This is a genomic window from Candidatus Sungiibacteriota bacterium, from assembly GCA_016432465.1.
GTDB lineage: Bacteria > Patescibacteriota > Minisyncoccia > Sungbacterales > HO2-52-23.
On record CP066690.1, the window covers coordinates 518,632 to 575,956 of the forward strand.

Annotated in this window: 57 protein-coding genes, 5 tRNA genes, 1 other RNA gene and 2 pseudogenes (2 of these 65 running past the window's edge); 48 read left to right on the forward strand and 17 right to left on the reverse strand. The window is 46.5% G+C overall.

What is annotated here, in order from left to right; genetic code table 11:
- The 8 genes from HYW89_02800 to HYW89_02835 all read left to right on the forward strand — a co-directional run.
- Nucleotides 1-310: the 3' portion of a ribonuclease H-like YkuK family protein gene (locus HYW89_02800; protein QQG44919.1), read on the forward strand. Its footprint begins 182 nt before the window's first position; 310 of the gene's 492 nt are visible here — the last part of the coding sequence; its start codon lies beyond the left edge, outside the window; it ends in the stop codon at nt 308-310.
- 349 nt (nt 311-659) lie between these two features.
- Nucleotides 660-735: transfer RNA gene (locus HYW89_02805), tRNA-Ile, on the forward strand.
- A 443-nt stretch (nt 736-1,178) separates the two neighbouring features.
- Nucleotides 1,179-1,253: transfer RNA gene (locus HYW89_02810), tRNA-Glu, on the forward strand.
- Nucleotides 1,254-1,279: 26 nt separating this feature from the next.
- Nucleotides 1,280-1,356, forward strand: a tRNA-Lys gene (locus HYW89_02815).
- A gap of 422 nt (nt 1,357-1,778) precedes the next feature.
- A tRNA-Arg gene (locus tag HYW89_02820) sits at nt 1,779-1,851 on the forward strand.
- A gap of 21 nt (nt 1,852-1,872) precedes the next feature.
- Nucleotides 1,873-2,304: a dUTP diphosphatase gene (locus HYW89_02825; GenBank protein ID QQG44920.1), complete on the forward strand. Its 432-nt coding sequence runs from the start codon at nt 1,873-1,875 to the stop codon at nt 2,302-2,304.
- A 24-nt stretch (nt 2,305-2,328) separates the two neighbouring features.
- Entirely contained in the window at nt 2,329-3,537 is a 1,209-nt protein-coding gene (locus HYW89_02830) for a peptidoglycan-binding protein (GenBank protein QQG45760.1), read from the forward strand.
- Between the two features lie 22 nt (nt 3,538-3,559).
- Nucleotides 3,560-4,891, forward strand: a complete 1,332-nt coding sequence (locus HYW89_02835) for an MBL fold metallo-hydrolase (protein QQG44921.1) — start codon at nt 3,560-3,562, stop codon at nt 4,889-4,891.
- A 166-nt stretch (nt 4,892-5,057) separates the two neighbouring features.
- Here HYW89_02835 and HYW89_02840 read toward each other — a convergent pair whose 3' ends face one another.
- Complete coding sequence (locus tag HYW89_02840; protein QQG44922.1) at nt 5,058-5,228, reverse strand: hypothetical protein; 171 nt, start codon at nt 5,226-5,228, stop codon at nt 5,058-5,060.
- A 453-nt stretch (nt 5,229-5,681) separates the two neighbouring features.
- On the opposite strand from HYW89_02840, the gene HYW89_02845 reads away from it, so the two are divergent.
- The 7 genes from HYW89_02845 (at nt 5,682) to HYW89_02875 (ending at nt 12,295) form a co-directional block, all read left to right on the forward strand.
- Complete coding sequence (locus HYW89_02845; protein ID QQG45761.1) at nt 5,682-6,290, forward strand: hypothetical protein; 609 nt, start codon at nt 5,682-5,684, stop codon at nt 6,288-6,290.
- Nucleotides 6,291-6,385: 95 nt separating this feature from the next.
- The gene (locus HYW89_02850) at nt 6,386-6,631 is read left to right on the forward strand and encodes a translation elongation factor-like protein (protein ID QQG44923.1); all 246 of its coding nucleotides are present in this window, start codon (nt 6,386-6,388) and stop codon (nt 6,629-6,631) included.
- Between the two features lie 10 nt (nt 6,632-6,641).
- Nucleotides 6,642-7,769, forward strand: a complete 1,128-nt coding sequence (locus HYW89_02855; protein ID QQG44924.1) for a hypothetical protein — start codon at nt 6,642-6,644, stop codon at nt 7,767-7,769.
- Nucleotides 7,760-10,363: an HAD-IC family P-type ATPase gene (locus tag HYW89_02860; protein ID QQG44925.1), complete on the forward strand. Its 2,604-nt coding sequence runs from the start codon at nt 7,760-7,762 to the stop codon at nt 10,361-10,363. Before HYW89_02855 ends, HYW89_02860 begins: the two co-directional genes overlap by 10 nt.
- Nucleotides 10,360-11,301 (forward strand): calcium/sodium antiporter, encoded by a 942-nt coding sequence (locus tag HYW89_02865; GenBank protein QQG44926.1) that lies wholly within the window; start codon nt 10,360-10,362, stop codon nt 11,299-11,301. The genes HYW89_02860 and HYW89_02865 overlap by 4 nt, the downstream gene beginning before the upstream one ends.
- Nucleotides 11,302-11,539: 238 nt before the next feature.
- On the forward strand, nt 11,540-11,839 hold the full coding sequence (locus HYW89_02870; protein QQG44927.1) for a hypothetical protein: 300 nt from the start codon (nt 11,540-11,542) through the stop codon (nt 11,837-11,839).
- Nucleotides 11,840-11,884: 45 nt separating this feature from the next.
- The gene (locus tag HYW89_02875) at nt 11,885-12,295 is read left to right on the forward strand and encodes a hypothetical protein (GenBank protein QQG44928.1); all 411 of its coding nucleotides are present in this window, start codon (nt 11,885-11,887) and stop codon (nt 12,293-12,295) included.
- Nucleotides 12,296-12,497: 202 nt separating this feature from the next.
- Here HYW89_02875 and HYW89_02880 read toward each other — a convergent pair whose 3' ends face one another.
- Nucleotides 12,498-13,043 carry a hypothetical protein gene (locus tag HYW89_02880; protein ID QQG44929.1) on the reverse strand — a complete coding sequence of 182 codons (546 nt, stop codon included), beginning with the start codon at nt 13,041-13,043 and terminating at the stop codon, nt 12,498-12,500.
- A gap of 72 nt (nt 13,044-13,115) precedes the next feature.
- Between HYW89_02880 and HYW89_02885 the strand changes: the two genes are divergently transcribed.
- The 11 genes from HYW89_02885 (at nt 13,116) to HYW89_02935 (ending at nt 22,526) form a co-directional block, all read left to right on the forward strand.
- Entirely contained in the window at nt 13,116-14,390 is a 1,275-nt protein-coding gene (locus HYW89_02885; protein QQG44930.1) for a DNA helicase UvrD, read from the forward strand.
- A gap of 88 nt (nt 14,391-14,478) precedes the next feature.
- Nucleotides 14,479-15,678 (forward strand): S8 family peptidase, encoded by a 1,200-nt coding sequence (locus HYW89_02890; GenBank protein QQG44931.1) that lies wholly within the window; start codon nt 14,479-14,481, stop codon nt 15,676-15,678.
- Between the two features lie 73 nt (nt 15,679-15,751).
- Entirely contained in the window at nt 15,752-16,366 is a 615-nt protein-coding gene (locus HYW89_02895) for an MFS transporter (protein QQG44932.1), read from the forward strand.
- Nucleotides 16,363-18,153, forward strand: a complete 1,791-nt coding sequence (polX, locus tag HYW89_02900) for a DNA polymerase/3'-5' exonuclease PolX (GenBank protein ID QQG44933.1) — start codon at nt 16,363-16,365, stop codon at nt 18,151-18,153. The genes HYW89_02895 and polX overlap by 4 nt, the downstream gene beginning before the upstream one ends.
- A 46-nt stretch (nt 18,154-18,199) precedes the next feature.
- Nucleotides 18,200-18,325: a GIY-YIG nuclease family protein gene (locus HYW89_02905; protein QQG44934.1), complete on the forward strand. Its 126-nt coding sequence runs from the start codon at nt 18,200-18,202 to the stop codon at nt 18,323-18,325.
- A gap of 240 nt (nt 18,326-18,565) precedes the next feature.
- Entirely contained in the window at nt 18,566-19,159 is a 594-nt protein-coding gene (locus HYW89_02910) for a hypothetical protein (protein ID QQG44935.1), read from the forward strand.
- A 145-nt stretch (nt 19,160-19,304) separates the two neighbouring features.
- Nucleotides 19,305-20,018, forward strand: coding sequence for a transposase (locus HYW89_02915; protein ID QQG44936.1), 714 nt, complete (start codon nt 19,305-19,307; stop codon nt 20,016-20,018).
- A 181-nt stretch (nt 20,019-20,199) separates the two neighbouring features.
- Complete coding sequence (locus HYW89_02920; protein QQG44937.1) at nt 20,200-20,649, forward strand: NUDIX domain-containing protein; 450 nt, start codon at nt 20,200-20,202, stop codon at nt 20,647-20,649.
- 113 nt (nt 20,650-20,762) lie between these two features.
- Nucleotides 20,763-21,056, forward strand: coding sequence for an MGMT family protein (locus tag HYW89_02925; GenBank protein ID QQG44938.1), 294 nt, complete (start codon nt 20,763-20,765; stop codon nt 21,054-21,056).
- Nucleotides 21,037-21,753 (forward strand): metal ABC transporter ATP-binding protein, encoded by a 717-nt coding sequence (locus HYW89_02930; protein QQG44939.1) that lies wholly within the window; start codon nt 21,037-21,039, stop codon nt 21,751-21,753. The genes HYW89_02925 and HYW89_02930 overlap by 20 nt, the downstream gene beginning before the upstream one ends.
- 8 nt (nt 21,754-21,761) lie before the next feature.
- On the forward strand, nt 21,762-22,526 hold the full coding sequence (locus HYW89_02935; GenBank protein QQG44940.1) for a metal ABC transporter permease: 765 nt from the start codon (nt 21,762-21,764) through the stop codon (nt 22,524-22,526).
- Nucleotides 22,527-22,638: 112 nt separating this feature from the next.
- Here HYW89_02935 and rplT read toward each other — a convergent pair whose 3' ends face one another.
- The 5 genes from rplT to smpB form a co-directional block, all read right to left on the reverse strand.
- Nucleotides 22,639-22,983, reverse strand: a complete 345-nt coding sequence (rplT, locus tag HYW89_02940) for a 50S ribosomal protein L20 (protein QQG44941.1) — start codon at nt 22,981-22,983, stop codon at nt 22,639-22,641.
- Nucleotides 22,980-23,162, reverse strand: coding sequence for a 50S ribosomal protein L35 (locus HYW89_02945; GenBank protein ID QQG44942.1), 183 nt, complete (start codon nt 23,160-23,162; stop codon nt 22,980-22,982). The genes rplT and HYW89_02945 overlap by 4 nt, the downstream gene beginning before the upstream one ends.
- Nucleotides 23,163-23,281: 119 nt before the next feature.
- Complete coding sequence (locus tag HYW89_02950; protein QQG45762.1) at nt 23,282-23,788, reverse strand: translation initiation factor IF-3; 507 nt, start codon at nt 23,786-23,788, stop codon at nt 23,282-23,284.
- Between the two features lie 62 nt (nt 23,789-23,850).
- Nucleotides 23,851-24,204, reverse strand: a transfer-messenger RNA (tmRNA) gene (ssrA, locus tag HYW89_02955).
- A gap of 82 nt (nt 24,205-24,286) precedes the next feature.
- Nucleotides 24,287-24,742: an SsrA-binding protein SmpB gene (smpB, locus tag HYW89_02960; GenBank protein QQG44943.1), complete on the reverse strand. Its 456-nt coding sequence runs from the start codon at nt 24,740-24,742 to the stop codon at nt 24,287-24,289.
- 39 nt (nt 24,743-24,781) lie between these two features.
- On the opposite strand from smpB, the gene HYW89_02965 reads away from it, so the two are divergent.
- The 7 genes from HYW89_02965 (at nt 24,782) to HYW89_02995 (ending at nt 36,259) form a co-directional block, all read left to right on the forward strand.
- Entirely contained in the window at nt 24,782-26,365 is a 1,584-nt protein-coding gene (locus HYW89_02965) for an arginine--tRNA ligase (protein QQG44944.1), read from the forward strand.
- Between the two features lie 2 nt (nt 26,366-26,367).
- On the forward strand, nt 26,368-29,904 hold the full coding sequence (locus HYW89_02970; GenBank protein ID QQG44945.1) for a class I tRNA ligase family protein: 3,537 nt from the start codon (nt 26,368-26,370) through the stop codon (nt 29,902-29,904).
- Nucleotides 29,905-30,219: 315 nt separating this feature from the next.
- Nucleotides 30,220-30,681, forward strand: coding sequence for a DNA repair protein RecO (gene recO, locus HYW89_02975; protein QQG44946.1), 462 nt, complete (start codon nt 30,220-30,222; stop codon nt 30,679-30,681).
- 22 nt (nt 30,682-30,703) lie between these two features.
- On the forward strand, nt 30,704-32,602 hold the full coding sequence (locus HYW89_02980) for a hypothetical protein (GenBank protein QQG44947.1): 1,899 nt from the start codon (nt 30,704-30,706) through the stop codon (nt 32,600-32,602).
- A gap of 10 nt (nt 32,603-32,612) precedes the next feature.
- Entirely contained in the window at nt 32,613-33,947 is a 1,335-nt protein-coding gene (locus HYW89_02985) for a glycine--tRNA ligase (protein QQG44948.1), read from the forward strand.
- Nucleotides 33,940-35,214 (forward strand): insulinase family protein, encoded by a 1,275-nt coding sequence (locus HYW89_02990; GenBank protein QQG44949.1) that lies wholly within the window; start codon nt 33,940-33,942, stop codon nt 35,212-35,214. The genes HYW89_02985 and HYW89_02990 overlap by 8 nt, the downstream gene beginning before the upstream one ends.
- A gap of 1 nt (nt 35,215) precedes the next feature.
- Nucleotides 35,216-36,259 carry an AI-2E family transporter gene (locus tag HYW89_02995; protein QQG44950.1) on the forward strand — a complete coding sequence of 348 codons (1,044 nt, stop codon included), beginning with the start codon at nt 35,216-35,218 and terminating at the stop codon, nt 36,257-36,259.
- 167 nt (nt 36,260-36,426) lie between these two features.
- Here the strand turns inward: HYW89_02995 and HYW89_03000 are convergent, their stop codons facing one another.
- A complete protein-coding gene (locus HYW89_03000; protein QQG44951.1) occupies nt 36,427-36,921 on the reverse strand; it encodes a hypothetical protein in 495 nt (164 codons plus the stop codon).
- A 50-nt stretch (nt 36,922-36,971) separates the two neighbouring features.
- Nucleotides 36,972-37,439 carry a hypothetical protein gene (locus tag HYW89_03005; protein QQG44952.1) on the reverse strand — a complete coding sequence of 156 codons (468 nt, stop codon included), beginning with the start codon at nt 37,437-37,439 and terminating at the stop codon, nt 36,972-36,974.
- A gap of 52 nt (nt 37,440-37,491) precedes the next feature.
- On the opposite strand from HYW89_03005, the gene HYW89_03010 reads away from it, so the two are divergent.
- Nucleotides 37,492-38,967, forward strand: a complete 1,476-nt coding sequence (locus HYW89_03010) for a methionine--tRNA ligase (GenBank protein ID QQG44953.1) — start codon at nt 37,492-37,494, stop codon at nt 38,965-38,967.
- A 235-nt stretch (nt 38,968-39,202) separates the two neighbouring features.
- Here the strand turns inward: HYW89_03010 and HYW89_03015 are convergent, their stop codons facing one another.
- Nucleotides 39,203-39,556: a hypothetical protein gene (locus HYW89_03015; protein ID QQG44954.1), complete on the reverse strand. Its 354-nt coding sequence runs from the start codon at nt 39,554-39,556 to the stop codon at nt 39,203-39,205.
- Nucleotides 39,557-39,604: 48 nt separating this feature from the next.
- Here HYW89_03015 and HYW89_03020 point away from each other — a divergent pair, with 48 nt between their 5' ends.
- From HYW89_03020 to HYW89_03035, 4 genes are all read left to right on the forward strand, one after another.
- Nucleotides 39,605-40,510: a TatD family hydrolase gene (locus HYW89_03020; GenBank protein QQG44955.1), complete on the forward strand. Its 906-nt coding sequence runs from the start codon at nt 39,605-39,607 to the stop codon at nt 40,508-40,510.
- The gene (locus HYW89_03025; protein ID QQG44956.1) at nt 40,507-42,933 is read left to right on the forward strand and encodes a leucine--tRNA ligase; all 2,427 of its coding nucleotides are present in this window, start codon (nt 40,507-40,509) and stop codon (nt 42,931-42,933) included. The genes HYW89_03020 and HYW89_03025 overlap by 4 nt, the downstream gene beginning before the upstream one ends.
- Nucleotides 42,934-43,037: 104 nt before the next feature.
- Nucleotides 43,038-44,882 carry a glutamine--fructose-6-phosphate transaminase (isomerizing) gene (glmS, locus tag HYW89_03030; GenBank protein ID QQG44957.1) on the forward strand — a complete coding sequence of 615 codons (1,845 nt, stop codon included), beginning with the start codon at nt 43,038-43,040 and terminating at the stop codon, nt 44,880-44,882.
- 328 nt (nt 44,883-45,210) lie between these two features.
- A complete protein-coding gene (locus HYW89_03035) occupies nt 45,211-45,426 on the forward strand; it encodes a hypothetical protein (GenBank protein QQG44958.1) in 216 nt (71 codons plus the stop codon).
- Nucleotides 45,427-45,474: 48 nt separating this feature from the next.
- Here the strand turns inward: HYW89_03035 and HYW89_03040 are convergent, their stop codons facing one another.
- Complete coding sequence (locus HYW89_03040) at nt 45,475-45,996, reverse strand: GNAT family N-acetyltransferase (GenBank protein ID QQG44959.1); 522 nt, start codon at nt 45,994-45,996, stop codon at nt 45,475-45,477.
- Nucleotides 45,997-46,233: 237 nt separating this feature from the next.
- Here HYW89_03040 and HYW89_03045 point away from each other — a divergent pair, with 237 nt between their 5' ends.
- The 7 genes from HYW89_03045 (at nt 46,234) to HYW89_03075 (ending at nt 51,547) form a co-directional block, all read left to right on the forward strand.
- The gene (locus HYW89_03045; GenBank protein ID QQG44960.1) at nt 46,234-46,869 is read left to right on the forward strand and encodes a hypothetical protein; all 636 of its coding nucleotides are present in this window, start codon (nt 46,234-46,236) and stop codon (nt 46,867-46,869) included.
- Entirely contained in the window at nt 46,859-47,818 is a 960-nt protein-coding gene (locus tag HYW89_03050) for a YvcK family protein (protein QQG44961.1), read from the forward strand. The genes HYW89_03045 and HYW89_03050 overlap by 11 nt, the downstream gene beginning before the upstream one ends.
- An 11-nt stretch (nt 47,819-47,829) precedes the next feature.
- The gene (locus HYW89_03055; protein ID QQG44962.1) at nt 47,830-48,453 is read left to right on the forward strand and encodes a threonylcarbamoyl-AMP synthase; all 624 of its coding nucleotides are present in this window, start codon (nt 47,830-47,832) and stop codon (nt 48,451-48,453) included.
- Between the two features lie 32 nt (nt 48,454-48,485).
- Nucleotides 48,486-49,748: a serine hydroxymethyltransferase gene (locus HYW89_03060; GenBank protein QQG45763.1), complete on the forward strand. Its 1,263-nt coding sequence runs from the start codon at nt 48,486-48,488 to the stop codon at nt 49,746-49,748.
- 8 nt (nt 49,749-49,756) lie between these two features.
- Entirely contained in the window at nt 49,757-50,086 is a 330-nt protein-coding gene (locus HYW89_03065; GenBank protein QQG44963.1) for a hypothetical protein, read from the forward strand.
- A 76-nt stretch (nt 50,087-50,162) separates the two neighbouring features.
- Nucleotides 50,163-50,996, forward strand: a complete 834-nt coding sequence (locus tag HYW89_03070) for a bifunctional 5,10-methylenetetrahydrofolate dehydrogenase/5,10-methenyltetrahydrofolate cyclohydrolase (GenBank protein QQG44964.1) — start codon at nt 50,163-50,165, stop codon at nt 50,994-50,996.
- A complete protein-coding gene (locus HYW89_03075) occupies nt 50,993-51,547 on the forward strand; it encodes a phosphatase PAP2 family protein (GenBank protein ID QQG44965.1) in 555 nt (184 codons plus the stop codon). The genes HYW89_03070 and HYW89_03075 overlap by 4 nt, the downstream gene beginning before the upstream one ends.
- Before the next feature lie 17 nt (nt 51,548-51,564).
- On the opposite strand, the gene HYW89_03080 is transcribed toward HYW89_03075, so the two are convergent.
- The 4 genes and pseudogenes from HYW89_03080 to HYW89_03095 form a co-directional block, all read right to left on the reverse strand.
- Nucleotides 51,565-51,921, reverse strand: coding sequence for an iron-sulfur cluster assembly accessory protein (locus tag HYW89_03080; GenBank protein ID QQG44966.1), 357 nt, complete (start codon nt 51,919-51,921; stop codon nt 51,565-51,567).
- 10 nt (nt 51,922-51,931) lie between these two features.
- Nucleotides 51,932-52,659 (reverse strand): annotated as a pseudogene (locus tag HYW89_03085) (iron-sulfur cluster assembly accessory protein).
- Nucleotides 52,636-52,779, reverse strand: a pseudogene (locus HYW89_03090) (iron-sulfur cluster assembly scaffold protein). The pseudogenes HYW89_03085 and HYW89_03090 overlap by 24 nt, the downstream one beginning before the upstream one ends.
- A gap of 85 nt (nt 52,780-52,864) precedes the next feature.
- Nucleotides 52,865-53,320, reverse strand: coding sequence for a hypothetical protein (locus HYW89_03095; GenBank protein ID QQG44967.1), 456 nt, complete (start codon nt 53,318-53,320; stop codon nt 52,865-52,867).
- Between the two features lie 164 nt (nt 53,321-53,484).
- Between HYW89_03095 and HYW89_03100 the strand changes: the two genes are divergently transcribed.
- Nucleotides 53,485-54,114: an N-methyl-D-aspartate receptor NMDAR2C subunit gene (locus tag HYW89_03100; GenBank protein QQG44968.1), complete on the forward strand. Its 630-nt coding sequence runs from the start codon at nt 53,485-53,487 to the stop codon at nt 54,112-54,114.
- A gap of 101 nt (nt 54,115-54,215) precedes the next feature.
- Here the strand turns inward: HYW89_03100 and HYW89_03105 are convergent.
- Nucleotides 54,216-54,301, reverse strand: a tRNA-Leu gene (locus tag HYW89_03105).
- 88 nt (nt 54,302-54,389) lie between these two features.
- Here HYW89_03105 and HYW89_03110 point away from each other — a divergent pair.
- Nucleotides 54,390-55,166 (forward strand): ParA family protein, encoded by a 777-nt coding sequence (locus HYW89_03110; GenBank protein ID QQG45764.1) that lies wholly within the window; start codon nt 54,390-54,392, stop codon nt 55,164-55,166.
- An 82-nt stretch (nt 55,167-55,248) separates the two neighbouring features.
- Entirely contained in the window at nt 55,249-56,253 is a 1,005-nt protein-coding gene (locus tag HYW89_03115; protein ID QQG44969.1) for a ParB/RepB/Spo0J family partition protein, read from the forward strand.
- Between the two features lie 48 nt (nt 56,254-56,301).
- On the opposite strand, the gene HYW89_03120 is transcribed toward HYW89_03115, so the two are convergent.
- On the reverse strand, nt 56,302-57,325 hold the 3' portion of the coding sequence (locus HYW89_03120) for a bifunctional (p)ppGpp synthetase/guanosine-3',5'-bis(diphosphate) 3'-pyrophosphohydrolase (protein ID QQG44970.1). Its footprint extends 716 nt past the window's final position; only the last 1,024 of its 1,740 coding nucleotides appear in the window; the start codon falls outside the window, past its right edge; it ends in the stop codon at nt 56,302-56,304.

Sequence of the window (57,325 nt, forward strand, 5' to 3'; positions counted from 1 at the left end):
GGTGGGCAACGGCGCCATACATTTTTGGACAAAATCGGAGGAAAGGAAATTCGTCACCCTGCGCGATCGCATCTGGCAGGAAGCCATAAGTTCCATTACTATGGCGCAGGAAGTACGCGGACGCCTCAAAGAAGTTTTGGGGGATGAATTTTTCTGGGACGGCAACGAAGTTCACGTTGACATCGGCGAGAACGGGCCGACCAAGGAACTTATTGATTCTGTGGTGGGGATGATAAAAGGATATAATTTTGAACCGGTCATAAAACCGTACGCCTTTGGCGCATCTACCGTCGCCGACAAGCACACCTAGCTTCCGAGGAAGTTAAATTAATAATACGACAGCATAACAATAGCCCCTTTTGGGGCTATTGACTTTTAAGTATTTTTGAAGTATAATTAAAGTATACAGATACTGTGGGGAGGGGTCTAGGGGAATACGTGTAATTTAATTCGGGGCTCTCCGCTCCCGTCCCTCCTCGGCGAGCTCGCCCTTCGGGCGAAGGGGCCCCGAATTAAATTACAGGGATCTTTGAATTTAAGAGGGGACTATTGTGACCGTCCAAACAGGGGGGCAAGTGGGACACTCACTAAATCACAAATTGGGGTGTTTTCTCACCGTGTCCTCCGATTTGGGCGGTCAAAAGGCCGCAGAAACGGTTGGGCCCGTAGCTCAACTGGCAGAGCCTCCGGCTCATAACCGGCAGGTTCCTGGTTCGAGTCCAGGCGGGCCCACCAAATAGTTTCTAAACAGGACAGAAAGGAGGATGTCACATGTGGGTTGATGGTAACGGCAGGCGGCGTTCCGCCTGCAAAAAGACAGTTCGTGGGGCGGCCCTTTTCTCGCACGCGGCGAGACGGGACCGAAACCTTCACGGTCTTGAGGTTCCCGAACCGCTACAGCGGTTTGGTGAGCGGACGAGCGAGGAGCCTCGGCGTGAGCCTCGGCAGCGCAGTGGACCGACGACCCGTGCCGAACAGCACGTGGAACAGTGCGAGCGGGTCGAGGTGATTCCCGCAATGCCATCACATAAGGATCTCGGGATGATGGGAGCTTTGGCGAGCCTTATGGCCCTAGGCGAATCGCACACGTCCAGTCTTGCCCGGACATGGCGCTCCCTCAAGGAGGTCCCCCGCCGGATTTTCCCGCGCAGGAGGGGCGACAGGTAACAGGGTTCAGTGACGCCGTCGTCTAGTGGTCAAGATCTGGGCCCTTCAAGCCCGGGACAAGGGTTCAAATCCCTTCGGCGTCACCATCCCATACGGTTTTTACGTAGTCGGTGGGCTCGTAGCTCAACTTGGTAGAGCAGCGGGCTTTTAACCCGAGGGTTGCAGGTTCAACTCCTGCCGGGCCCACCAAATTAAGTCTGGCCATCAGCACATAAAGGAGGTGAGGCTTAGGTGTATCGTTTCCAGATCACAGGCGGCGGCATCATCATCGTGGGCAATGAGGTCCGCGATTGGGTGAGCCGTAGCTGGTCCGAGGTGAAGTGACCCGCCTCTTATAACGGGGAACACCAAAATACCGGTGTTCCCCCTCGAGCCGGTCCCATAAGGTTTCGACGAATAGGTTTCTCCCCAAAGTAATTTTGTACCTTTTACAATTAACTTAGGAGGAACCTACGATCTTTATGGGATCAGCTCGGGTATTTATTATTACAGCTCTTAAAGAGACCACGTAAGAGATATTTTTCATCTTCGCAAAAACCGTCCCTCTGTCAGTGACAGAGGGGCGGTTTTTGCTTGAAAGAGTTACGCGGCAAAGATATTATTGAATTGCTGTCCCTGTAGTTTAGCGGATAGAACACTGGCCTCCGAAGCCAGAGATCGGGGGTTCGAATCCTCCCAGGGACGTTCAAGGTTAGTAAAACCCGCATGAAAGTCCGTATCCGAAGAATAGATAAATCTCTTCCTTTGCCGGGGTATAAAACCCAAGGCGCAGTTGCTTTTGATCTGGCGGCGCGTCTTTCCATGACCATTACCCCGCGGTCAGTTGCTTATATTCCCCTTAATGTGGCGTTGGAACCGCCGGAGGGCTATATGCTGCTCCTGGCAGCGCGCTCTTCTCTTCATAAAAAGGGTTTGATGCTGGCCAACGGCGTAGGAATCGGTGACCGTGATTTTTCCGGAAACGAGGACGAGTATCACGCCGCGCTTTATAATTTCACCGACGGCGAAGTTACTGTTGAGCGTGGAGAGAGGGTGGTGCAGGGGATGCTTAAACCCTACGAGAAAGCAGAATGGCACGAGGTGGAGGATTTAGAAAATATCTCCCGTGGAGGTTTTGGCACGACTGGCCCATTTTAACATCCTTCGGTATTATAGACGGTGATGGGGGTTTCTATTCTTATTATCTCTGGCAGAAAACCACGCCGCTCTGCGGTCCAGACGCGAGAGCTTCCCGCGAAGCGGGAGCTCCCGTCTCCGGGGATGAATGCCAGCCCGGAGTTACGGTCCGACAAGGGTCGGACCGAAGCGGAGGAGATAACCCCGCTTGAAGCCCGATCGCCAGGGCGATTTTCTGAAGACGAGCGAGGCTTGTCTGAAGAAAACCACGCCCCTCAGGGCGTGGCAGCGGTTATTTTTCTAGCGATATTTCTACTACCGCTTTTCACCAACGCGCAGGGGTTTAACAAAAACCTCTATTTTGGCATGAGAAACAACTCGGAGGTGGTAAGACTTCAGGAGTTCCTGCGCGATCTTGGCTATTTTACCTATCCCACATCAACCGGAAATTATTTTACAGCCACACTGAACGCCGTTAAGAAGTTCCAAAAAGATAATGGCATTCCGGCCATTGGCGGTTATTTTGGTCCGCAGTCGCGTACGATTGCCAACCGCCTTCTTTCTCCGGTAGAGGAGGCGACCTCGAGCGCCACAAAGACCGTCAAGACAAAAACCTCCCCCTATAAAGGTAAAATTGTTATTAGTTTTGTTTCCGGCAAGAGCGAAGATCCAAAAGCAGAGTATTTGATTCTGGCAAATAAAACCGAAAAGGAAAAAGTTATTATATCCGATTGGTTTATAGAAATTTCGTCCGGAGCAAGATTTACAATACCCAAGGGATATGAGCTTCCCGGATTTTCGACTCTTCCCTCCGACCCCATCGCTCTTAGGCCTGGAGACCGTGCTACTATTACTGTTGGCCGACAGGAGAAAAACGCAGACTTCAGGCAAAATGTATGTACTGGTTATTTTGACGAGGAGACTGTTTATAGTCCAACCCTTTCCCATCAGTGTCCGAGACCCGACACCGGCCGCCTTATCAGCCTCTCCGATCAGTGTCTTAGAATAATTGATGCAACACCAACGTGTCGTCTATCCAGGCCCGGCCCCTACATTGATTCCGACTGCTCGCAATATCTGAACAGAAGCCTAAACTACACAGGCTGCGTTGCTGACTATCGTAATAGAAAAGATTTTTATTCTCAGGAGTGGCTGATCTGGATGCAGAAGAATCAGGAGTTTTTCCGCAATGTCCGCGAGCATATTATTTTGCGCGACCCCCAAGGGCGGGTAGTGGACGAATATAGTTACTAAGGAGTCCCCGCTTATTAATATTATGAAATTATCATTCCACGGCGGTGCCCGGGAGGTGACAGGAGCGTGTTATCTTTTAGAGACCGCCCAAACAAAAATTCTTATTGATTGCGGACTTTTTCAGGGGTGCGACGAGTGCGCGGATTTAAATTTTGAGAAATTTAAGTTTGAGCCGCGAAAAATTGACCTGCTGGTTGTAACGCATGCCCACCTTGATCACGTGGGCCGGATCCCCAAACTTGTCCAAGAGGGATTCTCCGGAAAAATTTATTCCACCGCTCCGACACAAGAATTGGCTCGTTTAATTTTGGAGGATGCGTTTCATCTGATGCGGCGCGACAGTAAAAAGATGTATGACGAAGAGGATTTGGAAAAAACTTTCCGGCTTTGGGAGGACGTTCCTTATCACAAAATTCTTGAAACAGGGGATATAAAATTTCGTCTTAATAATGCCGGCCACATATTGGGCTCAAGCCTTGTTGAACTTTGGGCAGAGAATAAACATTGGCTTTTTAGCGGGGATCTTGGCAACTTGCCCTCTGCCCTTCTGCCCCCGCCGGAAACCTTCAAAAATATTGAATATTTGGTTTTGGAGTCAACTTATGGAAATCGCACTCACGAGGATCCGGGGGAAAGAGTACTGATGCTGGAGCGGGCGGTGGAGGACGTGACTGCGCGTCATGGGATGTTGATGATACCGGCTTTTGCTACAGAACGAACCCAAGACATCCTGTTTTTGTTGAACGAGATGCTGCTTTTCAAGCGTATTCCGGAGATTCCGGTTTTTGTGGATGCGCCGCTGGCGATTCGCGTGACATCAGTTTTTGAAAAATATACGGACCACTATAAGGAAGAAATCCGCGAGCTTTTCCGTCAACACCCCAATCTTTTTAAATTTAAAAAGTTGAAGTTTACCGAATCCGTTGAGGAGTCAAAGAAAATAAACGATGTTCCTCCGCCCAAAGTAGTAATCGCGGGTTCCGGTATGATGAATGGCGGAAGAATTTTACATCATGCGCGTCGTTATCTCCCCGACCCCAAAAGTATTTTATTGATTATTGGGTACCAAGCGGCAGGTTCTTTGGGCCGGCGGCTTATTGACGGCGAAAAAACGGTAAAACTTTTTGGAGAAGAGATTTCGGTGGCAGCCGAGATTAGAAAAATAAATGGTTTCTCGGCCCACGCTGATAATCCGCAGCTGTTTGACTTTGTTGACAGAAACCGCGATGCCCTGAAGCGCGTTTTTGTGGTTCAGGGCGAGGAGCCGCAGGCGCTTCATTTTATGCAGGAAATTAAAGATCGGCTTGGAGTTCAAGCCGACGCCCCTACGCTTTATCAAGAGTTTGAGATTTGACCGAGGGTGTGAAGAAGACGAGATACATAGGTCAGTAATAACTTTTACGTAATCACCCCCTCACGATCGTGAGGGGGTGATTACGTAAAAGCTGATTTTATGAACGACTGCGCAGGCGGTTGGAAAAATAAATAGCCGGTCGGGTCTTGCCCGAGCCGGCGAGTATCTATGCAAGCCTTTCCACGTGGCCGACAAAGTATCCCTGGCTTCCGTAGATCTTATACCAGCCTGATTCCGTAATCCTGAAGAGATGCCGCTCGAGACTTGCTGTAAGCGCTTTTATCTCATCCTCGGTTAGCTCATCACGCTTCAATCGTTCTACTGCGGCATCCAACATATTGATGTGTATAATCTGTGTTGTGCGGGGGTTGCACACCTTGTCATCGCCGTAACCCTTATCGGGGACGAAGAACAGAAGGTCATTTGTCGCATGTTTTCCAAGCGCAGTCAATAGACCATTTTGGTGGTTGTCTTTGATCAACGTGACCACGAAGTGGGCCATCAGGTCCCTCCGCATTTCGGGCCGATGTTATTGTACCAAACTGTTCATAAAAAGTCAAGTGTGGAAAAACTAGATTGTGGTATAATAGAGATAGTTTTAACTTTGAAGTTTTTGAGCATGACCCCGCACTTATTTTGCGAGTTAGCCCATGGCGGCACGCTTCGCACGCAGAGGGGTTGGCTATTCGCCACCGCGTGCCGCACAAATTCTCGTCTTTCAGCATTGTTTGGGAGCCCTGCCAGTATCTTGGCAAAATAAGTGCGGGGTTAAGTTTTTGTAGCGAAATTTATTTCGCTACTGCTCATAAATTTCGACAAAAACATAAAACCCACACCCCACACCCATTTAAAATATAAAATCTGCGTCTCGGGAGCCGCAGAAACCAATTTTTGTTCCAAAGACACGTTGGAGAAAACCAAGGAGCTGGGAAGACAGGTGATTTGGCATAATTCCGTATTGGTAACTGGCGCAACAACTGGCGCGCCGCTTTGGGCCGCGATTGGAGCCAAAGAGGCTGGGGGCTTTGTTATAGGTGTTTCGCCCGCATCCTCCGAGATTGAGCACGTAAAAAAATATAAACTACCCATAGATTACCACGACATTATAGTTTATACTGGATTCGGGTATTCGGGGAGAAACCTGCTGCTTACGCGCGCTTCCGATGCCGTACTTTTTACTTGCGGAAGAATGGGGACCCTGAATGAGTTTACTATTGCTTTTGAGGACCAAAAGCCCATGGGTGTTTTGGTCGGCACCGGTGGCATGGCTGATGAAATGAAAGAGATTTTGGAGAAGGCGCACCGCGGCATGGGGAAAGTTATTTTTGACCCCGACCCTAAAAATTTGGTCGAAAAAGTATTAAAGTTGGTTAAAAAAGAAAAGGTCGTAGAGATTTAGAAGCAAAATTAGACGCCATAATAACGCAAAATTATACGCAAGTTTTGCGTTTATGGTTGCGTAATTGGTTGCGTTTATTATTGCTTCTACGAAACATGGAAGAACAAGTGGGCAAAATTATTCATTACTACGATAAGATCGGCGTAGGCGTGGTGCGGCTTGAGGGAGAACTCGGCGCGGGAGACACGGTTCACGTAAAAGGCAAGACGAGCGACTTTGAACAAACAGTGGAGTCCATGCAGGTTGACAGGAAAAATGTGGACTCCGGTAAAAAGGGAGAAGAGGTGGCGGTCAAGTTCAACGAAAAAGCGCACGAAGGAGACATTGTATATAAAAAGTAGGATTTTAAATATGGCGAAATTTTTGGAGGCCGTTTTGATATTGTCCGGCATGATTATCGGAGTGGGGATGTTTGGCATCCCTTTTTCGTTTGCCAGAGCCGGTTTTTGGTTGGGAGTGGTTGAACTTGCGATTCTTGCCGGAGTCATAACGCTTTTCCACCTGCTTTACGGCAAGATTGTTCTTGCCACTCAAGGGGCGCATCGCCTGCCGGGTTATGTACGGTTTTACTTGGGAAGTAGGGCTGGAATAATTTCTTGGGCCTCGGCTCTTTTTGGTATTTCGCTTACCCTGCTTGCTTACGTCTTGGTCGGTTCATTTTTTTTGGATAATATTTTTAAAGTTTTCTGGAGCGGGTCAAATCAGATTTTCTGGATGGGGGCCGTGGTTATGGTCGGCGCTGCCATTAACCTGTTCTCTTTAAAAAAAGAAGCATTAGTTAACGGGATTCTTACCGGAGTTCTTATTTTTTTTATTTTGGGGCTCATTTTTTTTCTTTTACCCCAAACAGCAACCCCCAACTTCACGGGATTTAACCCCGCAAATCTTTTTATACCTTATGGCGTGCTTCTTTTTGCGCTTTCGGGCGGCGTAGTTATTCCCGAGGTCATTGAAGTTTTGGGCAGAAACGTAAAAAAGGCCCAGAGCGCCATAATTATAGGGACACTGCTTCCGGCGCTGCTTTATTTATTTTTTGCGCTGGCTGTGGTTGGGGTTTCGGGGGCCGAAACCAGCGAAGATGCCATATCCGGTTTGCTGGCTGCAGGCAAAAATCTTATTTTTTGGGGAAGCGCGATTGGCTTTCTTGCGGTTTTCACGTCTTTTGTTGTACTCAATTCCAATTTTCAGTCGCTTCTTACGCTGGACCTCAAAATTTCTTCAAAAGTTTCGTGGTTTATTGTTTCTTTGCTGCCGGTTGCCCTTTATTTTGCCGGTTTTAAAAGTTTTGTGGCGGTTATTGCGGCCGTGGGGGCGCTCGCGGTAGGTATTGATTCGGCGCTGATCGTTGCTGCTCACTTTGTTTTGCGCCGTCGGGAAGGTTGGTTGCCTCGCCCGGCTTCTTATCTTTGGAGGTTTCTTTTGTATGGTATGATTGCAGCTGGCGTAGTTTATGAGCTTTTTAATATTTTATGGCTTTAACGCGCGAGTCAACACAGCAGCCCTTTTGGGCAATGAGTATTGAAGAGGTTTTGCGGGGACTTGAGAGTTCGGGTGAGGGTTTAAAGGAGGAGGAGGCAAGGAGGCGCCAAAAAATTTTTGGACCCAACGAAATTGAAGAGCGGCCGCACCTCGTTAAACTCAAAATTGTTTTAAACCAATTAAAAAGCCCCCTGATTCTGATTTTAATTTTTGCCGGGGTTCTTACTTTAGTACTTAGGGAATGGGTAGAGGCGGGGGTGGTTTTTGCTGCGGTATTGGTTAATACCGCCCTTGGTTTTTATCAGGAAAACAAAGCCGAGGAGGCCATAGCTTTTCTTAAAACCTATATTAGAGTACGCGCTCGTGTCAGAAGAAGCGGAGGGGAGCGGGAGATTGATGCCGCGGAGCTTGTTCCTGGAGATGTCATTCGCATATCTCAAGGTGATCGGGTGCCGGCTGACGCGCGGCTTATTTTTGTGAATAATTTGGAGGTGGATGAGTCACCTCTCACCGGCGAGTCTTTGCCCGTGGAAAAAGATATAAATACGTTGGACGCTGCGACAGCTCTTGCAGATCGGACCCCATTGGTGTTTAGCGGAACTTTGGCAACGCGCGGCTTTGCGGATGCGGTAGTAACCGCTACGGCATCTTTGAGTGAATTTGGTAAAATTGCAAAATTTGTTGCCGGAAGCCAGCGTCAGCCCACACCTATGCAGCAAGCCATAACGCGTTTTGCGAAGCGCGTGGGGCTATTGCTTGGCATCTTGGCAATTATTCTTTTTGGGTTTGGACTTTGGGCGGGACAGGATCCCTTTGAAATGTTTTTGATTGCTGTTGCCGCGGCCGTGTCCGCTGTTCCCGAAGGCCTTCCCATTGCTCTTACCGTAATTCTTGCGGTTGGCGTGCAAAGACTGGCCAGCCGCAAGGGTGTGGTGCGAAGACTGCTGGCCGCAGAAACCCTTGGTTCAACCACGCTTATTTTGACTGATAAAACCGGTACTCTTACTCAAGCCCGTATGGAGCTTGCGAAAGTTATTCCTTATCAGGGGTCCCAGCCAGAACACAACATACTGCTTCTTAAAGAAGCAATACTGAACACCGACACGATAATAGAAAACCCCGAGGCGCCGCCGCAGGAGTGGAGAATTTTCGGGCGGGCAGTAGAAGTGGCGTTGGTGCGGGGAGCTGCGGCGCAGGGTGTTTTACTGCCGGAAATTCAAAAAGCTGAAAAATTTCTAGACAGACTTCCTTTTAGTTCCGAACACAAATTTTCAGGCGTGGTGGCCCGCCTTGATAATACTACTCGCATCGTGCTTTTGGGGGCTCCGGAGGTGCTGGTATCCTATACGGATATGCCGCCGGAAAATCGGAGTTCCCTTCTTGGTGAAGTTGACCGTTTGGCTTTGGGAGGAGAGCGGGTGCTGGGGGTTGCCTCGGCCGTTGTTGCGGATCACGAGCAAATACTGCACGCCAAAAAATTTAAGCACTTGAATTTTCGCGGACTTCTTACTTTTCGCGACCCATTGCGTCCGGAAGTGTCCGGGGCCATTAAAAAAATTGCGGCATCAGGAGTGAAAACAATAATTGTTACCGGGGACCATCGCGGCACGGCCGAGGCTGTGGCCAGAGACTTAGGAATGGTTGACGGACGCGGCGCGGTGCTTACGGGGGATGACTTAAACTTTTTATCGGAGGAAGAGTTAAGGGCGCGCTCGGGCGAAGTTACGGTCTATGCCCGTGTTACGCCGGAGCAAAAAGTACGGCTTACCAATCTTTACCGCAGTAAAGGAGAGGTTGTTGCGCTAACCGGAGACGGCGTAAACGACGCGCCTGCTCTGCAGGCGGCCGACATTGGGATTGCTCTTGGTTCCGGCACTGACGTTGCCAAGGGTGCGGCCGACCTCGTGATTTTGGACGATAATTTTAATACCATAGTCGCGGCCATAGAGGAGGGCAGAAGGATTGTAGAAAATTTGCGCAAAGTCATTGTTTATCTTCTTTCCGACTCTTTAGACGAGCTTTTTCTTATCGGGGGTTCGCTGTTAGTGGGCCTTGCTTTGCCTATTAACGCGCTTCAGATTCTTTTTGTGAACTTTTTCTCGGACAGTTTCCCGGCCATTGCCCTTGCTTTTGAGGGCGGCGTTGACAACTCGGGACAACGGCCCAAAAAGTTGGGGAAAAGTCTTTTTGACGGCGAGCTGCAGTTTCTTATTTTGGTCATCGGAATTTCAACCTCCGCTTTACTTTTTCTGTTTTACTATGGATTAATTAAATGGGGATTCTCGGAAGATATGGTGCGAACTTTTATCTTTGCTTCTTTTGCCACCTATACGCTCATTCTTTCATTTTCTTTGCGAAGTCTTGAAAAAAGCATTTTTTCTTACAATCCATTTGGTAATAAGTATCTTGTGGGCGGGGTTGTGCTTGGGATATTGCTTACGGCCCTGGTCATTTTCCTGCCGCCCCTTCAGAAAATTTTCGGAACCGTTCCGCTTTCCTGGCCGTGGCTTTTGGCGATAGCGGGAGTGGGGCTTCTTAATATGGCCGCGGTTGAGTTGGGGAAGTGGATTTTTAGGTCAAGGCCCGCCTCATGACACTTTCTATTTTATTATTTATTGCAGGTTTCTACGTGCTCGTAAGGGGAGCGAATTTTCTCGTTGATGGCGCTTCATCCATAGCCAGGCTTTTTCATATTTCAAATTTTGTAGTGGGGCTTGTTATTGTCGGTATCGGCACATCCATTCCCGAGTTTGCGATATCTTTTATTGCCAATCTTACGGGGGCGAGCGATATTGGTTTCGGTACTATCGTGGGAAGCAATACCTTCAACATCTTTTTTATTTTGGGCCTTACGGCCGCCGCCTTTACACTTCGCCTACATCCGATATGGGTTGAGCGCGACCTCAAGTGGAATATGCTTGCCGTAGCAACTGCTGTTATTTTTGCATTTTCTCTGGGAAATGGCGGTATTTCCAGACTCGAGGCGGCGGTGATGCTGGGTTTGTTTCTTCTTTGGCTCTACGTAACGATTAAAAAAACAAATAATGTTGTTGATGACGAGAAGCCGATTCGCGTGATAGCTTTTCCGTTAGCATTCGGACTTATGCTTGCGGGTCTTTTGGGGATATTTCTTGGCGGTAAGTGGGTGGTTGACGGGGCGGAGGTCCTGGCGCGCGCTTTGGGCATGAGTGAAGCGCTTATTGGTTTAACTGTTGTTGGTTTGGGCACTTCGCTGCCGGAGTTAGCCGTTACCTTTGTGGCTGCTTACCGCGATCGGCCCGGAATTGCTATTGGCAATATCATTGGATCTAACATTTTTGATTTTCTTGTGATTCTTGGCGTTTCTGCTCTCGCGCGTCCTGTTTTCGTAGCGCCCGGATTTTTCACTGATGCCGTAATCACTCTTCTTGCTTCAGCCCTTCTTTACGGCTTTATGTTTGTGGGCACCCCTTATATACTTAAACGTTGGCAGGGACTAGTGTTCGTCTTTCTCTATATTGTTTACCTATTTTATATAATTGGTAGAGGATAATATGTCATCAAGCCGACAAAAAACTCAAACTGCAACTTCGCGTTCTGCCGCTGGGGATCAGAAGTCGCGTCATGCCATGGAAGAATTTGGTCCCTGAAAGGGCGGATTTATTTTCTGTCCGCACGGCGAGGCGGTCTACTATAAAAAATCGTGGCATCACATAGAAAAATTTTTCAGAAACCCGCCGAATTTTAAAAAAGACAGTGCAGTTAAATCTAAACTTTGTCCGGCGCACGAGATGATAAAAAACAAACAATACGAAGGCGAGGTGGTTGTTAAAAATGTACCTCCAAATTTCAGGAAAGAACTCTTGAATCTTATTGAAAATATGGGAGAGCGCGCAATGCGCCGCGATGTTTTGGACAGAGTTTTAGATTTAAGATTTAAGGATAAAGATTTAAGAATCACGACCTCTGAAAATCAGCTTGCCCAAAAAATCGCCCTCAAGATTCAGGAAGTTTTTAAAAATAAGATAGAGAAAAAGATTCGTCGGGGGAAAGAAGGAGGGGTGTCCAGCGTCCTTGTTGACTTTTTATAAAGAGTCCGGTAGCCTACAGACAGGTTCTTTTATCCGAGGTTTGAGATGCGAAAACTTCTATCAATATTTTTGGCTGTTGCGCTTTTTGCGGCACCTTCTTTAGGAGAAGCTAGGTCCCTTGAGCTTCGTGCATACGAGTTTTACGAAAATGTAGTTAACGGTGACTATGATGACGTCTGGGATATGTTGACGACAGCGATTCAGCAGGATATCTCACAAGAAGATTTTATCCGTGAGCTTGAAGCGTTCTTTGAAGAAACGGATTTTAACTACGACAACCTGGAAATTGTAGAACAAAGGGGAAATTACGCTGTCACGGAGGCAATAGTAACCCTGTCCTCAGAAAAATTTTATAAATCATTCTGTGAGAAGACGCTGTGGGTGCGGCGGGGAAATAGTTGGTATGTTGCTGACGCAAACTTAAGGTGTGATTACGACCCATTGGCCGGCAGATAGGTTATTAGTAAGGCCGCAGTGCGGCCTTTTTTGTTTCCCCCAAGTGATCATTTCCTAAATCTTTAAAAGTCACTATTCTTTCTTCCTTCTCTAATTCGCGCGAATAGGCGAATAATGGCGCGGTATATTTCGCATGCCGCACCGGGTTTGCTCTGGTCAAGTTCCTGACTACGTTAAGGATTTATAATTAAAACATCGGCCGCTAGGCCGATTTTTGGTTGGAGATACGCATACATTTCCAGATTTCCCAAAGAGTAGCAATGGTAAATATTATATTTAGGGCGAGAAACGGCAGCGACCCCACGCGATATGCGTAAAACGCCATCAGCACTCCTCCTGTAGTAAAAAATGTATTCCCGAGTGTGGTTTGCGCAAACGGAATGCCGAGCCCCAGTCCCACGATAGCAGCTACACCGAGCCATCTTAGCTGAGAGTCAATACTGCCGCCTGAGTACATACTTAAAATAGTCAGTATTGCGAAGAAGATAACCGTTGCAGCACTATCTGGATTCTTCCTTGCGCCCATGAAGGAAGCAACCAGTATGATTGTCTGCCCTCCTATAAATATAGGATCTCCTCCAAAAACAGCAAAGGACCAGAGCATGATGCCGCCAATAAGAAATAGCCACGCCTGACGTTTTTTATCAAGAATACCCCATGTTAAAACCAAGAGCCCTGTATAAGCGAGAAGGTTAAAAACCGCGCTCCACAAAGAAGTAAAACCCAATACCGCCTGCCAATTGGGCATTATAACCCCTTAGATTATTGTTTTTGTGCTGAAGTTACGTTATCATTTCATCATTATAAATGTCAATCTTTTATGAGAGTTATTGCTGACTTACATATTCATTCCCCTTACGCCCGCGCCGTATCTAAAGATATGACTTTGGAGAATTTGGATTTTTGGGCAGGGCTTAAAGGAATTACCGTAATGGGAACAGGAGATTTTACGCACCCGCAATGGATACGCGAGATTAAAACAAAACTGGAACCGGCGGAGCCGGGACTTTATAAACTTAAGTCAAGCGTCAAGGGTCAAATGTCAAATGTCGGTAAGCAAGAAACGCGTTTTTTGCTTACCGTTGAGATTTCAAGTATTTATTCCAAAGGCGGGAAGACACGCAGGATCCACAACTTAATTTTTGCCCCATCAATTGAAACCGTGGAAAAAATAAACGCGCAGCTTGGCTGGCGGGGAAATTTAAAATCAGACGGCAGGCCAATCTTGGGGCTTGATTCCAAAGAGCTTGCCAAAATTGTTTTAAACATTGATGAGCGATGTATGATTGTGCCGGCGCACGCCTGGACCCCCTGGTTCAGTATTTTTGGTTCAATGTCAGGGTTTAACTCTATTGAGGAATGTTTTGACGAGTACGCAAAATATATTTATGCGGTGGAAACAGGACTTTCCAGCGACCCCGCGATGAACTGGCGGTGGTCGCATCTTGATAACATTGCCTTGATTTCTAATTCCGACAGCCACTCTCTGCAAAAAATTGGCCGCGAGGCAAATGTATTTGATACAGAACTTTTCTATGATGGAATTATTGACGCGATAAAGTCGCACGACCCCAAAAAATTTCTTTACACCATAGAATTTTTCCCGGAGGAGGGGAAATATCACTATGACGGCCATCGCCTATGCAAGTTTTCTTGCGGACCGGAGGAGACAAAACGCCTAAAAAAAATCTGTCCGCAATGCAACAAGGCTGTGACCGTAGGTGTTCTGAATCGCGTGGACGAACTGGCCGACCGCCCGGAGGGCGCAAGACCGGAGCGCGTCATACCCTTCAAAAGTCTTGTGCCTTTGGACGAAATTATTGCCGAAGGTTTTGGGGTGGGGACGTCGGCCAAGAAAGTGAAGATCGCTTACCGGGACTTGGTTGAAAAAATGGGAAGCGAGTTTGCGGTTTTGGTTGATGCTTCCCAATCCGATCTGGAGGCATCTGCGGCGCCCGAGATTGTGGAGGGTGTTATGAGAACGCGCGAGGGGCGGCTGCACATTGAACCCGGATACGATGGGGAGTATGGAAAAGTAAAAATTTTTGAAGAGGCGGAGCGAAAAGAAATTACAAAACAAACCGCACTTTTCTGAATTTATGGTAGGGAAAAATCCCTTGACAGGTTGTGAACGAGCGTTATACTTACTTTATTATTAACAATTTCTAAATAGTTTCATTTTTATGTCATATTCCATAAACTATAAACATATTTTATATCTCGTCGTGCTGCTGCTTGCGGGAGTATTAATGTCGCTGCCGTTTGGCGGCCGCGGAGCTTATTCCGGGCGGAAAATTGTTGTTTTTGACGAACATTTTGTAAATAAAGCAGCTCAGGAGGAGTTGCTTGCCAAAGCCGGCGGAGTAAAAACCAAAGACTTGCCGCTTATTAATGGCTCTGCCGTGTTTCTTCCCAGCAAAGCCTCGGAGCGCGCACTTTTAGTTAATCCTGCGGTAAAACGTATTGATGATGATGTCGTGGTTTCTATACTGGGGAAAGTCGGAGCCGGCGGTAGTGGCTCAACCCAACCCGCTCAAGTATTGCCTTGGGGAATTGATCGGATAGATGCCGAGCTTGTCTGGCCAGGTGGTAACACCGCCGACCCCATAAAAGTGGGCGTTATTGATACTGGCATTTCCAATAAACATCCGGACCTTCTTGATAATGTAAAAGGCGGGGTTAATACTATAAATCCCAACAAAAACTGGAATGATGATAACGGTCATGGCTCGCATGTTGCGGGGATTGTCGGCGCGCTACAAAATAGTATTGGCGTTGTGGGTGCAGGACCGGCAGTTGATCTTTATGCCATCAAAGTACTTGGCGCCAATGGTTCTGGTTTTCTTTCCGATGTAGTTGAGGGAATTCAGTGGGCAGTGCAAAACGGCATGCAAGTAGTCAATATGAGTCTCGGAACCTCAAGCGATGTTCCTTCCCTGCATGATGCTGTTCTTGTTGCCCATAATGCCGGAGTAACCGTAGTCGCGGCAGCAGGTAATAGCGGCGGCGCAGTAATTTTTCCCGCAGCATATTCTGAAGTAATTGCGGTATCAGCGACCGATCAAAATAACGTGCTCGCTTCTTGGTCTTCGCGCGGTCCGGAAGTTGATCTGGCCTCACCCGGAGTTTCCATATACTCTACCTACAAGGGTACAGGATACGCTACACTTTCCGGGACTTCTATGGCCGCCCCGCATGTTGCGGGTTCCGCGGCACTGGTTCTGAATACGCCAGTTGGTTTCTATGATGTGAATAGTAACGGTAAATGGGATCCTGCGGAGGTGCAAAAAAAGCTGCAGGATACAGCAGTGGATCTTGGGACAACTGGGGTGGATGGTTTGTACGGATGGGGACTGGTGAATGTTTTTAACGCGACACAGTAACTAAAGTAGATCTCAAGGCAACTCAAAGCCCCGCGATAGCGGGGCTTTGAGTTATTTGGTATTATGGCCTCATATGAATCTCGTTATTCAGTCTCTTATATTCGCCAGTTTTATTTTTGAGACCGGGTTTGGCCTGCTTTCGCCCATTTTTGCCGTTTTTGTAACACAGCAAGTCGGCGGAGGCGATGTTACGGTGGTAGGAATTGCAGCCGGCGTCTACTGGATTTTAAAGTCCATATTGCAGGTGCCGGTGGGCAGGTTTCTTGATAAAAAACAAGGGGAAGACGACGATTTTTGGGCGTTATTTGCCGGCCACTTTCTTATGGGTCTAACCGTGTTTCTTTATCAGTTTGCGCGTACCCCTATACATATATATATGCTGCAGGGGTTGCTGGCCATTGGCGGCGCGCTTCTGGTGCCGTCTTGGTACGCCATGTTTCTTCGCCACGTTGATAAACATAAAGAAGGTTTTGAGTGGAGTATTAACTCCAGTCTGTCTTACGGTTTAGGAACAGGCGGAGCTGGGGTTCTGGGCGGATTTTTGGCCAAGGCCTATGGTTTTAATTTTATTTTTGTGACCGGGGCGATATTGGTGTGGGCCAGTTTGCTTATGCTCTTGGTTTTGCGGCGGAACCTGCGTAATCATCAGCTCCCGCCAATACCAAAAGCGCCTTCACCCGTTTTATGACCAATCAGGAAATTGCAAAAATTTTGCAGGAAATGGCCGCCCTCTACGAGATGGAGGGCGTTGAGTTTAAGCCGCGCGCTTACGAGAAAGCCGCGCTTGGGGTGGAAGCGTTGGATACGGAAGTAAAAGAAATTTATAAAAAGGGCGGATTAAAAGCCCTTGAAGAAGTTCCGGGAGTGGGGCGGGGCATTGCGTATCACATGGAGATGCTTTTGAAAAAAGGCAGTTTCCCGGAGTATACGCGGCTTAAGAAAAAAATTCCAGTGCGAATTTCAGAGCTTACTTCAGTGGAGGGTGTGGGGCCGAAGATGGCGAAGGTATTGTGGCAGAAACTTAAAATTCGTAGTCTCGCTGATTTAGAAAAAGCGGCGAGAGCCGGAAAAATCCGAAAGCTTGAAAATTTCGGTGAAAAATCCGAGCAGAAAATTTTAAAAGGCATTGGGTTTTTGAAAAAATCAGGCGGCAGACAAATTCTCGGATTTATTCTTCCGGAAATTCGCAATCTTGAGAAAATGATTCAATTTTTTCCAGAAGTTGACGAAGCGATTGTCTGCGGCTCCGTGCGGCGCCGTAAAGAAACCATTGGCGATATAGATATTTTGGCAACCTCATCAAAGCCCCAAAAAGTAATGGATAGATTTCTGGGACTGCCATTTATTGCCCATGTTTATGGCAAGGGGCCAACCAAGACCAACGTAAAACTCCGACGTTTTAGTCGGAGCTCCGACCCCGCGTCGGGGTTAAAAAATGGTCTGGATGCTGATTTGCGTGTAGTTCCCAAAAAATCTTTCGGTGCCGCGGTAAACTATTTTACCGGCTCCAAGGACCATAACATCGCGCTTCGGGAAATTGCAATTAAAAAAGGGTGGAAGTTAAACGAGTACGGACTATTTGCGGGAAGTCGGACTTCCTTGAGGAAGTCCGACTTCCTTGCCGGACGGACGGAAGAAGAGCTCTACCGGAAACTCGGGCTTCGCTATATTGAACCCGAAATGCGAGAGAATACAGGAGAGATTGAGTCTTCACGGCAGAATAAATTACCCAAACTCATTGGCTATGGAGACCTCAAGGGAGATTTACAGGTCCAAACCAATTGGACTGACGGAGAGAACTCTATTGAGGAGATGGCGCGAGCGGCCAAAGAGGCGGGGCTTGAATACATCGCGATAACAGACCACACCCGTTCTCTAGCCATGACCGGAGGCGCAGATGAGAAAAAACTCCTTAGGCAAATGAGAGAAATAGACGAAATCAACCAAAAGCTAAAAGCTAAAAGCTATAAGCTTCACGTGTTGAAGGGTGCTGAAGTAAATATCGGCAAAGACGGCTCCTTGGACATCAAGGACGAAGTTTTAAAGAAACTTGATGTGGTTGGCGCGGCCGTGCACAGCCACTTTAATTTATCACGCAGCGAACAAACCAAACGTCTTATCCGCGCCATGGAAAATCCAAACGTGGATATTATTTTTCATTTAACCGGTCGCATTATAAACCGCCGCGAGCCGATTGATGTGGATATTGACGAAATTGTAAAAGCCGCCAAGCGCACCAAAACAATTTTAGAAATTGATGCCTACCCCGACCGTTTGGATATTAAAGACGAATATATCCGCAAGTGCGTTGAAGCGGGTGTTAAAATGTCTATTGATTCCGACGCGCATTCGGCCCAGCACTACAAGTATTTAGAAATAGGGATAGCGCAGGCGCGAAGGGGTTGGGCAGAGAAGAAAGATATTATCAATGCGTGGCCGCTGGAGAAGATGAAGGATTTTCTAAGAGATGCTTGACCCCGCACCTTTTTGGCGCAAGTAAAATATGCACTATATTTATATCTTGAAAAGTATTACAGCCAAGATTCTGTACACTGGTCGTACAGAAAATTTGTCCAGAAGAATAAGAGAGCATAACTCCGGTGGTACTTTTACTACAAAAAAGTATAAACCACGGGCGTTAGTATAGTGCGAAGGGTATTTTGATATTGAGGACGCTAAGTATAGAGAACGGACCATCAAACAGTTCGGTAGGGTGTATTCACAGCTCAAACGCAGAATACAAAGAAGCCTTCGCAGCGCCGAAAAGGTGCGGGGTTGACTTTTTGAAGTAAAAAGAATATAATAAAGATATAGTTCACAGGCCCGCTGAACTTCCGCATGGTGTGGGATAAGGCGTGTCCGTCACAACAAAGAAAGGGGGACAACCATGCCAGAGCATGGAACAACCCAGGCAGAGTTTGAAGGTCTCTATATTGACCTTCAGTCGGCGGTGCTCCGTCAGCTACCGCGGCCGGCAGCCTTTACCCGCGAGACGCTGAAGAGCCTGCTCGGGAAGCAGGCGGCACTTCGGCGCGGTTTGGCGCCGCTCGCCAAAGGACTCGTGGACGGCTTCGCTGCCCCACTGCGGCCGATCCTGCAGAACGACAAGCGGCGGCAGGGATGGACGCTCGTCGACCACACGCCGCGTAGCATCATGGCCGTGTCGGACCTAGAGCTTGTCCCGTTTCTGCGGGACGGCGAGAAGGTTCTCCGCGGCTACGACATGATGGGCCGCGCGCGCTATGAGTTCGACGCGGACCTCGGCCAAGAGGACGCCGAGTTCATTCTTGAGCGTCAGGCCGAGATTCCAGAGGAGTTCCGCCAGTACTACCTGGTTTTCCTCAGGACGGTCTGGCTGGCCTCGGACGGCGACCTGTACGTGTCCTGCCTCTACTTCGGCGACGGGCGGTGGTACCCGTTCTTCGGCTGGCTCGACTTCGACTTCCGTCCGGGCGTTCGTCTCGCTCGCTTCCGCAAGTAGTCCTTTCACTCTTGGGATTCTGGACAGTTCTTGTCCTGGATTCCTTGAGAACTTTAACGCCTGTGTGGCTTCTCCGCACAGGCGTTCGACATTTTTAAGTTAATGAGGTTGAACCTCACTAGGAGATGGAGTATACTGATCTTGTATGTCAAAACCACAATTCGTTGAGGACAATATCTATCATGTATATAACCGAGGCGTGGAGAAGAGAAACGTATTTCTTCGAGACCGAGACTACCTCCGTTTTATTCACGATCTCTATGAGTTTAATGATGTCGATCCTGTCTCCAATGTATGGTACTATTTCAACCCAAAATATAATGAGGTTGAACCTCATTATATTCCAAAAGAACGGAAGAAACGTAAATTGCTTGTAGAGATTCTGGCATTCGTATTGATGCCGAATCATTATCATCTTCTTTTACGCCAGCTTCGAGAAAATGGTATTGTAAATTTTATGCAGAAGCTGGGCGGCTACACGATGTATTTTAACAAAGTGAATCAACGGGTTGGTCCACTTTTTCAGGGACGATTTAAGGCGGTTGCGGTTACCGAAGAACCCCACTTTATTTACCTGCCGTTCTATATTCATGTTAACCCCATCAAAATCTATCGAGGTTCGACCTCGCTAGATAAGACGATGAAGTTCTTAGAATCATATCGCTGGAGCAGCTTTCCCGATTATATTGGAAAAAAGAATTTTCCTTCGATAACTTCGCGCCGATTTCTGCATGAATGTTTTGGCGGGGAAAAGGAACAACGGAATGAAATGCGGCAGCTTGTCAAAACGAAATTTGCTGATTTGGAAAAGGTTAGTGAGCTGACCCTCGATGATGATTTCGGAATGCTACAAAAATAGCGAGGTTCAACCTCACTAGTTACGGCTGGGTGCATTTTCCCGACCACCGCGTCTTACGAACTACCACCAAAAGGCGTATGATTAAAAAGTTAGCCGCGGCCAAAACTAAAGCAACCGAGATTTCTTACGCCGGATTTCTCAAACACGGCAGTACTTATAAGTTGAGAGCTTCTCTTAATTTATGCCCGTTGAACGCTCTGCAGGAATAATAGTTTTTCGCAAGACCCCAAGAGGAAGGAGATATTTGGTTATACGGGCCTCTAGAAATTTTTCTGAAGTTGCCAAGGGCAGAAAAGTTCATGAATTTTGGGATTTTCCGAAAGGAAGATTGGATAAGGGCGAGACGGGAATTGGCGCTGCTCTGCGGGAAGCAAAAGAGGAAGTGGGTCTGGACAATTTTGAAGTTGTCCCGGATTTTAAGGAAACCATCCGTTATTTCACGTGGCGTGGCGGAAAACCAATCCCTAAATTTGTGGCTCTCTTTTTGGCTCGCACCAAAACCAGTAAAGTTAAACTTTCCTGGGAACACGATAAATATGAGTGGCTGTCCTACACTGAAGCTGTGAGGCTGGTTACTTTGCCACAGATGAAAGATGCGCTGAGGAAGTCAGAGAACTTTTTATCCCGTTAGAGGCCGCGGTCGCGTATGTTGTAGTATTAAAGATACATAGATAAAAATTATCAACACAATTTAGATTTAGTTTGTGGTAGAAAATGGGCAGACCGCGACCTGCCTCTAACGGGATGATTACTAAATTCCAGCAAAAAGTATATAATGTAGTTAAAAGAATTCCGGCCGGTCGGGTGATGACTTATGCCGCTGTTGCCAAAGCCGTCGGCAAGCCCAAGACAGTTCGCGCCGTAGGAAACGCGTTAAATAAAAACAATTTTCGCGATGTTCCTTGCCACCGCGTTATTCGTTCCGACGGAAAAGCCGGAGGATATAACCGCGGAACAAAAAAGAAAATAAAATTGCTTCTTCGTGAAGGAATAAAAATTAAAAACGGGAAAATTATAAATGGGAGGTACCATTCTTGAGGTAAAAAATCTTTCCGTAACGCTTGATTCCGAAGAAATACTTCGGGATATTTCTTTTTCCGTAAAAAAAGGAGAGGCCCTCGCGATTATAGGGCCCAACGGCGCAGGAAAAACAGTGCTTTTTCGCGCGCTTCTGGGCCTCGTTCCTTATAAAGGAGAAATACGCTGGCAGAATAACATCCAAATTGGGTATGTTCCGCAAAAGTTTTTTATTGATCGTTCCACCCCCCTTACCGTTAGAGAATTCTTCCTTCTTAAGTGTTCCAATTTTTGGTTTCCTCCTAAAAATTTTAAAAAGCATTTGGGGCATGAGCTTACTCTGGTTGGTCTCCCGGAAGTAATCTTAAAAAAACCGATTTCGGAACTCTCCGGAGGACAAGTGCAGCGTGTTTTAATCTCGTGGGCCATGCTTAATCACCCGGATGTGCTTTTGTTTGACGAACCAACGTCGGGGATTGATGTTGGGGCCGAGGAGACAATCTATAACTTGATACATAGACTCCAGGATGAGCGGGGGACCACCGTGCTTCTTATCTCGCACGATCTGGGGGTGGTATATCGCTACGCCGGAAGCGTTCTTTGCATAAATAAACAGCTTGTCTGCTACGGTAATCCGCAGGAAGTATTAAGCCCCCAAGAACTTACCAAGCTTTACGGCGAAGGACGTTTTTATCATCATTTGGAAAACCGGACATAGATTGTAGTATGGATTCAACCACACTCCAAACATTATTTATTGCGCTTGCGGTTGGTGTTGCCTCGGGAAGCATCGGGTCTTTCATAATTTTGAAACGGATGGCGCTGGTGGGAGATGCGCTCTCGCACGTTGCCCTGCCCGGCATTGCTCTTGCCCTTGCTTACCATGCTGACCCGTTTTTTGGCGTGCTTATTTTTCTCCTATTGGCTGCGGTGTTGATTTGGTTTTTGGAAGGCAAGACTAAACTCCCGACGGATGCTATAGTGGGGCTTTTATTTACCGCCAGTCTTGCTGTTGGAATTTTAACCATTCCCGATACTGAAATTCTTGAGTCTCTTTTTGGGACGTTTCCTATTTTCCAGCCGTTTGTTTTTTTTCTGGTACTTGGCGCCGCACTTCTTTTGAGTATTGCCAGTTTTCTATTTGCGAGACGCTTTCTTTTTGCGATTGTGTCGCCGGAGCTTTCCCGCGTTGAAGGCGGGGGAAGGCGCTTTGACCTCTTTTTGCTTCTAATTTTCTCTTTTGTGGTGGCCCTGGGCATCAAACTTGCGGGCACACTGCTTATGGGGGCTCTTACCATAATTCCCGCCGCTACTGCTAAAAACATCAGCTTGAGCACCAAAGGGTATATGTTTTGGAGCGCGTTTCTCGGGGGGGCGGTTTCTGTAGTGGGAGCGTTTTTGGCTTTACGCCTCGGACTTCTGCCCGGTCCGACAATTATACTTCTGGGCGTGGGTTTTTTCCTTGTGTCACTATTTTTTGCAAGAAAATAACCCCTCCGGCGAAGGGGAGGTATTCAGTTGTTTGCACACTTACTAACGATCGGTTTTAAGTGTACAAATCAGGAAACCATACACGTAGCGAAGCGGCGTATGGGGGAGGAGGTCATTTTATAGACTCCAGCAACTTTTGAAATACAGGCGGATGCTGCTCGGCAAGCTCTGCTAAAATTTTTCGGTCAAGCTGAATGTTTTTTTTGTGCAATCCTGCGAAAAATTTACTATAGGATAGGCCCTGCGCCCGGACAGCGGCGTTAATTTTTGTCTGCCAAAGCCGGCGAAAATCGCGTTTACGCTGTTTCCTTCCCACGAAAGCGTGGGGCCAAGCGTGCAAAAGCGCCTCGCGCGCGAGACGTTCTTTTGATTTTCTGCCCCAGCGAAAACCCTTGGCGTATTTTAAAAGCTTCTCCCGTTTTTTGTGGGCGATAACGCCGCGCTTTACTCGTGTCATAGTTGATTCATATAGACCTTAAGTTTCCGCTCGCCCCTACCGCCAACGCGTGTCATTGTCTTTTTTCTTAACTGCACCCTTCTTGATGCCTTTGCATTAAAATGATTCTGCCCCGATTTGCGGTACAGAAGTTTTCCGGTTTTTGTGATTTTGATGCGTTTTAGTACGGCTTTCCTCATACCGTTAGAGATTTATCCCGTTAGAGATTTATTACGTATGGAAACATGCAGTAAGACGCGTTCCGCATACATTGATATCCCACAGACCGCATTTAGTTCCATATCTCTAACGGGACTCATTATTTTTTAGTTAGGATTGCAATAAACCCCTGCGGAAATCTTTTGGGCGGCGACTCAAGATTAAATTCCACCGGAATCATAGTAAGGAATTCGTTGAATTTCTGCAAGGCAACATTTCCGTGCGCTTTTTCCCGTCCCCGCAGGCGCATGTCAATTCTTACTTTGTCCCCCCTCTCTAAAAATTTTTTAGCCTGCCCCGCACGCAGTCCAAGATCGTGTTTGCCGGTCGTAAATCCGATGCGTATCATTTTAACTTCGGATTCTTTTTGTTTTTTACCGTGTTCCCGCTCTCCCTTTTCGCGTTGATACTTAAACTTCCCAAAATCCATTATCTTTGCAACCGGCGGATTTGCGGTTGGCGCAATTTCAATCAAATCCAACCCTTTCTCTTGGGCAATACGCAAGGCCTCGGCAGTTTCTATGGTTCCGAGGTTTTTGCCGTCCTCGTCAATGACCCTGACGGGCGAGACGCGGATATATTGGTTTATATAATAACGGCGTTGTATAAAGTTATTTTATCGGACGACGTCAGACGTCGTCTTTTTTTAGATAAATTAGTCTTTAGACTCGGTGGAGATGGGGGGAATCGGACCCCCGTCTGGAAGTTTCGGCAGCTAAAATTTATACGGGTGTATCCCACACTTTGCGGGAAGAGGTGCTCGATAAATGTCATAACCCCTATCGAGCATCTGGGTTACCAAGCTCGGTGTTATAACACCGGTTTGCTCTCTCACGAGCGTTGAGAGACCGATGCCACAAATCCGAAGATTCGTAGGGTTCTTTCGTTAAGCTACTGCGTAGGCAGGCTGCGCGAAAGATTTAAATAAGTTTGCACTTATTTGATGCGAGAATTTAACGAGTGATCTCGCGTCCTCGACCCGATTTTAACCACCTCTGACCCCCATCGAAGCCAATCATCCCCACTTCTTCGTTTCCTTGGAGTTTATCTTCAAAGAGACGAAGAGGTGTCCTTAGAAGCCTTGGCGAAGAAGGGCATCCATTCTTCAGGAAAGCTTCGAAGTGCGCAGCGCTCTTTTAACTTCTCGTTCGGTGTCACGTTTTTTGATAATCTCCCGTTTGTCTGTCTTCCTTTTATGCCGCGCGAGGCCTATTAAAATCTTCACGCGGTTACGTTTAGTATACACCTTAAGTGGCACTATCGTCAATCCTTTCTGCGCTGAGGCGCCGATAAGTTCTTTGGTTTCGGATTTATGGAGGAGGAGTCGGCGCGTTCTAATTGGGTCGTAATCGGGTGGCGCGTTTTTGGGCTGATGTGGTGGGATGGTTGCGTTAATCAGCCACGCCTCGTTATTTTTTATAACCGCGAAAGAGCCGGATAGGTTTATATGTCCGGTTTTTATTGCCTTTACCTCAAATCCGCGTAGTTCAATACCGGCCTCGTAGGTGTCCAGGACTTCATAGTCAAAATAGGCCCGACGGTTAACCGCAATGTCTCCCATGTCTTTCTATTTTGGCTTTATTTTGTTAAAATTCAAGCCATGATAAGATCCGAAATAAAAGCCGCGTTGAGGGACGCAATCCGGAAAATATTCGGCAAAGTTGAGGCGCCGGAATTTTCTATTGAGGTTCCGGAAAATCCGGAGCATGGCGATTATGCAACAAACGTAGCGCTAGTGCTGGCCAAGCAACTGAAAAAGCCTCCGATGGAAATCGCGCATAGTCTTGCCGCGCAACTTACAACTAAAGTCGAAGTTGCCCCCCCGGGATTTATTAATTTCTGGGTTTCCCCTGCTACATTATATAAAGAACTCGTTACGGTTCTGAAAAAGAATGACAAATATGGAAAGGGAGAGAGAAAGGCAACAAAAATCTCGGTTGAGTATCTGGACGCTAACCCCACTGGGCCTGTACATATAGGCCACGGACGCAGTGGGTTTTTGGGTGATGTACTTTCCAACGTTCTTTCTTTTTTTGGATACCGCGTGACCAGAGAGTTTTATGTGAATAATGCCAAAATTAGTGGCCAGATAAAATCGTTAGGAAAAACTGCGCTTGGAAAAGGCAGCGAATACCGCCACGCACAGCTGCTTCGTATTCTAAAAACTCAACGGGTCCATACAAAAATCAAAAAATTAAAAAACGAAAGCGAGGCAGGATTTATTATCGCGCGTATAATACAGAAAGAAAATGAGGAATTGCTTAAAGAAAAAGCAAGGATTAGTTTTGATTTATTTTTTGAAGAAGAGGCGGTTTACAAATCTGGCGACGCAGAGCGGCTTCTCGGGCGTCTTAAAAAACAAGGAATTTTGTATGAGAAAGATGGCGCTTGGTGGTTTCAGGCAAAGAAATTCGGCGACGCAGAAGATCGTGTTTTTGTACGAAGCACCGGAGAGCCGACATATATTGTTCCGGACATTGTTTACCACCTTGATAAGTTAGTGAATCGTAAAAACGACCTTGTTATCAATATCTTTGGCGCGGACCACTATGGTTACGGACCGCGTCTTCTGGGGGCCTTGAAGGCGCTTGGTATTGAACCGGCAAGGGTTCGTATACTCATCATGCAGACAGTCCGTCTGATTAAGGGCGGAAAAGAATTTAAGATGTCAAAACGCCGCGGCCTCTTTGTGACGCTTGAGGAACTTATTAAAGAAGTCGGTTTGGATGCCGCGCGGTACTTTTTCTTGGAAAAATCTCCGGATACGCATATGGATTTTGATCTGGATTTGGCAAAAGAGCGGTCGGTGAAGAATCCGGTGTACTATATTCAATATGCCCATGCTAGAATTTCGAGCATCTTTAAAAATGCTCGAAATTCAAATTACAAATTACAAATTACAAATTACAAATTACTTAAAGAGAGGGAAGAACTAAGACTAATTAAAAAATTGATCCAATTCACCGAGATTGTGGAGGATACCGCTCGCGATTATCAAGTTCACCGTCTGCCGCGTTATGCTTACGAGCTTGCCCGCGCTTTTCATAATTTTTACGAAAAGCACCGCGTGATTACCGAAGATAAAAATTTGACCGCCGCCCGTCTTAATCTTGTTTCCGCAACCCAAGTTGTACTGAAAAATATTCTTAGTTTGATGGGTATCGGCGCGCCTGAAAAAATGTGACTATGAATATAGAAAAATCAAAATTAAGCCTTCCGGAGTTGGCCGCCCACCGAAAATGGGCGAGCCTCGCTCTTCCGGAGCGGGAAGAAAAAATTCTGAAATTCTGGGAGGAAAATAAAATTTTTGAAAAGTCCCTTGAAAAAACTAAACGGGGAAAGACCTTTGTTTTTTACGAAGGTCCTCCGACAGCCAATGCCGCTCCCGGGATTCATCACGTTTTGGCGCGCGCCTTCAAAGACATTATTCCGCGCTACAAAACCATGCGCGGGTTTTTTGTTCCGAGAAAAGCTGGTTGGGATACGCACGGTCTGCCCGTTGAGATTCAAATAGAAAAAGAGCTTGGATTTAAAACCAAGCAGGATATAGAAAAATACGGCATTGCCAAGTTTAACCAAAAAGCCAAGGAGTCGGTGTGGCGTTACAAAGAAGAGTGGGAAAAGCTGACTAAGCGTATTGGGTATTGGCTTGACCTTGAGCACCCTTACATAACTTATGACATCCGGTATATGGAAACCCTCTGGTGGGTTATAAAAGAAATTTGGAAAAAGGGTTTACTGGTTGAAGATTTTAAAGTAGTTCCTTGGTGCCCTAGGTGTCAGACCGGACTTTCCACGCACGAGCTCGGCCAACCCGGAGCCTACAGATTAGTAAAAGATAACTCTATATATGTAAAACTAAAAATTAAGGGCCGTAAAAACGAGTACTTATTGGTTTGGACCACAACTCCATGGACGCTTCCCGCCAATGTTGCCGTAGCCGTCAATCCCAAGATTGATTACACAAAATTTAAAATTGATGATGAATTTTTGTGGTCAGCGGTGATGCCGCCCTACGGCAAAGACCAAAAGATTACGATCATAGAAAAAGCGTCCGGCAAATCTCTTATCGGTATAAATTATGAACCGCTTTTCCGTGTTCCCCAAGGCTACTCTTGGGGTAAAGAACCGGAGTTTGTAACAATCCCGGCAGATTTTGTTTCCACCGAAGAGGGGACGGGCATGGTTCATATTGCTCCTGCCTTCGGAGACGAAGATATGTTGGCGGCCAAGAAAACTTGGGGCGCAAGCTATCCGATTTTACACACTGTTAATGTAAACGGAAAAATGAAAAAGGGAGTAATCGGGGAGGGGAAATTTGTCAAGGATGCGGACGAGGAGATAACCGCTGACCTTAAGAGGCGTAAACTTCTTTATCGCTTGGCGCCGTACGAACACGAGTATCCCCACTGCTGGAGATGTGATACTCCGCTGCTTTATTTTGCCCAAAACGCTTGGTGGATAAGAACCACCGCCGTAAAAGACAAGCTTCTTAAAGAAAACGAAAAAATTAACTGGATTCCGGAGCATTTAAAACACGGCCGCTTCGGCGATTTTTTGCGCGAGCTACGCGATTGGGCTTTTTCGCGCGAGAGGTATTGGGGAACGCCGCTTCCTATTTGGAAATGTACAGGGTGCAAAAAGCAAGAAGTTATCGGCAGCAGAGAAGAATTGAGTTTACGTGTCGGCAAAGCCAAGAACCGCTATTTTGCCATGCGTCACGGCGAGTCACTTGCCAACGTCCGCCACGTTTTTGATTCCCACGACAGTAAATTTCCAATAACCCTTAGGGGACGCAGCGCAGTAGAAAAGTCCGCCAAGACATTAAAACAAAAAAAGATAGATTTTATTTTTTCTTCAGAAATTCTTCGGGCACGAGAAACTGCAGAGATTGTAGCCAGGGCCCTTGGCCATAAAGAAATAAAATTTGACAGGCGTCTTAACGAAATTGACCCGGGCGTATTTGAAGGAAGATCTCCTGCCGAATATCATAAGTTTTATACCTCTACTCTTGAGAAATGGATAAAGCCCCCTCCGCGGGGAGAGTCTTTGGGAGACGTGCGAGCAAGAGCAACAGCGCTTCTGGAGGATTTAGAGAAAAAATATATAGGCAAAAATATTCTTTTGGTGAGTCATGACTATCCGATTTGGGCCCTGTATGCCGGAGCCGTGGGTTTTTCGGACGAGGAAGCGGTGCTATTTAGGAAACAGAGACGTGGGCAAGGAGAAGAATTTGTTGATTTTGCAGAAACCATGGAAGTCCCCTACAAAATTTTACCGCGCGATGATACGGGTTCGGTAAACCTGCACCGACCCTATGTGGATTCATTTGAGTTTCCGTGCCATAAGTGTAAATCTTCAATGCGGCGAGTATTGGAAGTGGTTGATGTCTGGTTTGATTCGGGGGCGATGCCGTTTGCTCAAAGCCACTGGCCATTTGCTAACAACCAACAACCTAAAAAATTGCTGTACCCCGCGGATTATATTGCGGAGGCGGTGGACCAGACAAGGGGCTGGTTTTATACCTTGCTTGCCGTGGCAACGCTTCTGGGGAAAGGGGCTCCGTATAAAAATGTCATTTCACTGGGACACGTTTTGGACAAAAACGGCCAGAAAATGTCCAAGTCCAAGGGCAACGTGGTTGATCCGTGGGAGATGATTGAAAAATACGGCGCCGACGCAGTCCGCTGGTATTTTTATACGGTTAATGCGCCCGGAGAGCCAAAACGTTTTGATGAAAAAGATTTACAGGCGAAACTGCGCGGATTTCTTATGACACTCTGGAACAGCTTTGTGCTTTTTGATACGTATATAGAAAAAATTACAAATTCCTCGCCTCGTTCAAGCTCCGGCGGAGCGGGCAAAACCCAAAACCTTCTTGATCGGTGGGTCCTCACGAAAGTAGAAATTTTGATAAAAGAAGTTACGGCAAAGCTTGAGCGCTACGATATTGCCGGAGCGGGACGCGACTTGGAAGATTTTGTTATCAACGACTTTTCGCAATGGTATTTGCGGCGCTCCCGCAGACGTTTCCAACACCCGCAGTCCAAAAAAGAATTTGAGGGAGCCGCACAAACGACTGCTACGGCTTTGTTATCTCTAGTTAAACTTATTGCGCCGTTTGTCCCATTTTTGTCGGAGGCAATTTATCAAGAATTGAAAAAGAAAATGTCTCTTAAGGAATTGAGCGTACATCTCACACCGTGGCCCGACAAAGAGCAAAGAACAAGGGGTAAAGAGCAAAAATTACTGGATGATATGGAAGCAGTGCGGACCATTGTGGCCGAAGCTCTGAAATTACGTGCGGTAGCAGGAATTAAGGTAAGACAACCGCTGGGTATACTACAAATTGCAAATCGCAAATTATCTAAGGAGCTTCTGGGGCTTATTAAAGACGAAGTGAATGTGAAAGATATCGTCCTTGGTAGGGTATTGAAACTTGATACTGCGCTAACCCCGGAATTAAAAGAAGAAGGTTTGGCGCGCGAATTTATCCGCAACATTCAGGAGATGCGAAAGGATTTGGGATTAAAACCCAAACAGGTTATTCGGGGACAGATAACGGGTGATAGAGCGACCGAAGATACGATGGTCAAGTGGCAGCAGATGATTAAAAAAGAGACCAACATGCGCGAGTTAAAAGTCGGCGGCAAAAAAGAATTTAAAATAGAGCGTGAACTTGATTTTGACGGTAAATCCTTGTGGTTGGGGATTAAAGTATAAGAAGTGTCATGGTGGATAAAGAAAAATGCCACACATTGGTGGCACTACTTGCGAAGGATTGAAAGGAGTGAGTTGAGAGAAATCCATGCAGCAGCCGCAAACGAGAATGACGCTTGTACATGACCGGTCAAATGATATACTCCATAGCCGACAAAAAGACCGAATAGCATAGATTGCGCTTGATATCTGTTGATCATTGCGTCCTCCGCGTGTTTGATAGACCTATTTGATAGAGTAGCAAATTCAGATATGAATTATAAGAGTCACTATAGGATAGGAATGAAGTAACAAAGGTGCCACAGTAATTTTTAAGTTATGCACACCACCGAAGGCATTATTTTGAGAAAACAAGACTTCGGAGAAGCGGACGCCGTTTTTACTATTTATACCAAAGATTTTGGCAAGCTTCGCCTGCTGGCGCAGGGAGTAAAAAAGGAAGGGGCAAAACTAAAAGGACATCTGGAGCCGTTGAATCATGCCCGCATAACTTTTGTGCTTGGTAGAAACGGAGAACGCCTAACTCACGCCACCCTGCTTAATTTTGGGCCGGAGCTTCGCACTGATTTTGCTAAACTTTACGCAGCACACCGTGTTGTCGGCTGCATTGACAACCGGACATTTCCCGGCGAAAGAGATAGACCGCTTTGGGACTTGTTGGTCAATAGTTTAACACGGCTGGACAACGGCGCTTTTAGCGCCTCGGAACTACAGCTGTTTTTTGGTTCTTTTGAGAAAGAGCTGGAAGCCTGCCTTGGTTACGGCAGGCCAGAGTCGTAGGTCTTGTGGTATAATGGATGTCATGAGCAAACTTGAGGAACTTGAAGAAGAACTATACGGAGAAAACGAAGGAGATCTTAAAAAGCGGATGAGCCGCAGGATAGTTTTTCCGGGAACGCTCCAGAAGCCACCGGTTTCGTGGCTAGAGCGTAAAATTAAAGCTGGCGTAGAGAAGGGGGTCGGCGTGGGAAGCAGGGTGCCAAAGTTGCTTGTGGCAGTTTTTGCCATTTTTTTAATCGTCGGCGGCGCATTATTTATTTTCTTATATCTTGGCACACGGGGTCAGGAAGCAGAAATAGAAGTTCAGGGGCGCGAAAAAATAGAATCCGGTGAAATTCTGACTATTCCCATAGTTTTTCGCAACACCTCACGAAGTACACTGAAAGAAGTTGAGCTTACCATTATTATTCCAGAAGGTTCTTTGGTGCGCGAGGGGGGCAGAGAGTTTCCCGCTCCGTCCCGCATCATCAGGAAAATAAAAGATTTAGCGCCCGGCGAGGGAGACGAGGAAGAAACGGTAGTACGTCTTTTCGGACGCGAAGGCGAGGGTAAAACAGTTGAGGTCAACCTTCTTTATCGTCCCGAGAACCTTCGCGCCCGGTTTTCTTCCCGCAGCTCAAAGACGTTTACGGTTAGCAAGGTGCCGCTGGCTTTGTCTTGGGAGCTTCCGGAGATTTTGTCGTCGGGACAGGAGGTTGAAGCAAAGATTCGTTACACCTCGTCTTCTCCCCTTACTTTTGAAAAGGTATCGCTGCGTCTTGAATATCCGCAGGGATTTATTTATAAGTCAGCCGACCCCAAGCCAAGTCTCGGAGACACAATTTGGGATTTAGGAACAGTGGGGCCCGGTAGTGACGGGTTTGTAACTTTTCGGGGAACCATATCCGGCGGAGAGGGCGAGGTTAAAACATTTCAAGCGGGTCTTGGCGTTTTTAATATCTTAACCAAAGAGTGGCGTCCTTGGAGCGAAGCAAGTTATGAGGCCAAAATTGCCATTGCGCCTCTTTCGGTGCAGGGATTTCTTGATAGTGTGCGTGAGAGGTTGATCACACCCGGAGAGCGCCTGAATTTTACCGTTCGCTACAAAAACAATACCGCCTCGGATTTAAAAAACATAACCATACGGGCGTTTTTGGACGGCAGCATTCTTTCCCGGGACACTGTGGTAACTAGTAAAGGTGGTACGTTGCTCGCCGCAGAAAATGCTATTATTTGGGGTCCGGGAGGCACACCCGAACTCCGTGTTGTGGAGGCGGGCAAAGAGGGGGGGGTTGATTTTCACGTAGATACTCGCGAGCAGCCGGTTGTCAGAAACGTCGGCGACAAAAATTTGCAGGTTCGTCTGCGTCTTACCATTGAGGCGGCGACCACGCCCAAAGAATTTATCGGCACGAGTCTTGCCTCGGAAGACAATCTTGAGTTTAAGGTGCGCTCTAAAGTTATTTTTTCTGGAAGGGCCTTATATCGTTTGTCGCCCCTCATTAACTCCGGACCTCTGCCACCTAAGGCTGGCAGCAAAACTTTTTACACCGTTGTTTGGGAGGTGAGAAATTTTACTAACAATATGCAAAACGTAGAAATAACTACAGCATTGCCCCCTAACGTAAAATGGGAAAACGCGTTTTCTCCCAAGGACGCACGTATAATTTTTGACGAGGCGTCGTCCGAGGTTCGTTGGAAAATAGGATCCCTGCGGGCGGGCATCGGGGTTCTTGCTCCGGCTCTTGTCGGTGCCTTTCAGATATCGGTTGTTCCTTCCTCAGCCGATGTTGGGAAACCGCTTATACTTACGAGCAAGTCTTTATTTCTCGGGACCGACACCTTTACGGGCGAGAATATTGAAATGACATCAGGCGAACTTACCACCGAACTTCGTGAAGACGCGGCCACTTCTGCCAAAGACTGGTCTGTGGTAAGGTAGCGGCATAATTATGGAGTCTTTAATGGATAAAATTGTATCATTGGCCAAGCGTAGGGGATTCATCTTTCCGGGTTCTGAAATCTACGGGGGGCTTTCGGGCACTTGGGATTACGGACCGTTAGGGGTGGAGCTGAAGAATAATATCAAGAGGGAATTTTGGAAGGCAATGATTTATGAGCGTGACGATACGGTTGGTTTAGACGCTTCTATTTTAATGAATCCCAAGGTTTGGGAAGCGTCGGGCCATACGGAAGCTTTTACCGACCCCTTGGTGGAGTGTAAAACTTGCCACGAGCGTTTTCGCGCCGATCACGAGGAGGAAGTCAAGGAGCACGAGGAAGAACATAAAAAGAAAAAAGAAAAAGTTTCCTGGACTAAACCTAAGAAGTTTAACTTACTGGTGGAGTCTAAACTCGGCGTGGTTGAGGGCGAGCAGCAAACCGTTTATTTACGCGGCGAGATTACTCAAGGAGTCCATGTTAATTTTAAAAATATTCTTGATTCCACGGCGCGAAAATTACCTTTCGGAATTGTACAAATAGGCAAGGCCTTTCGCAACGAAATCACGCCCGGCAATTTTATTTTTCGCTCGCGCGAATTTGAACAGATGGAACTTCAGTGGTATGTGAAGCCGGATGCGACCGAATCCATGAAGTGGTTTGAGTACTGGAAAGAGGAAAGGGTGAAGTGGTATCAGGGGCTGGGCATCAAAAAATCTAAGTTGCGTTTCCGGGAACACGGGTCGGATGAGCGCGCGCACTATGCCCGTGCGGCTTGGGATATTGAGTACGATTCGCCTTTTGGCGGATGGAAGGAATTTGAGGGGGTTCATCACCGTGGCGACTGGGACTTGTCGCGTCATGCCAAGTTTTCCGGCGAGGAACTGACTTATTTTGATGAGGAGAGTAAAATACGCTATATTCCGTGGGTTATTGAAACTTCTGGCGGGGTGGATCGCGCCGCGCTATTTTTCCTTATTGACGCTTATGAGGAAGATGGCGATCGGGTAGTGCTTAAACTTCATCCGCGCCTTGCGCCGATAAAAGTTGCCGTATTTCCGCTTCTTGCCAATAAGCCGCAGTTAGTTGAGAAAGCGCGAGAAATTTATAAGGCCCTGAAAGCCGAAGTCGCGCATCTGGGGACCGCGATGGCTTGGGACGATCGCGGCAATATCGGCAAACGTTATTACGCCCAAGACGAAATCGGTACCCCGTGGTGTGTTACCGTAGATTTCCAGACACTTGAGGACGATACAGTGACAGTAAGGGATAGAGATACTGCTAAACAGGAGCGAATCTCAATCGGGGAACTCGCCACGTATTTTAATTCTGAACTTAATGTTTAAAAAAATAATTTTAGACAACGGACTGCGGGTTATTACCGCGCCCATGCAAGGGACCAATACGGTCACTGTTTTGGTATTGTGCGGCACTGGCTCGGATTATGAATCGCGAGAGATTAACGGCATATCACATTTTCTGGAGCACATGTTTTTTAAGGGGACAAAAAATCGGCCAAGCCCAGATGTTATAAAACACGAGCTGGACAGCATGGGCTCAATCTCCAATGCTTTTACGAGCCACGAAATTACCGGTTATCACGTCAAGGCGGGCAAAACATATTTAGATCAATCTCTTCATCTTCTCTCCGATATTTATAAAAATTCCACCCTACCCAAAGAAGAGATTGAACGGGAAAGACAAGTGGTTATTGAAGAAATGCACAAAGACCGTGATACCCCCACGCTTTACGTTAACTGGGTTTGGGAGCACTTGCTTTATGGCGATCAGCCGGCCGGCTGGGACGTGATTGGAGAAGAAAAAATAATCCGCGCGCTAAAACGCGAGGAGTTTGTTAATTATTTTAATCATCAATATGTTTCTTCCAACACAGCGGTTGTTGTTGCCGGAAACTTTGATGAGGCGGCCACCGCACGGCTGGTTAAGGAATTATTTTCTGATATTAGGCATGAGCCGCCTTTTCGTTCCAAGCCGCCCCTGCGGGAAGCGCAAACAACGCCTCAAGTAAAAATAATTTATAAAGAAACTGACCAGACGCATCTTATGATTGGGTTTCGCGGATACGATGCTTTGCACGATAGACGTTATGTCGCCGAAGTTTTAGCTGCGGTTTTAGGCGGTTCCTGGAGTGCTCGCATGTGGGATCGTATTCGGGATAAATTGGGTCTTGCCTACACGGTTTGGAGCAGCCACGAATCCTATTCCAATCGCGGCTACCTTGTTACTTACGCCGGAGTTGATCATGGAAACGTAAAGAAGACCGTGCGCGCTATTTTGGAAGAATATAAAAAAACATGCGAGAAGCCGATTGAAAACGGAGAGTTGAAACGGGTCAAAGATTATATCCGCGGCACCACATTGATTGGTCTTGAGGCCTCCAATGCCGTGGCGAGTTTTGTAGGAGTGGAAGAGATGGTAACAGGCAAGCCCGTGACAATAGAAGAAGTTTTTGCTAAAATAGAGGCGGTAACAGCTGACGATTTATGTGCGGTTGCAGGAGAGATATTCAGACCGGAAAGTTTGAATCTTGCCATGATCGGACCGTTTAAAGATACTGCTGAACTTGGAAAGATACTTGGAGAGTTTAAATAGTATGCCAACCAAAGACACACCCCATATTCATATTTCAACCGGCACCATAATCAGGTTTTTCCTGGTTATTTTTGGCATTGCGGCTCTCTACATCGTACGCGATGTTTTGGCCGCGCTTTTTTTGGCGGTTATAATAGCCTCGGCCTTGGAGCCGGCGATAGACTGGCTGAAAGAGCGAAGAGTGCCAAGGCTTGTTAGTGTAATTTTGATATATCTTGGTATTACTCTTGGTTTTTTCTTTCTCACGTATCTTATTTTTCCGTTACTTATTGAGGAGTTGCGAAGTATCACTTACACCTATCCGGTGTTGGAACGCGAGGTTCTGCGCGGCGTACGGCAGGTGGGAGAGCTTCCTTTTCTCTCTTTTCTTACTATTGATTTTGAAAGTTTAGTGGGCGCATCCTCGGCCTATCTCGAAAAACTTGGCGGGGGAATTTTGAATTTCGCTTCGCTGGTGTTTGGGGGAGCATTCTCCCTTTTTCTTATTGTTATCTTCTCTTTTTACCTTGCTATTCAAGAAAGGGGTATTGAAAGTTTTCTGCGTCTCGTCTCGCCAGTTTCTCAGGAGCCTTATGTTATTGGTTTATGGGAGCGGTCGCAAAGAAAATTGGGGCGTTGGCTGCGGGCCCAAATGTTACTGGCCGCACTCGTGGGCGTATTGATATTTTTTGGTCTAACCTTTTTGGGTATTAAACACGCGCTTCTTTTTGCGGTTCTGGCTGCGCTTTTTGAAGTGATCCCTGTTGCTGGGCCAATTTTAGCCTCGGTCCCGGCAGTGATGATAGCCTTTCTTACTTCACCACTCTTGGGCGTTGCCGTGGCCGCGCTTTATCTTGGGGTTCAGCAGTTTGAGTCGCATGTCATAGTGCCGGTGGTTATGCGCAAAACCATTGGACTCTCACCACTTGTGGTGGTGCTGGCTTTATTGGTGGGTCTAAAACTGGGAGGAATTTTTGGTGTTTTACTTGCGGTTCCAGTTACGGCCATTTTGGCGGAGTTGGTGAATGACTGGGATAAAAAGAAGAGGGCATTGATACCGGAGTAACGCGCGGGTCCCTCTCGGCAATTCTCGTCGAAAACACGCACGGCTGGTCCAGCGACCAACCGTGTTCAGTGTTCGGTCGCCCATTCCGCCTTCGGCGGAAACCATGCTGGGCGACCTCTCAATGGTTTTCTTGCGAGAATTGCCTCGATCCCGCGAATCCCGTTATCTTAAAAGAGAAGATAGAATGCAAGGAAAAGAATCAATAGTTGAAACGGGACCCCGATTAAAGGATAGGGCCCTAATTTTATTTTGGTGTGGGTGAAGGAGTGGAAGTGATGAACTGGGGAAAGAAAATTTAATTTACGCGTATAAAAAAGTCCTTCCAAGAAATCCGGCAGAGCGCCGCCGATTATAATTAATATCGCGCGGATCCATTCGTTGGGTGTTGCTGGCGATAACAATAAAAACACGAGCGCGGCGCCTAAAAATCCGTCTAGAGTAACACGTCCTAAATCGCCCAGAATTGTGCGCCGCGAAAACTCCCAATGGCGTTTTTCGTTATCTTCGTCGTCCGCAGCCGATTTTAACTTATAATCCCAGTGCGGTATGGCGTCAGAAAGATAGTGTGAAGCAAGCGCCGCAAGAAAGGAAAAAGCGGGATGTATTGAGGCGAGCGGCTTGGTAACTGCGGCGGCGATAATGGTGTGTGTAGTTAGGGTCACAATAGTTATGTTATACAATTCCCCGCAAATTAAAAGAGCACCCAAGGGTGCTACTTTTTGTCTATTAGACCAAGGAACTTTCTTACACTGGTGAGTGGGGTGTTAGAACCCATTACTATTATTCCGTAAGAATTAAAATAGGTTTCCCCCCAACGATTATGTAATATTATTATTTCTACACCCTCCTCAACCAGTTTTTGTAAAGAGCCCATAACCTCACTATCATTCATAATTGTTTTGTAAAGCTCCTCGCAGTGGCTGTTATCGCTATAGAGATTAGTTGCAACACATTTCGCTGGCCCGCTTTGCAGAAGTTCTTTTATTTTTTTATCTTCAGCTTCTTTCTCTGCCTTAATCGCCCTTGATTTCGTAACAATTTCTTCCAGCATAGAAACGTTGCCGGCGGGGGGGCGTACTACGGTTTTGGGCGCCTGTTTTTCCGGCAAAAAGAAAGTTACTGCTATAATTATTACTAGGATAGAGAGCGCGACGATATCGGCGGTCGTCAGCCTTCTCACTCTTTTGCTCCTTGAAGGATCGTCATAACGAGGTTATCATAAGCCTATATTTATGTCAAGCAAGTTTTATATTACCACCAGCATCCCTTACGCTAATGCCGCGCCTCATGTGGGGCATATTTTGGATCCTTTGATTGCGGATGTTTTGGCACGATATCACAGAATAAAAGGTAAGGAAGTAAGATTTTTGGTAGGTACGGATGAGCACGGAGCAAAAATTGTTCGTAAAGCCGAGGAAGAAGACAAGACACCAAAAGAGCTGGTTGACGAAAATTCAGCAAAATTCAGAGAAATGCAAAACACTCTGAACATTTCTTATGACGATTTCATCCGAACCAGCGACCAAAAACGCCATTGGCCCGGCGCGGAAAAAATGTGGCGGGAGATGGTTGCTTCCGGTGATATATATAAGAAAGAATATCACGGCCTTTATTGCGTGGGCCACGAAGCTTTTGTTACTGAAAAAGATTTAGTAAATGGCAAGTGTCAGGACCATCAAAAAGAGCCGGAAGCGGTTGAAGAAGAAAATTGGTTTTTCCGACTGTCAAAATATGCCCAAGAAATAGCGTCAAGAATTAAGAATGATGAATTGCAAACTATACCGGAGTCTAGAAAAAACGAGATTTTGTCTTTTATTGAAAGCGGCCTTGAGGATGTTAGTTTTTCGCGTCCTGCCAAGGATTTATCATGGGGCGTTCCGGTTCCCGACGACCCCACCCAAACGATGTATGTTTGGTCAGACGCCTTGGTTAATTATATTTCTGCTATTGGCTACGGACACGATGATCCGGAGTCACAGTTGTCACTTAAAAAATGGTGGCCAGCGGATGTGCAGGTAATTGGGAAAGACAATCTCCGATTTCACGCCGCAATCTGGCCCGGAATGCTTTTATCAGCGGGCCTTGAATTGCCTAAAGCAATTTTTGTGCATGGATTTGTTAACGTGGAAGGGCAGAAAATTTCTAAAACCGTGGGCAACGTGATACCGCCCGAAACGGTAGTGCAAAAATATGGTGTGGACCCCGTGCGTTATTATTTTTTGCGCGAGTTCCCCTCATATGAGGACGGCGATTTTAGTTATAAAAAATTTGAAGATCGGTATAACGGGGACTTAGCCAACGGTCTTGGGAACCTTGTGGCGCGCGTCTCTACTTTGGGAGAAAGTATAAGTCCGATTCATTTTGATTTTCAAAAGGATATTATCACGGAAGCAAAAAAAGAAACCGCGCGCGTCTTTGCCGAGTACGAAAAACACGTCACCGAAGTTCGTCTGAATGAAGCGCTCGCCATTGTCTGGGCGCTGGTCTCGTTTACGGATAAGTATATAAATGACGAAAAACCATGGGAGAAATCCGGGGATGATTTTAAGGGGGTTATTATCAATGCTGCTTATGTAATTGGCGTAATTTCCAACCTCCTTCAGCCGTTTTTGCCCCAAACCGCAGAAAAAATCAGCACGCAGATTTCTTTTGAAGACTCGGTGGTGCGAGTTAAAAAAGGAGTGTCGCTCTTTCCGAGGTTAAAATAAACCCCGCACTAATTTCGTTTAGAGCATTTCTTTTCAGAAAATAGTACCTCGGTAGCGCCTTCGGCTTACGTTTTCCCAGTTTAAGTTTATCTTAAAATTAGTGCGGGGTTCTGTTATTTGTTGCTAAATTTTCTTCTCCTGACGGATTGAAAATTTAGACAAATAACGAAAAAGGCGGGAATCTCTTCCCACGGCTAAAATAATAGCGGGAACGTGTTCCCGCGAAAGTAGGTTCTTACTGAGGGGCCTCGACCGCACTCTCCGCTTCGCCCAGCAAAAATTTAATGATCTTCTCCGGCGGATCGTTGTGGTTGATATAGATGGTTCCGTCCACGACGTACGACTCGTTAGCGAGAGACATATCTATATGGTGGCCTTTTGCTATAGCAAGAGCCTCTGCTAGGTCTGGACTATCGGTTACCAGTAGCGCAAATACTTCAAAGTCAGCGTCACTGCGTCCCTCGTTTTTTCCGATTCCCAGGCTCTTAAGGTATTCCACGGCCTTTCTTGTCCTTACACGTTCAGCAGCAATCTCTGCGTTTGTTTTACGCCTCGCGATTACTTGGGCGATAGCACCTTTTTCGTTCATCCTTCGTCCTCCCCAAGCCCAATATCATTATAAGTGATAGACAAAAAGATGTCAACCCCAAAACTTTTTGATGCCCATACTCATATTCAATTTGCGGCATTTAAAGACGACGCGGATTTGGTTGTTAAACGCGCCTTGGATGCAGGAATTTGGATGGTAAACATCGGAACGCAGAAAGATACTTCGGCGCATGCGGTGGAGATGGCGCAAAAATACCCCGAAGGAGTGCATGCGACTGTGGGGCTTCACCCGATTCATACGGAGCGCTCGTACCACGACCCACAGGAACTCGGAGAACCATCATCTCTAGTGTTCTCTAATTCGCGCGAATTAGAGAATAAAGAAAAAGAAAGTGGGAAAAAGAGTGAACAGGATGGGGGTTTTACCAGTCGCGGAGAAGAGTTTGATTATGAGTATTACAAAAAATTAGCGCAGGATCCGAAGGTTGTTGCAATTGGCGAGTGCGGCTTGGACTACTATCGTCTAGGCCCGGAGACGCGAGAAAAACAAAAAAGTGCTTTCTTGAAGCAGATTGAACTTGCGCATGAAGTCAAAAAACCGCTAATGATCCACTGCCGGAATGCCTTTTCCGATTTAATTGCTATCCTGCAAACTTATAACCCACAACTTACAACTCCGGGCGTGGTTCACTTTTTCTCCGGCACCAAAACCGACGCAGAGAAACTTCTTGATATGGGTTTTTCGTTTACTTTTGGGGGTGTTATCACGTTCGCCCGCGACTATGACGAAGTGGTACAATATATTCCATTGGAGCGAATAATGGTTGAAACCGATGCGCCTTATGTTGCGCCTACGCCCTATCGCGGAAAAAGAAACGAACCAGCATATATAATAGAAGTAGCCAAAAAGGTGGCCGAACTTAAAAATTTGTCTTATGAAGAAGTGAGCACCAAAACCACCCAGAACGCATTAAAAATTTTTGGAATTCAATGAGATACGACCCCAAAACAATTGAAAAAAAGTGGCAAGCGCGCTGGCTCAAAGAAAAAACTTATGAGCCGGATTTAAGGCGCGCCAAAAAGCCCTTTTATAATCTTATGATGTTTCCGTACCCATCGGCCGAGGGTCTGCATGTGGGTAATATGTACGCCTTTGTGGGTGCGGATATTTACGGACGGTTTAAGCGCATGCAGGGATACGACGTTTTTGAGCCAATAGGGCTTGATGGTTTTGGGATTCACTCCGAAAATTATGCGTTAAAGATAAAGAAGCATCCGGCGGACCAAGCCAAAGTTTCAGAGAAAAATTTTTATCGGCAACTGGAGACGGTTGGCAATGGTTTTGCGTGGCAGGAAAAATTGGAAACTTACGACCCCGATTACTACAGATGGACTCAATGGATTTTTATACAAATGTATAAACACGGCCTTGCTTATCGTAAGAAAGCACAAGTCAATTGGTGTCCCTCCTGCCTTACTGTTTTGGCAGATGAGCAAGTACTTGCAGGAGAATGTGAGAGATGCGAGACCGAGGTGATTAAAAAAGAACTTGAGCAATGGTTTTTTAAGATTACGGATTATGCCGAGCGACTTTTAAAAAACTTGGATACTCTGGATTGGTCCGAGAGGATAAAAATCGCCCAGCGAAATTGGATTGGAAAAAGCGAGGGCGCGCTCCTTCGCTTTAATGTCAGATGTCAGATGTCAGATGTCAGATGTCCGTCTGTTGAAGTTTTCACCACCCGCCCTGATACTCTTTTCGGCGCGACCTACATAGTGTTGGGGCCGGAACACCAACTTATATCAAAAATTAGAAATCAAATATCAAATATTAAAGAAGTTGAAGGGTACATTACAGGAGCTAAAACCAAGACTGATGAGGAGCGGATTGCGGAGGGTAAAGAAAAAAACGGGGTGGAGCTAAAAGGAATAAAAGCGACAAATCCGGCAAACGGCGAAGAAATTCCTATTTGGGTTGCAGATTATGTGTTGGGGAATGTGGGCACCGGAGCGATTATGGCGGTTCCGGCGCATGATGAACGCGATATGGAATTTGCTAAAAAATTTAATTTGCCCGTTAGCAACGCGCCGTTTGTTGATAAGGAAGAAATTGTCAGAAGGGTTGGGGGCAAAAAGACCGTAAATTATAGGCTTCGCGACTGGCTTATTTCCCGACAGAGATATTGGGGACCGCCGATTCCGATGATTTACTGTCATAAGTGCGGTTGGATACCTGTTCCGGAGAAGGATTTGCCGGTGCGGCTTCCTTATATAAAAGAATTCAGACCAACAGGAACTGAAAAATCACCCCTGGCGCTGGTAGAAAAATTTTATAAGGTTCGTTGTCCAAAATGTAAGTCGTGGGCAAGACGAGAAACCGATGTTTCCGATACATTTTTGGATTCCGCGTGGTATTATATCGGCTACCTCATGGCGGCCTACGATTGGAAATTAGAAATTGGAAATTTGAAATTACAGGAAGCCATGCGCAAATGGCTTCCGGTTGATATGTATATCGGCGGCGCCGAGCATGCGGTATTGCATCTTTTATATGTGAGATTTCTCGCGATGGCCTTTCGTGATTGGGGCTTAACTCTTTTTGAGGAACCATTTAAAAAATTCCGGGCGCACGGACTTTTGATCAGGGATGGCGCCAAAATGTCAAAATCGCGCGGCAACGTGGTGAACCCGGATGAATATATCCGCGCCTATGGCGCGGATGCCCTGCGGATGTATTTAATGTTTTTGGGGCCGTTTGAGCAGGGAGGGGATTTTCGGGATGACGGCATCAGGGGGATTACGAGGTTTCTTGAAAGGGCGTGGCGGTTTTGTTCGTCATACAAGGAGAGAAAGACGACTCCAATACACGAATTTCACTCGAATGATTCGAATAATTCGGGTGCATTAGAGTATTTGAGTCGCATTCTACATAAAACCATCAAAAAAGTTACCGAGGATATTGAAGGTTTGCAGTACAATACGGCGATATCGGCGTTAATGATTCTGCTGAATAAGTTTGAAGAAAGTCCGGAGGCTGTCACCAAGGAGCATGTTGCGGTTTTTCTTAGGCTTCTTGCGCCGTTTGCGCCGTTTATCAGCGAAGAGTTGTGGTCCCGATTTTTTGCGAACAAAAAATCGGGGATCCTCGATTCGCGAAGCGAATCGGGACATTCATTTCATTCAATCCACCACGAGTCGTGGCCAAAGTATAATCCTAAGTTCGTTAAAGAAGAAACTTTTGAACTGGTAATACAAGTGAACGGTAAAGTGCGCGGCCGCGTTACTTTGCCGATTGGCGCGAGCGAGGAAGATGCAAAAAAGGCGGCTCTGGGTCCGGATTCGGTCAGGAAATATGTGATAGGAGATCCGCGAAAAGTCATTTTCGTGCCGAATAAGCTTATCAATTTTGTGGTTTAAAAACATTCTAACATTCTGCAGAATGTTAGAATGTTTTTTGCTACTTTTCTGGTTGCCGCTGGTGTTATATAAAGTGTGGGCTTGAATTTTTAAATAAATTTGGCATGTGCGGAATTGTTGGATATATAGGAAAACAAAAGGCGCTTCCCATACTTCTGGATGGGATTAGAAATCTGGAATACCGTGGATATGATTCGGCTGGTTTTGCGCTACTTTCTCACAATCAACGCGTCCGGGCTGAAAAAGCCGTGGGGCGCGTTTTAAATCTTGAACAAAAAATTAAAGATCCGGCCGACTTTGCCGGGAAGATGGGTATCATTCACAGCCGCTGGGCCACCCACGGAGGAGTAACCGAAGCCAATGCCCACCCGCACTCGGATTGTCAGAAAAACATCTGGCTTGTGCATAACGGCATTATTGAAAACTACAAACAACTCAAGAGCGATCTGCTGAAAGTCGGACATAAATTTGATTCGGAAACCGATACTGAAGTGTTAGCACACCTAATAGAGGAGGTTCAAACCAAAAACCCGGAAACTGGATTAGAAGAAGCGGTGCGCCTTGCACTTCTTTCAATCCGCGGGACTTATGGTTTGGCCGTTTTTGACAAAAGAGAACCTGGAAAGTTGATAGCGGCCAGAAATTTCAGTCCGCTTCTTTTAGGGATCGGTAACAGGGAGTATTTTGTGGCGTCTGACGCTTCGGCCATTTTAAAGCATACCCAAAATGTAGTTTATCTTGATGACGGAGAAATGGCGGTCCTTACGCCGCACGAACACCATGTCTATGATCTTAGAAGAAATCTGCGCCCGAAGGAAACGCATAAAGTTGAGTGGTCACTAGAACAGGCGCAAAAGGCGGGCTTCCCCCACTTCATGTTAAAAGAAATCCATGAGCAACCAGAAGCCATTGAAAATTCTCTACGTGGGCGTCTGATTCCGGAAGAAGGACGCGTCAAGCTCGGAGGACTTTCCGAGGTTGCAGAGAAATTAAAAAACGCAAAGCGAATTTTAATTTCTGCCTGCGGCACGGCCTATTTTGCCGGGATGGTTGGTGAATATATGCTTGAGGAATATGCCGGAATCCCGGTTGAGGTTGATTTGGCTTCCGAATTTCGCTACCGAAAACCGGTTTTCCGCGAAGGCGATGTGTTTTTAGCAATCTCGCAGTCTGGCGAGACCGCCGACACTTTGGCCGCGCTTCGGGAAGCAAAAGAAAAGGGAGTACTGACGTTGGGGATTGTTAATGTGGTTGGTTCAACCATGGCGCGCGATACGGATGCGGGCGTGTATCAGCATATTGGTCCGGAAATTGGCGTTGCTTCCACTAAAGCCTTTACTTCGCAGGTTGCTATTTTGGGACTCTTGACGCTTCTTTTAGGAAGGCAGCGGGAAATGTCGTTGGTAACAGGACAGCGAATTGCTAAAGAATTGAAAACTATCCCAGTTTTGATTAAGAAAATTTTGACTCAAGATGATTGTATTAAAAAGCTTGCCCAAAAATATCAGCACCATCAGAATTTCTTGTATCTTGGCAGAAAATATAACCTTCCGGTCGCGTACGAGGGCGCGTTGAAATTGAAAGAAATTTCTTATGCTCACGCCGAAGGATACGGAGCAGGAGAGATGAAACACGGATCCATTGCGTTGATTGATGAAAATTTCCCCTCTTTGTTTATTGCGCCACACGACTCTGTTTACGAAAAGATGATTTCCAACATGGAAGAGGTAAAAGCCCGTAGGGGCCCCGTGATTGCTGTTGCCACCGAGGGCGATAAAAAAATCCGCGAGCTTGCGGACGATGTAATTTATATACCTAAAACCCTGGAGATGCTGACCCCGCTTTTGTCAGTAATCCCGCTTCAGCTTTTTGCGTATCATTTTGGAGTATTGCGCGGTTGTGATGTTGATAGGCCCCGTAACTTGGCTAAGAGCGTAACTGTAGAATAGGGCATGATGCTTGCCCCGTCACTAAATTTTGACCCTTTATTTTGCCGCCCTTCATCCCCCACCTATTCTACACTCGACTCCGTGTTGAAACGGACAGGGTTATAGAAAATACTCTTTTCAAAGCCTCCTCGGGGTTTGTCAGTAGAATAGGTGGGGGACAAGTAAGCTGGCGAGATAGACACCATAGCGGGCTAAAATTGAAGTGGACTCATTATACACGATTGCGGCAGTCAAAATTTTAGTGCGGGGATGATAAACCGCGAAACCTTGCAAAATCAGTAACGGTAGAATAATCTAAAAATAGGACTTGTTTTGGGGATCTAGTTAGGTGCCAAAGAAAAGTAAACGCTCCAAAGAGAAACAAACAATTTGTGTAGTTTGCAAACTGCCTATCAGAAAAGGAACGCTTTGTATAGTAGTACATTCCTGCACTAAAAATGGTCGTTCGCGGAAGAGGTGTAGATGTAAGAAATTAGCGCATATCCGTCATGGTGGTCTCGAGGCAGTAGTTGATAATCGTGAAGCAATCGGCATGGGTGATTAAAAAATTTAACATCCTACCTCTGGGTAGGATGTTCGTCTTTTTCAGCCCTTACTCTTCCGGTCTTATCATCATTTTGTAAAGATTTGTTCCCCATTCCCCCTTAGCCTCCGCAACCTGCACAAAACCAAGTTTTAAGTATAGCTTATTGGCTTCAACTCTGCTGGGACGGCTGGTAAGGCCAAGAAAAAGGTGATCGTAGTAAAGTTTGACCGGCAGCCGGTGTTCTCTGGCAAACCCCCGCGCGTTTTCAATCAGATGCCGGACGATTATTTCACCAATACCTTGGCCACGATGGTCTTTATCCACCACAATATCATGAATTTCTGCGATCCAGCGACCCAGATTTCTTTGAAAGAAAATTGAACCCATTCCCAGTAGTAACTGTTCGCCGCCCCCAGAAGTTTCTCTGGCCACAAAGAGATAGAAATTTTGGTTGCCAAGACATTCATTAAGTTCTTCTATCGTAAGCGGTACTGCTTTTCCTGAAGGTGAGAGCTGGGGAAGCAGCCGGTTTATGGTTGCAAGAGCGCGGCGCGCGTCTGCGGGCCCAATCCTTTTAATTTCAACCACGGATCGTCGTCCTTTTTGGGTAGATGTTCTATATTTTGAAACGAAGGATTATGCTCTTTGGTTATATCAAATAGACATTTAGATGCAATAGTTGGCATCGCCGCCCTTCATGCCAAACCCGCTTGTTTTAAGTAAAGTTCTAATGCTTTCCGAAATGGATATACATAGCGCTTGGGATGTTCGGCAGACCGGAGAGGGTCCTTGCGAGAGTGATTTCTTAAACCTTCATTTTTTAGGATGGTTCAAGTAGCAGCGGAAAAACCCAAAAAACGTAAGGGAATCATTATATGGGATTTTGATCGGGTGCTTTTTAATACCGAGAAATATTTTCAAGATAACGCCCAAGTTTTTCGTACTTATAATATTCCGGAGGATGCCCTGCGGCATGCAGTAGATAACATAAATAATAGCGATGCTACTTTTTCTACGGCCGCACTCTGTCGTGAATTAAAAAAGATGGGGTTATACTGCCCAGTTAGTCGGGCGCGGCGTACGGTAAACCAAAGCCTTTCCCGTTATCGGTACATTGATGCTGCGGCGGATCAACTGCTACACCGTCTTAAAAGACGGGGATTTATCCACTTTCTTTTGAGCTTTGGAAATGGAGCATATCAGGGAAAAAAAATTAAAATTGCCGGCGGTAAAACCCTACGTCATTTTGAAAAATTGATTGTTACCGGAAAACCCAAGCATGTATTTATTAAGCGTATTGCCCGTCGCTATTTCGACCTTCCCATATTTTTTATTGATGATACGCGGAGCCATATTGAACTTGTTCAAAAATACATTCCTCGGGTATGCACTATACACTATAGTGGTCGATTGTCGCTGCGGGACGTGGAACGCACGATTTTAAATCGCCATGCTGACTAAACCGATAATTAAAATTCCTAAAGTTGTTGTAATTGGTGGTGGAACCGGTGTCTTTACAGTACTCTCGGGCCTTAGAAAGTATAATCTTGACCTTACGGCAATAGTGTCTATGGCTGACGACGGCGGTTCCTCCGGAACCTTACGCGAAGAGTTCGGAATTCTGCCGCCCGGAGACGCACGAAGGGCCTTGGTTGCTCTTGCTCATACCGACAACCAGATGTTGAGTGAACTTTTTAATTATCGTTTTACGGAAGGCAGGCTGACTGGTCATGCCTTTGGTAATTTGTTACTCACGGCCCTGGAAAGAATTACTGGAAGTTTTGAGGGGGCGTTAAGTGAGGCCGGCCGCATACTAAATGTACGGGGACGGGTTATTCCTGTTACTTTGGATAAGGTGCGGCTATGCGCTAAGTTGGAAGACGGCACCGTTGTTCGGGGTGAAACCAACATTGATATTCCTAAACACGACCCGCGTCTTAGAGTTAAAAAGATATATTTAGAGCCAAGGGCCAAAGGAAATAAAAACGCCGTGAGGGTTCTTAAAGAAGCAGATCTTATAGTTATGGGGCCCGGCGACTTATTTACCAGTGTTTTGCCCAACCTTCTCGTTCGGGGGGTTCCGGTAGCAATCAGAAAATCAAAAGCAAAAAAAGTTTTTGTCGTAAATACTATGACCAAGGTCGGCGAGACAAACAGTTTTAAGGTCAACGATTTCCTTTTTGAGGTAGAAAAATATCTTGGCCGCGGAGTTTTGAATTATATCGTGGTAAATACTAAAAAACCGCCACACACGCGTCTTGTTGAGTATGAACGCGAGGGCAAGATTATGGTAGGGACAGGAAGTCTGTCGTCTAAACCCATACCAATCCTCGGTAACTTTATTCGTACTTCTGGTTTCGTACGTCATGATCCGGAAAAATTATCTAAGGTTTTAGTGTCTTTATTGTGAGAGTAACAAGGTTGTCCGAAAAAAATTTCCGCAAGGTTTTATCTTTGACGGAGAAAATTTTACTATCCGGCGGAGTTCTGATTGGTCCGACTGATACGGTCTATGGAATTTTTGGTGATGCAACCAAATCCGAGGTTATAAAAAAAATGTTTGCGATGAAAAAGCGGCCGGAGGAAAAGGCATTTCCGATTTTTGTAAAAGATGTTGCTGCCGCCCGCAAATATGTTTATATTTCGGACGCCAAAACAAAATTTTTAGAAAAAGTATGGCCGGGACCCGTAACAGCTGTGTTTCATCATAAAGAAAAATTACCCAAGATTCTCACGAAAGAGTTTGATACCTTGGGTATTCGTATACCCAGCCACCCCTTTTTACTTGAGCTTCTTTCGCGGCTTGATTTTCCTTTGGCCCAGACCTCGGCGAACATTTCGGGAAAGCCGCCTGCAAAAAATACCAGCACGATAAAGAGATATTTTGAGAAGGAAAAAGTAAAACCCGACTTGGTAGTTGATGGCGGTGAACTTTCGGGTCGCCCCTCCGCCGTAGTTGATTTTAGCGGCACGGGCCCCATTTTGTTACGAAGCGGTCTTGTAGACAAACGGGAGCTTGACCGGATTCTTGGTATCATGAAATAATGGCAACAGTTCCAGTGGGGGCTACAAAAAACATGAACGGATTTCGCAACCTCAAAAAACATGACCCGCAACTTGCTAAGTTTCTTGCGGCAGAAGTTAAGCGCCAGCGTAAGACGCTTAATTTAATTCCTTCTGAAAATATTATTTCTCCTGCGGTACTTGAGGCGTTGGGGTCACGGCTGACGGATAAATACTCCGAAGGATACCCCGGGAAAAGATATTACGCGGGGAATAAAATTATTGATGAGATTGAGTTATTGGCTCAGCGTCGGGCAAGAAAGGTTTTTAGACTTGGGGAACATTGGCACGTTAATGTCCAGCCCTATTCGGGCTCACCGGCCAATTTAGCAATTTATCAAGCTCTGGTTCCGGTTGGCGAGAAATTAATGGGCATGGCTCTTCCTTTTGGCGGGCATTTAACTCACGGATGGAAAGTAAGCATAACCGGTAAACTCTGGACGCCGGTTCAATACGGCGTGGGCCGTGATGGCTACATTAATTATGAGGAAATCAGACAACTTGCCGAGCGCGAGAGGCCCAAAATTATTGTTGCCGGCGCCACCGCTTACCCGCGGGTTATAGATTTTGAGAAATTTGGCAGAATAGCGCATGAGGTGGGGGCGTATTTTCTGGCCGATATCTCGCATATTGCAGGACTTATTGCCGGAGGTGTGCATCCCTCGCCGTTTCCGCACGCTGATGTGGTTATGACCACTACCCATAAAACCCTACGCGGCCCCAGAGGCGCAATAATCTTTGTGAATCGCGAATCCGAAGTTGCTAGAAAGCAAGGGATGGACATTGCTGCTGCTGTTGATAAGGCCGTATTTCCCGGACTGCAGGGCGGACCGCACGATCATCAGACCGCAGCTATTGCCGCGGCCCTTGGGGAGGCGGCAAAACCGGCCTTTAAAAAATACGCTCACCAGATTGTAAAAAATGCCAAAGCCCTTGCGGCTGAATTGCAAAAACTTGGATTTCGTCTGGTTTCGGGCGGAACCGACAATCACCTTATGCTTATTGACCTTACGGTCCTTGGTATTTCCGGTCGGGAAGCGCAGGATCGGCTGGAAAAGGCGGGGATTATTGTAAATCGCAACACCATTCCGTATGATACCCGTTCTCCGTTTGATCCCTCAGGGATCAGAATTGGCACTCCGGCGTTAACGACAAGAGGCATGAAAGAGGGAGAAATGCAGGAGGTGGCGCAGCTAATTTATCAAGTATTGACCACCACCGTCCCGTATGGTACACTAAGGGCAGTGCATCGCCTTTGCAAGCGGTTCCCGACATAGGAGGGAATATGGGTTTAGATACGAAATGTCCTGTGCACGGCAATATGCATTCTGGTTTTGCATGTGATCAGGCTTCCTCCACCGAAGAATTAAAGCTTTTCTACGTCTGCGCAGATTTTCCGAGCCCCTTTCGTGTTTATGATACAATTTCTGTGGGGTGCAAAGTATTGGCAAAAGATCAAGCAGAGGCACGGGAGTTGGTGACAGGAAGCCGACAATATCAAATTCTTATGGAGCGTTATGGGATCGTTGGACTTAAGACAAAGGAAATGCCAAAGTTTAACCGTCCTCATATTGTAGAGTGGGATAGTACCCTTGATCTTTTACTGGGCCACTAAGCGATTTTAAGCCCGTCACTAAGTAGTTGGAAGCCCGCGCGCTTCCATTTTTTTATTTTTAGGGCATAATTAGTTCATGATTTTACTTGACGGGAAAAAGCTTTCGCAAAAAATACTAGACGAAGTCAAACAAGAAACAACGGCCACAAAAAAGAAACTACGGTTGGCCATCGTTGTTGTGGGCGAAAATCCCGTTGTCAAAAAATTCATTGAGCAAAAAAAGAAAGCCGCCGATCAAATAGGCGCCGGTGTTAGAATTTATCCTTTTGATGAAAAAATAACCACCAACGAGCTTCGTAAGCGTTTATTTGAAATTGTGCACGAGAAGAAAAATACGGGAGTGATAATTCAACTTCCGCTGCCGACGCATATTAATACCCCTTATATTTTAAACTCCGTAACACCCGAGAAAGATATTGATATGCTCTCGGCGCGCGCAATTGGTAATTTTGCGGTCGGCCAAAGTCCTATTATTCCGCCCGTGGTGGGCGCCCTAAAATTTCTTTTGGAGGAATACCAAATTGACTACCAGCAAAAATCTGTCGTTATAGTAGGGGCAGGAAATTTAGTGGGGAAGCCAACGGCACTTTGGCTTTTGGGCAAGAAAGCAACTTTTACTGTTGTGGAAGAAAGAACCCCGCACCCCGAAGAATTAATCTCTAAGGCTGGAATCTTGATTACCGGCGTTGGCAAACCCGGGTTTATACGAGGTGATATGGTAAAAAACGGTGTTATAGTTATTGATGCCGGTACCTCTGAATCTGCGGGGCGGCTGGTGGGGGATGTTGACTTTAAGTCTGTGTCAAAAAAAGCTTCATATATTACGCCGGTTCCGGGAGGCATCGGGCCGCTCACTGTAGCCATGCTTTTTAAAAACCTTGTAACCCTCGCGAAAATCCAAAAATCATGATACAGCAACTTGATATTGTAGTCTTTCGTTGGTTAAATTCGTGGGTTGGCACTTCTACTTTTTTTGACTGGGCGATAAGATTTCGCGCCGTTTGGTTTCTTTATATTGTAATAGCGGCCCTGCTTCTTTTTTTTATTTTTACTCTTTGGATACGATTTCGCGACAAGAGAAGACGTAATTTAGGGTTGGTAGTTTTTGCTATTTTTTCTGCCCTGCTCGCGCGGTTTGCGGTTACCGAACTGGTCCGGTTTATTTATAATCGCCCCCGACCCTTTGAGGTTTTGGAAGAGGTGCGGCAGATTGTAGAACATACGGGTGGGGGTTCTTTTCCTTCGGGACACGCTACTTTTGCTTTTGCTATTGCAGCCGCAGTTTCATTTTATTACCCTAAAACAAGTATTTTATTTTTCCTCGCGGCATTTTCTGTTGGTTTGGGGCGCGTGGCGGCCGGAGTTCACTGGCCAAGCGATATTTTGGGCGCTGCGGCGGTGGGCATATTAACAGCGTGGTTGCTTGGTAAAATTTTAAAGATAAAAAGCGCGACTCTCTAAGAGTCGCTTTTTTTGCTCTACGCTTCGAAGGAGTGGCCACAGCCGCAGGTGGATTTGGCGTTGGGGTTGCGGAAGAAAAAGGCCTCTCCGCCTTCGGATATCAGATAGTCAATCTCCGAACCCCTTAAGTGTTCAGAGTGGGCAGTGGGTATTACTACTTTAAGCGGGGGATCTTCCGGCGAGGCGTCAGGTAATTTAAATTCATAAACTTGGTCCCTTTCAGTTTGTGTGTCCGTCAGATCCATTTCGTAGGAAAAACCGCTGCAGCCGCCGCTTATTACTGTTATAAAAAGAAAGGTGGTACGGAAGTCCTTATTTTGCAGAGCGAAGATCTCTTTTATTTTCCGCAGCGCCAGTTCCGTTATGGTGATCATCCTACCCTCCTTATACGGTGAAAGACTCCCCGCAACCGCAGGTTTTTTTGACGTTGGGGTTGCGGAACCTAAAGCCACTATACATCAGGGTCTGCTCAAAATCAAGCTCCGTTCCATTCAGGTAAATAAAACTTTTAAGGTCCACATATACCCTCACGCCCTTGTCCTCTCCGAAGATTTTATCACCGGCACGTTTCTGGGTCTCCACCCTTATGGTGTAAGTAAGACCCGAACAGCCGCCGCCCCTGACTCCAATACGCAGTCCCGCTTCGGGATTTTCTCCCAGACCTTGCGTCTCAATCAATTTTTTAATTTGTGCTGCGGCTAGTTCCGAAACAGTGATGGCCACTCCTAACTCTCCTCGGGCGGCTCGGGGACGGGAGTTGTGACTTTTTGCTTTTTCTTCCAGTCCTCTATAGCGGCTTTGATGGCGCCTTCAGCCAGAACCGAGCAGTGAATTTTTACCGGAGGCAGACTAAGATAAGAAGCCACCTCGGCATTTTTGATTTGAGAAGCTTCCTTAAGCGTCTTACCTTTTACCCACTCGGTAACTAGACTGGAAGAAGCAATGGCCGATCCACAGCCGAAAGTTTTAAATTTAGCATCTATAATCAGCTGTTCAGTATTTAGTGCCGTGCCCGAACAGTTGGGGCAGGCGCTTTCCTGACTTGACGCTGCCCAAGTATGCTGGCATTCCGTACATTGATGGGCAAAGATAACCTTAATTTGCAATTTCATTACGTCCCCGCATTCCGGTGCCCCTACAATGCCGGTTCCTATGTTCTCTTCGGTCTTGGCAAAACTTCCTACGTTACGAGGGTTATTGTAGTGCTCAATCACCTTGTCGCTGTATGCCATGTTAACCTTCCTTAGTCAGAGGACTACCTACTAAAATATCATAAAACAACAAAAAAGCCAGAACGTGTCTGGCCCCATTTAATATTTAAAGTGTCGGCGATAATACGGCAATAGCTATTTCTACTGCTTCGTCGAGCGTCTCAACAATGAATCCGGCAGCTTCGCGAAGTATGGCATGACTATGAATGTTTTCTTTTTCCATGACAATAACTATCGGTTTCCTCAACATATCTGCCCAAGCGATTTCCATCACTGTTCCGATGGAAACCTTGGCGGCGCCAAGTAGGTTTACCAGCAGCAGGTCACAGCGCATGACATCCATCCGATCCCGGCAGGTGATGCCTTTTGGGGAGCCTAAGGGGTGTTGGGCATAAGAGTCTTTAACTAATTTTTCTTTGGCAAGATAATTTTTGCCCCGCATGGGTGAGACCGCTTTTATGTGGGCAGGAAGTTTTTTGGCTACATATTCACGCCATTCTGTACATCCCTCGAAAGAGACACCGGTAATAGGTCCTGCGCAGTAGAGAAGAAATTCCCTCATGGGTTTTCCCAAGAACAAAAGATCTATAAGTAAACTACAAGACGGAACCTCGGGGATCAACCACAGGATATCCACAGCTGGTATTATCCCCCCCCGAACCCTTGCAAAATTAAACACCCCGTGGTATTATATTTTAGAACCCGAAAAATTAACGGAGGAGGATTGTGAGCGATCCGAACAGAAAAGAGTGGCGTGCGCTTTGGTGGCGCATAAAAGCGCAAGGTGATCCGGAACCGCCGTATGAGCAGCTTGTCGGGCTGTATTCTCAACCCCACCGTTGTTATCACACGTTAGCCCACATTGAACATTGCCTAAAGGAGTTTGATGCAGTCTGGCACTTTGCCAGAAGTCCGAATGCGGTAGAGATGGCACTTTGGTACCACGACGCAATTTATGTTGCTAAGGCTAAAGACAACGAAGAGAAAAGCGCCGAGCTGGCGGCCCGGGTATTAAGAAGTGCGTTGGTTCCAGATACTTTTGTGCAGGAAGTTGTCCGCCTGATACTTAAAACTAAACACGATGCTCCTCCCGCAGATTTCGATGCGCAGCTTGTTGTTGATATTGATCTATCCAGTCTTGGTCTGCCGGAAGATGTATTTGAGAAGCATGGCGAGGAGATACGCAGAGAATACTGGTGGGTTCCAGATGCTCTTTTTGCTGAAGTCCGGTCACAGATTTTTAAATCATTTTTCTCCCGACCCACGATTTATTTAACCAATTTTTTCCAAGAAAAATACGAGAAACAGGCCCGCAGGAATTTAATACGCGTGCTCACAAAACCTCGGGAACAGTAATAGCCGCAGCACTAACGTGCTGCGGTGTTTTTTTATATCAAATTTAACAGATCTGCCGGTTGGCGTAGATGGCGGCCTCCTCCGGACTGCAAATTCCTTACTGGTGCCCGGGGAGAGACTTGAACTCTCAAGGTCTTGCGACCAGTGGATTTTGAGTCCACCGCGTATGCCATTCCGCCACCCGGGCACCGCCACCTATTATTATAAACCAGAACCATAAAAATCGCAACATTTGTGTGTTGAAATAAAATTATTCTTTGAGTATTGTAGAGATGATGGCTCGTATTATTTCTCTCTGTAACCAAAAGGGCGGTGTGGGAAAAAGTACCACGGTGCAGAATCTGGCTGTTTTTCTGGCGGCACTCGGAAAAAGAGTGCTGGTGGTTGATATTGATCCGCAGGCCAATACGACCTCGGGTTTTGGCATAAACCCGCGAAAGTTAGATAAGAATATTTACCATGTTCTTATAGGAAAGAACCCCATTGATACCGTTATAAAGAAAACGGGTGTACTGTCGGTGGACATTATTCCTTCGGCATCGGCACTCGCCGGAGCAGCCATTGAACTTATTGACATGAGGCATCGGGAGTATAGACTAAAGGAAGTCCTTGAGCCACTACGCAGAAAATATGATTTTATTGTGATTGATTCGCCGCCCAGTCTCGGCCTCCTCACTATTAACGCCCTAACCGCCGCGCAAAAAACTATTATCCCGGTACAGTGCGAGTATTACGCCCTGGAGGGTTTGGCCGATCTTTTGCATACCATACAGCTTGTTAACACCAATCTGAAAACAAAAATTGCGATTATGGGTGCGTTACTTACCATGTATGACAGAAAATCACGCTTGCATCGGGCAGTGGCCAAAGAAATTCGCCGCAAATTTCCCGGATACGTATTTGAGGCTGTAATTCCAAGAAATGTCAGCTTGGCCGAGGCGCCTTCTTTTGGGAAAACAATTTTGCATTATGAGCCTTATTCACATGGCGCCAAGGCGTATCGGCAGCTTGCCGAAGAAGTGTTGAGACTAGAAGGAGTTAGAAATATATAAGCGACAAGAGATACGCGACAAGCTACATGTAGATTTCTTTTTGCATGTTTTTTGTCTTATGTCTCGTGTACCGCGCTGTTTAATGCCAGAGTCTTTAGGAAGGGGTCTTGAGTCTTTAATACCAGATAAGCCACCGGAAGAAATGCCGGAAAATTTTGATACATCGGAAGCAGTTCTGCCTTCGGCGGAGAAGCAAAAACCAAAATTATCTAGCCTTGGAGAGGGATCACGATTAAGTTACGAAGACCATTTTACACCGCGGCGGAGCGATTCTGTTTTCTGGATTGAGGTCGAAAAAATAGAACCCAATCCGTTTCAGCCGCGACGCGAATTTGAAGAGTCCACCCTTAAAGATCTGGCCGGTTCTATTCGGGAGCACGGCGTGCTACAGCCAATTTTAGTAACCAAAAGAGAAATAGAAACCCCAGGCGGTATTGACGTCCGTTATCAGTTGATTGCGGGAGAAAGGCGTTGGCGTGCGGCACGCTTGGCAGGACTGACCCAGATCCCCGCAGTGATTCGTCGGGGGATGCCGGACGATCGTCTCAAGCTGGAATTGGCTTTGATTGAAAACGTACAACGTGAGGACTTAAATCCCCTGGAGCGCGCGAGGGCTTTTAAACAGCTTATTGATGAGTTTCATCTGGTACAGAGAGAAATTGGAGAAAGGGTTGGTAAGTCCCGGGAGTTTGTAGCTAACACCATACGTCTTCTTGCTCTTCCCAACGAAATTCAGGAAGCATTGCACGCAGGCAAAATTACCGAAGGGCACGCTCGGGCCGTTTTAATTGTCGGTGACGACCCGACTAAACAATCTGAAGTTTATAACGCCGTGGTTATGGATCGCCTCACAGTTCGCGAGGCGGAAAACAAAGCGCGCCAAGTAAGCGGAAAAGTTTTTGTTCCGCGCAGACGTCCTGCTGCGGTTCAAGATCCGGAGATGCGCGAGTGGAAAAATAGACTTGAGGAAAAACTAGGCACCAAAGTCCAGCTTCAAAAAATCGGCGAGCGCGGAAAAATCGTGGTGGAGTTTTATTCCGAAGAAGAACTTAGGGGAATACTTGGCAAACTGATTAGAGAAGCATAATCTGGTCATCCAGACACCGATCGGACGTTGATTATTAAAATAAGTTTTTTAGGAAGTCAGCCTGTACCCCACCTCCTCCACCCCTTTCACCTCCTTCAGCCTCACCATTACGCGTTCAATTTGGATGCGGTTTTTAAACGGGGCCTGAATAGTTATCTTGGCCCAAGTTTGGTTTTTGGTGTCGGTGTCTACTCTTTTGATATTGATTTTTTGTTTGGCCAAAACGTTGGTGACGTCACGCAAAAGCCCCACCCGGTCTTTTATCGTAAGACTTAGTTCCACAATTTCGCTGGTCCGTTTCCCAAAAACTTCGTCCTGACGTTTCTTTTTTAAAAAAGAAGCAATGCGTTTTCGGGCCTGCGGACTTTTTATAAAACCAAGCCAGTCCGAGCTTGGTCTTTTGTTTTTTTGGGTTAAAATTTCCACCACGTCCCTATTTTTTAAAACATAATCAAGAGCAACCATTTTTCCGTTTACTTTGGCGCCGGCAGCAGTGTTCCCTACGTCAGTATGGACGTGGTAGGCAAAGTCAATGGGCGTTGATCCCTCGGGAAGATCCAGCACGTCACCCTTCGGTGTCAGGACAAAAATTCTGTTTTTGAAAAAATCAATTTTTAGTGACTCCAAAAATTCGTCCGGCTTCTCAAATTCTTTCTGCCATTCTTTGAGCTGTCTGATCCAAGAAAATTGACGTTGGTTCATAAAAGACGCCTGCTCCTTTGCGTAGGCCGCCGGATTTTTGCGTTTAAACTCTGAATAAGCCCAGTGGGCGGCAATACCGTGTTCTGCTTCCTCGTGCATCTCCGGCGTTCGCATCTGGATTTCTATTGGCCGTTCCTCCGGCCCAAAAACAGTGGTATGGAGAGAACGATAACCATTGGGTTTGGGCATAGCAATATAGTCTTTAATTTTTCCGGGCACGGGCCTCCATGTTTTGTGCACTACTCCGAGAGTGGAATAACAATCCTCAACGGTAGGAACAATAACGCGTAGCGCCACAATGTCGGTGATTTTATTGATGTCCATGTCATTTTTCAGAAGCTTTTTATACAGACTATAGTAGTGTTTTGCC

Coding starts and splice junctions, on each gene's coding strand:
- smpB (QQG44943.1), bottom strand. CDS start 24,742: ATGGGAGACATTGCGGTTAACCGTCGGGCCTATTTTGACTATGAAGTC.
- HYW89_02910 (QQG44935.1), top strand. CDS start 18,566: ATGCCAGAGCATGGAACAACCCAGGCAGAGTTTGAAGGTCTCTATATT.
- HYW89_03095 (QQG44967.1), bottom strand. CDS start 53,320: ATGAGGGAATTTCTTCTCTACTGCGCAGGACCTATTACCGGTGTCTCT.
- HYW89_02840 (QQG44922.1), bottom strand. CDS start 5,228: ATGTTGGATGCCGCAGTAGAACGATTGAAGCGTGATGAGCTAACCGAG.
- HYW89_02990 (QQG44949.1), top strand. CDS start 33,940: ATGTTTAAAAAAATAATTTTAGACAACGGACTGCGGGTTATTACCGCG.
- HYW89_02980 (QQG44947.1), top strand. CDS start 30,704: ATGAGCAAACTTGAGGAACTTGAAGAAGAACTATACGGAGAAAACGAA.
- recO (QQG44946.1), top strand. CDS start 30,220: ATGCACACCACCGAAGGCATTATTTTGAGAAAACAAGACTTCGGAGAA.
- HYW89_02885 (QQG44930.1), top strand. CDS start 13,116: ATGAGAGTTATTGCTGACTTACATATTCATTCCCCTTACGCCCGCGCC.
- HYW89_03070 (QQG44964.1), top strand. CDS start 50,163: ATGATTTTACTTGACGGGAAAAAGCTTTCGCAAAAAATACTAGACGAA.
- HYW89_02835 (QQG44921.1), top strand. CDS start 3,560: ATGAAATTATCATTCCACGGCGGTGCCCGGGAGGTGACAGGAGCGTGT.
- HYW89_02930 (QQG44939.1), top strand. CDS start 21,037: ATGGGAGGTACCATTCTTGAGGTAAAAAATCTTTCCGTAACGCTTGAT.
- HYW89_02965 (QQG44944.1), top strand. CDS start 24,782: ATGATAAGATCCGAAATAAAAGCCGCGTTGAGGGACGCAATCCGGAAA.
- HYW89_03060 (QQG45763.1), top strand. CDS start 48,486: ATGAACGGATTTCGCAACCTCAAAAAACATGACCCGCAACTTGCTAAG.
- HYW89_02915 (QQG44936.1), top strand. CDS start 19,305: ATGTCAAAACCACAATTCGTTGAGGACAATATCTATCATGTATATAAC.
- HYW89_03065 (QQG44963.1), top strand. CDS start 49,757: ATGGGTTTAGATACGAAATGTCCTGTGCACGGCAATATGCATTCTGGT.
- HYW89_02850 (QQG44923.1), top strand. CDS start 6,386: ATGGAAGAACAAGTGGGCAAAATTATTCATTACTACGATAAGATCGGC.
- glmS (QQG44957.1), top strand. CDS start 43,038: ATGTGCGGAATTGTTGGATATATAGGAAAACAAAAGGCGCTTCCCATA.
- HYW89_02920 (QQG44937.1), top strand. CDS start 20,200: ATGCCCGTTGAACGCTCTGCAGGAATAATAGTTTTTCGCAAGACCCCA.
- HYW89_03110 (QQG45764.1), top strand. CDS start 54,390: ATGGCTCGTATTATTTCTCTCTGTAACCAAAAGGGCGGTGTGGGAAAA.
- HYW89_02880 (QQG44929.1), bottom strand. CDS start 13,043: ATGCCCAATTGGCAGGCGGTATTGGGTTTTACTTCTTTGTGGAGCGCG.
- HYW89_02830 (QQG45760.1), top strand. CDS start 2,329: ATGGGGGTTTCTATTCTTATTATCTCTGGCAGAAAACCACGCCGCTCT.
- polX (QQG44933.1), top strand. CDS start 16,363: ATGACCAATCAGGAAATTGCAAAAATTTTGCAGGAAATGGCCGCCCTC.
- HYW89_02890 (QQG44931.1), top strand. CDS start 14,479: ATGTCATATTCCATAAACTATAAACATATTTTATATCTCGTCGTGCTG.
- HYW89_02865 (QQG44926.1), top strand. CDS start 10,360: ATGACACTTTCTATTTTATTATTTATTGCAGGTTTCTACGTGCTCGTA.
- HYW89_02875 (QQG44928.1), top strand. CDS start 11,885: ATGCGAAAACTTCTATCAATATTTTTGGCTGTTGCGCTTTTTGCGGCA.
- HYW89_02970 (QQG44945.1), top strand. CDS start 26,368: ATGAATATAGAAAAATCAAAATTAAGCCTTCCGGAGTTGGCCGCCCAC.
- HYW89_03075 (QQG44965.1), top strand. CDS start 50,993: ATGATACAGCAACTTGATATTGTAGTCTTTCGTTGGTTAAATTCGTGG.
- HYW89_02855 (QQG44924.1), top strand. CDS start 6,642: ATGGCGAAATTTTTGGAGGCCGTTTTGATATTGTCCGGCATGATTATC.
- HYW89_02860 (QQG44925.1), top strand. CDS start 7,760: ATGGCTTTAACGCGCGAGTCAACACAGCAGCCCTTTTGGGCAATGAGT.
- HYW89_03115 (QQG44969.1), top strand. CDS start 55,249: ATGCCAGAGTCTTTAGGAAGGGGTCTTGAGTCTTTAATACCAGATAAG.
- HYW89_02895 (QQG44932.1), top strand. CDS start 15,752: ATGAATCTCGTTATTCAGTCTCTTATATTCGCCAGTTTTATTTTTGAG.
- HYW89_03050 (QQG44961.1), top strand. CDS start 46,859: ATGCTGACTAAACCGATAATTAAAATTCCTAAAGTTGTTGTAATTGGT.
- HYW89_03010 (QQG44953.1), top strand. CDS start 37,492: ATGTCAAGCAAGTTTTATATTACCACCAGCATCCCTTACGCTAATGCC.
- rplT (QQG44941.1), bottom strand. CDS start 22,983: ATGACACGAGTAAAGCGCGGCGTTATCGCCCACAAAAAACGGGAGAAG.
- HYW89_02985 (QQG44948.1), top strand. CDS start 32,613: ATGGAGTCTTTAATGGATAAAATTGTATCATTGGCCAAGCGTAGGGGA.
- HYW89_02935 (QQG44940.1), top strand. CDS start 21,762: ATGGATTCAACCACACTCCAAACATTATTTATTGCGCTTGCGGTTGGT.
- HYW89_03045 (QQG44960.1), top strand. CDS start 46,234: ATGGTTCAAGTAGCAGCGGAAAAACCCAAAAAACGTAAGGGAATCATT.
- HYW89_02870 (QQG44927.1), top strand. CDS start 11,540: ATGATAAAAAACAAACAATACGAAGGCGAGGTGGTTGTTAAAAATGTA.
- HYW89_02925 (QQG44938.1), top strand. CDS start 20,763: ATGATTACTAAATTCCAGCAAAAAGTATATAATGTAGTTAAAAGAATT.
- HYW89_02995 (QQG44950.1), top strand. CDS start 35,216: ATGCCAACCAAAGACACACCCCATATTCATATTTCAACCGGCACCATA.
- HYW89_03080 (QQG44966.1), bottom strand. CDS start 51,921: ATGATCACCATAACGGAACTGGCGCTGCGGAAAATAAAAGAGATCTTC.
- HYW89_02825 (QQG44920.1), top strand. CDS start 1,873: ATGAAAGTCCGTATCCGAAGAATAGATAAATCTCTTCCTTTGCCGGGG.
- HYW89_03025 (QQG44956.1), top strand. CDS start 40,507: ATGAGATACGACCCCAAAACAATTGAAAAAAAGTGGCAAGCGCGCTGG.
- HYW89_03015 (QQG44954.1), bottom strand. CDS start 39,556: ATGAACGAAAAAGGTGCTATCGCCCAAGTAATCGCGAGGCGTAAAACA.
- HYW89_03020 (QQG44955.1), top strand. CDS start 39,605: ATGTCAACCCCAAAACTTTTTGATGCCCATACTCATATTCAATTTGCG.
- HYW89_02945 (QQG44942.1), bottom strand. CDS start 23,162: ATGAGGAAAGCCGTACTAAAACGCATCAAAATCACAAAAACCGGAAAA.